Origin of the sequence: Wohlfahrtiimonas chitiniclastica DSM 18708 (genome assembly GCF_000375345.1) — a bacterium.
GTDB lineage: Bacteria > Pseudomonadota > Gammaproteobacteria > Cardiobacteriales > Wohlfahrtiimonadaceae > Wohlfahrtiimonas > Wohlfahrtiimonas chitiniclastica.
This window is the reverse complement of sequence record NZ_AQXD01000001.1, coordinates 288357-346027: the sequence shown is the minus strand read 5'-3', so window position 1 is coordinate 346027 and position 57671 is coordinate 288357. Positions and strand designations below refer to the sequence as shown.

The window sequence follows — 57671 nt, the reverse complement described above, 5'->3', positions numbered from 1 at the left end:
CATTCGCATGTGTATTTTCCAAGATGAATACCGTAAATTGGGGCTATAACGCATGAATGCACTGATGCAAGGACTCAAACCCTATCTATCCTCTAAAATTTTAACGGTGGGATTTTTAAGCTTTGCATCAGGCTTGCCCATATTGATGACGCTGTCGACTTTGACCTATTGGCTCTCCGTCTATGGCATCGACAAAAAAAGCATTGGGCTGATGAGCCTCACGGGCTTGCCTTATGTGTTTAAATTCATCTGGGCGCCGTGGCTGGATCAAAAACGCCCTTGGCTACTTAAACATTTAGGCCGCAGAAAGAGCTGGATTGTGCTCTTTCAAGCCCTATTGACCCTTATTTTCATCGCCCTTGCCTTTGTGAATCCTAAAGAACACATCGGCATCATCCCCCTCTTAATCTTTTTATTGGCCAGTGCTTCAGCCAGTCAAGACATTGTGATTGATGCTTACCGCATTGATTATTTAACAGCACAAGAGCAATCTTACGGCTCTGGCTTATCGCAAGTGACATACCGCATTGCCATGCTGCTGATGGGTGCGGCGGTTTTATATGCCGCAGATTTCGTTCCTTGGCACACGATTTTTATGCTAATTGCGACCCTCTTTGGCATCATTACGCTCATCACGCTATTCTTTGTTAAAGAGACCAGTCAAGCCACCGTCAATGCCATTCAAACGCAGCGTACAGCCTTAGAAACCGTTTTACAATACATCATTGTGCCTTTACAGAATTTTCTCAGCCGCCCACAAGCGGCATGGATTTTACTGTTCATCATTTTATTTAAAATGCCTGATGCCATTGCTGGCGTTCTCATCTCAGCCTTTTATAATGAAATGGGATACACAGGTGCACAAATTGGCTTGATCAGTAAGGTATACGGGCTCATTGCCACATTGGTTGGTGCACTATTATCCGCGCAAATCATCAGCCGCATCAGCTTATATCAAGCGTTGGTGGCCTCTGCGATTTTAATGGGGCTCACCAATTTGGGGTATTTATTGATTCTCCATCACCCCACTTCATTGTCTTTAACATTGGCCATTTCACTCGAAAACTTCATTGGCGGCTTTGCAAGTGCGGTATTCATCACGTATTTGAGTTTATTGTGCAATCAATCCTACTCTGCCACACAATACGCCATGTTAAGTGCCCTAGCGGCCTTTGCTTTACGCATCTTTGGCTCGTTTTCAGGCTTTGCAGTGGAAGATTATGGTTGGCAAAACTTCTTTATTTTCACCGCATTTTTATTTGTGCCAGCGTTATTTGTCCTCATCGGCATTCGCCGCAGTGTGCGGGATTTGGCCAATAAAGGGGCATAAAAAAATCCACCTCAAACTTTGAGGTGGATCGTTCTATTGAGTGACATCAAGGTATTATTTTGCCACGATGTTCACCAATTTTTTAGGCACCACGATCACTTTTAGAACGTTTAAGCCTTCTAAATGGCGCTGAGCAGCTTCATTCGCTAAAGCCATTGCTTCCACTTCTTCTTTTGGTGCAGAGGCTGCAATCACAAACTCACCGCGCAATTTACCATTGACTTGCACAACATAATTGATTTCATCTAACACCAATACTGATTCATCCACGGTTGGCAATGCTTGATCTTCAATTTTGCTGTGATAAATGTTCGTCCACAACTCATGCACAATATGCGGCACAATCGGGTACAACAAACGAAGCATGATGGAAAAACCTTCATTGCGCACATACATGGCTTCTTCTGAATCATCTAACTCGCCAAGAGCATTTAACATCTTCATACATGCAGAAATCACAGTGTTGTACTGATGACGATCATAGTCAAACAATGCTTTTTTCAATTCAGCATGCACCACGCGACGAATGTCTTTAGATGCTTTGTGCGAAGGCGCAAATTCAACCACTTTAGCCAATGAATCTTGCCATTCGTAACCAAATGTCCATAAGCGTTTTAAGAAGCGCTGTGCCCCTTCTACACCAGAGACTGACCATTCTAAAGATTGCTCTGGCGGTGCACTGAACATCATGAATAAACGCGCAGTATCTGCACCGAATTCATTAATGATAGATTCAGGATCCACACCATTGTTTTTCGACTTACTCATTTTTTGTACGCCGCCAAACGTCACAGGCTGGCCATCGGCTTTTAAGATGTAAGTGGTTTGACCATCTTCCACCACAGGCGTCACATCATCTAAGTTGTACCAAGTGTAACCAGAAGCCGTATGACGATAGAATGAAGGTGAAATCACCATGCCTTGCGTCAATAAAGCTTTAAACGGCTCTTTTGGTGCTTTTGCAGGATCGCCAAGCAAACCTTCATCGCGCATCAATTTATGGAAGAAACGTGAATACAACAAATGTAAAATCGCATGTTCAATGCCGCCGATGTATTGATCCACTGGCAACCATTTTTCTGCGCGTTCATCTAACATCGCGGTTTGGCAATCATAAGAGGCAAAGCGCGCATAATACCAAGACGAATCCATAAAGGTGTCCATGGTATCGGTTTCACGGCGGGCAGGTGCACCACATTTTGGACACGTTGTATTGACAAAGCTGTCCAATTTATTCAATGGATTACCAGAACCATCTGGAATCAAATCATTGGGCAACACCACCGGTAAATCTTGTTCAGGCACTGGCACATCGCCACAGCATTCACAATGAATGATCGGAATTGGACAACCCCAATAACGTTGACGAGAAATCCCCCAATCGCGTAAACGATATTGCGTTTTGATCTCACCCAATTGTTTTGCTTCTAAACATTTGGCAATCGCCGCAATCGCATCATCAAACGTTAAACCATCAAACTCACCTGAATTGATGAGTGCGCCGTGCTCTGCATATTCTGCATGCCATGTGCTGTAGCTTTGATCGTCTGCATTGTTTGCAATCACAGGTTTGATGGGTAAACCATATTTTGTGGCAAATTCAAAGTCACGTTCATCGTGCGCAGGCACCGCCATCACAGCACCTTCACCATATGTAATGATCACATAGTTCGCCACCCAAACTGGTAAATCTTCGCCTGTAATAGGATGCTGAACAAATGCGCCCGTGGCCATGCCTTTTTTCTCTTGTGTGGCAATGTCCGCTTCGTTGGTGCCACCTTTTTTACACTCTTCAATGAAGGCTTGTAATTGTGGATTGTTTTGTGCCGCTTTTTGGGCAATCGGATGCTCTGGCGCAACGGCAACATAGCTCACACCCATCAATGTATCGGGGCGCGTTGTGAAGACTTTCATCACGCCATTTTCATACGGGAAGCCAATTTCCATCCCTTGAGATTTACCGATCCAGTTCTTTTGCATGATTTTGACTTGCAACGGCCAATCGGTCAGAGTTTCTAAATCATCCAATAACTCTTCAGCATAATCGGTGATTCTAAAGTAATACATCGGAATTTCGCGGCGCTCAATCTCTGCCCCTGAACGCCAACCTTTACCATCGATCACTTGCTCATTTGCCAATACGGTTTGATCAATCGGATCCCAGTTCACAATGCCGTTTTTGCGGTAAATGATGCCCTTTTCATACAATTTAGTGAACAACCATTGTTCCCAACCATAATAAGAAGGCTCACAAGTGGTAATTTCACGACTCCAGTCAAAACCAAAACCCAATAATTTCAATTGGTTTTTCATGTAGTCAATGTTCTTTTTCGTCCATTCATATGGCGAGACTTTATTGTCAATCGCCGCATTTTCAGCAGGCATACCAAACGCATCCCAACCCATAGGCTGAAGCACATTATAACCCTTCATGCTCATGTAACGGCTCATCACATCGCCAATTGTATAGTTGCGAACATGCCCCATGTGCAGTCTGCCAGATGGATATGGGAACATAGAGAGGCAATAATAGTTCTCTTTTCCTTCCACATGGTCGGCAACTTTAAAGGTTTGATGATTGTCCCAATAGGATTGGGCACTCTTTTCAACATCGCTATGATGATACGCAGGTTTCATACGGCATTCTTCCAATTGATTTAATTAAACAAAGAAAAGCATTCATTCTACCTTATTTTGTCAATAGTTCTAGTTTTTATCCTGGATAATTCTTAGCATGGGCAGCATTTTTTTTATGATTAAAAAACAATGGGATAAGCAAAATAAACAAGCTCAAAAAATAGTCTTATATGAGAATAGTTACTATTTATTAATGATTGCTATTCACATATAAGATTTTTATTGCTACAATCAATTTTATCAATTTTCCCACCCACATGAACATGGAACTTGACACATGCAATCCAATGAATTTAACGTAGAAGTGATTGATAATAAAGGCGCTGAATTGTTTGCCCAAATCGCACCTGAGCTCAATCGCTTACATGATGAAAACCTCACCTTATTAATGGCGACAATGGACAGCGACAACATTCCACATGCCAGTTATACACCCTTTGCACATGTCGATGGCGCGTATTACATCTTCATTGCGGACATCGCTGCCCACACACAACACGTTAAAAATCACCCTACATTTAACATCATGATTGTCGATGATGAGAGTAAAACACGTAACATCTATGGTCGTAAGCGCGTGAGCTATCAAGTGAATGCCACAGAAATCGAGCGCGACCATCCTGAGTTTGACAAAGGCATTGAAGCATTGACTTTGCGTGCAGGCAAAACCGTCAATGTTTTAAAAGAGATGGGCGATTTTCGTCTCTTTCGTTTAACGCCCACAAAAGGCACATTGGTGACAGGTTTTGGTAAAGCATTCCGCTTAGATCCACAAAATCCTGAAAACATCCAACACTTAACAGGCAATGGTGGCAAAGGTCACGTGCGCGAAGCAGACTATGAAAGAATGCAAAATCGCGGCCACGGCCAAGCTCACTCTGCTTAACTGAACATATATGCAAGCGATCTCAATCATCACCGCTCCCTGATGGTTGATTGTCCTAAAGCTCCCCCTCGCTGATGGATAAATAGTTTGATGACAACCTCTTTATCACACTACCCCTTTCGGTCGCTTGCATATATTCTTAACACAAAGGAAGATTCATGACCCCTGAACAAATCACCGCCCTTAAAGCACAATTGGCCGAAAATCCTGGCGTATTATTTGAATCCTTAGCTGAAGAACACAATGCCTCAGAAGCTCAAATGATCGAATGCTTACCCGAAAACTTTTGGACAAAAATTGATGGCGCACACTTTCAAACCTTACTGAAAGAAGTGGCCACATGGGGTAAAGTCACCACCATTATCCATTCATCGGGCTCCATTTTTGAATTCTCAGGACCATTTCCTGAAGGCTCAGTGGCACACGGTTACTATAACCTCAGCCATGAATCGGGTTTAAGTGGCCATTTAAAGTTTGATAACTGTGACGCCATTTATTTTATCGAACGTCCATTTAGAGGCTCAGCCACATACAGCATGTTATTGACGGACTTAAAAGGCCGCATCATGTTTAAAATCTTTTTAGGCCGCGATGAAAACCGCGTGATTTTCCCAGATCAAATCGAGAAATTCCACGCATTGGCCAAAGCCCTCAGTTAAACGTTTATTTCACTCAAGTCCTAAGCGTTTGGCCTCTTTATGGGGCCTTTTTTATGGTGTAGACAAAGGTTCAATGCCACAAATCTCTGGATGATCTTCCACCCATCGAAAGCGCACATTCCACTGCCCTAAACTGACGCCATAGATGCGATCGGTCTTTTTATGATACACAGGGCGCGGATTCTGGCTGATGACATCTTTAATAAAATCTTGTGTTGCCACAGGTAACGACGCAAATTTCTCAGCAATGTCATCATGAATTTTCACCTCATACACCATAGGCGGCGCAGGTGCAAATGTAGTGCTCGCGGTTAAAATGGCATCCGTAAATGGAATATAAGGCTTGATGTCATAAATGGGCGTGCCATTGATCAAATCGTGCCCGGCGATCTCAATGGCGATTTCATCCGCATCAATTTGCACAATTTCAACCGCCGATAGCCCCAAACCATTTGGACGATACGGGCTACGCGTCGCCAAAACGCCCATTTTTTGATTGCCGCCTAAGCGCTGCGGGCGCACCTTCGCATCCCCCTGCCATTCATTTTGATGAAAGCCAAACACCAACCAAATGTGGCTAAATTGCAATAACCCGTCGATAAAATCCATCGAACGATAAGGCGGCAGCAAACGCACCCACGCTGTGGCACTGTTCACCAAGCGCGGCTGACGAGGCACGCCAAATTTCTCAGGATAGCAGCCATCAATGATGGCAATGGGCGAAATCTCCATCACTCAGGATACTGTGCTAAAAACTCATCTTCACTCATCACCATCACGCCGAGCTCTTGAGCTTTGGCAAGCTTTGAGCCTGCTTTTTCACCCGCCAATAATGCGGTGGTATTTTTTGAAATGGCACCTGACACTTTTGCGCCTAAACTCAACAAACGCTCTTTAATGCTCTCACGGGTAAAATGGTGCAATGTGCCTGTCACCACCCAAGTTTGATCCAATAATGGCAAGGCAGCTGCATCTTTTTGAACAATGAGAGGATATTCAATCGTAATGTGCGTTAATAATCGCTCAAGCAATTCACAGCTTTGCGGCTGCTTGAAAAATTCCACCAAATGATTGGCCATGACTGGACCAATGTCATCAATCTTTTGGAAATTTTCTGCCGTTTCTGCGCGCAATGCTGCTAAGGAGGGATACTCGCTCGCCAATACGCGCGCAGTGGCTTCCCCTGTTTCACGAATGCCAAGGGCATAAATGAAAGGTGCAAAGCGTGGCGTGCGACTTTTTTCGATGCTTGCCAATACGTTATCGGCCGATTTCTCCCCCATGCGTGGCAGTTCTAACAATTGCGCTTTCGTTAAGGTGTATAAATCCGCCGGATCTTCCACCAAACCTTCATTCACAAAAATCTCTAGCCACTTTTCCCCAAGGCCATCAATGTCCATCGCTTTACGGGAAACAAAATGTTTTAAACGCTCAATGCGCTGTGCTTTACAGCTAAAGCCACCTGTACAACGCAAAGCGGCTTCCCCCTCGATACGTTCCACGGGCGAATCACACACAGGACATGTTTTAGGGAATGTAATGGCGCGCACTTTCTCCTCATCACGGTGCTCAAGCGCCACGCGAATCACCTGCGGAATCACATCCCCCGCACGGCGAATCATCACTTCATCCCCAATCATTACTTGTAGACGGTTGATTTCATCTTCATTGTGCAGTGTGGCATTTGACACCATCACGCCTGCGACATTGACAGGCTCTAAACGTGCCACCGGTGTAATCACACCCGTTCTACCCACTTGAAAATCCACATCAAGCACCGTGGTGCGCGCTTCCATCGCCACAAACTTATGAGCAATGGCAAAACGTGGCGCACGGGAAACAAAGCCTAATTTCTCTTGTAAATCATATTGATCCACTTTGTACACCACGCCATCAATTTCATAGGGTAATTGATCACGTTCAGCCAAAATTTTTGCTTGATAGGCCAATAAATCCGCAACCGATGCGGCGCGCTCATTTAATGGACAAATGGGTAAACCATAGGATTCTAAGCCTGCAAGGGCCTCAGAATGTGCTGAAAAAGGCTTCGGATTATTTTCAATGATGCCAATGCTGTAGGCATAAAAACTCAATTGGCGCTCTGCGGCAATTTTAGAGTCTAGCTGACGAATGCTGCCTGCTGCGGCATTTCTTGGATTGGCAAAGGGTTTTTCATGCTTTTTTAAACGGGCAGCATTCAATGCATCAAACACTGAACGGCGCATAAACGCCTCACCGCGCACTTCTAAACGGCTTGGAAAATCACCCTTTAAAACAAGGGGAATGCAACGAATGGTTTTCACATTCTCCGTGACATCTTCACCGCGCACCCCATCACCACGGGTTGCTGCGCGCACCAAAACACCATTGTCATACAAAATACTGATGGCCAAACCATCTAACTTTGGCTCTGCCCAGTAATTTAAGCGCATCATTTCATCACGCGTGAGTTTTTCTCGGATGCGCTCATCAAATTTCACCACATCTTCTTCTTTAAAAGCATTGTCTAATGAGAGCATCGGCATCTCATGGATCACTTCTGTGAAGCCCTTTAAAATGGTGCCGCCCACTTTTTGAGTGGGAGAGTTGGGCAAAATGTACTGAGGATATTGCCCTTCAAGGGTCTTTAATTCCTGAAACAATGCATCAAACTCTGAATCGGTCAATTCAATTTGATCAAGCACATGGTAATTGTAATTTTGACGATTAATTTCATCAACGAGTGCACGCATGCGCGCTTCAATGGACTCACTCATGGGATTCCTTTGCAATTTTGCCTAAATTTTTTCGATAAAAAAATGTTCTTAAAAAAGCGATTTTTAAGAACATTTGATCACGCAATGCATCTAGCATTAACGATGTGAACGGTGTTTGGCCCAGATTTTCTTCTCTTCTGCGCGCGCTTGTGCCACTAAATTTTGAACATATTCAGCATCCACCGGACGCTGATGCTCATCAAGCAACGTGCCGCCAATGCTTTGCCCAAAGAAGGCAGCAGCACGAATCAAGTTTTCCACCGTATCCATTTGTGGATCAGGCCCCGGAATGCTTGCAAAAAAGAGCAATCCTGGAATTTCAGCCTCTAAAATATCGGGCGTGTCAAAGCTGCCTGGATGAATCATGTTCGCAATGCTGTACATGGGCTCATCACCTAAATACGTAGTGACAATTTGCTGTAAAAAGCCATCGGTGCCCACCATCAATTTAAGTTGTTTGGCAGTTTCTAACACTTCATAACCGGAATAAGGCTGATCATCTGGTGCACGCAAAATGAGCGCAACGGTTCGCACCGCTTCAGGGCGCGCAAGTTGAACCTCATCATTATTGTCATCTTCTGTATTGCTGCTGCCTGCAAACATCTCTTTCATGCGGGTAAAGAAGCTGACTTTAGGCGCGTGATCTTCTACGTGCTCATCATTTTCCTCAAGCTCATCGTCGAGATCTTCAGAATCTTCTGGCAATCGTTCCGCGGCGCGCTTTTCAGCAGGCTCAACTTTTGGTTCAATAGGGGCGCTGTGCACAGCCGCTTTTGGTGCAGGCTCTGCCGCAACTTCTGTCGCTTCAACCACGGCTGTTTGTACAGATTCTGTCGCGGTGTCATCATCGCCTTCATCTTTTGGCAATGCTTGCTGACTGAATTCAGAAAAACGATGATCAATGTGTGGCTCAATGCGGTCATTGTCTTCTTCATCGTTTTGTCTTTTTAAGATAAACCAATAGATACCACTTGCCACAGCAATGATTATTAACAATAAAGATCCGATTGATCCACTCATGGTTGCTTCCTTATACGCGTTTTATTCTTGATCAAGGGAGAGTTCAAAACCTTTATGATACTAAAAAAAAGGCCATTGCACTATGGATTGATGTTTTTTCCTTGATCCATGCCCACCATTGTTGCTGTGATGCGGTCATAGATGGTTTGATGCAAGCCTCGTTTGTCATAAAAGCCCATGATGAATGTGCCCAATAAAATCAACAAACCGATGGTGCTTAAAAAAGAGACCAAAAGGAAAAATGCGGTGATGATGCATGTTTGACGCAAAATCGCTTGGCGCAACAATACTTCAGGGCCAATCAATGAATAGACGCGGATTTTAAATAAACGTTTACCAAAAGTGGCTCGGTACTTACTGTCCATGAGCCCAAAGTACAACACCTGAATGGCAAAGGCAAAAAACATCACGCTCATCACTAAATCTGCAAAATTTTCATTGGCCATGTAGCCATTGACCACATTGCGTACATCTTCTTGTGTCACAGCACCATTTAATGCATTTGATAATTCGTATAACAACGATGTGTTGATGATGCCAAGTGGCGCAAGCACCAATTCAAGGAGGATGTTTGATAAAATGATGCAGATCATCATGTCCACAATGAAGGCGCCCGCACGTTTTAACATTGACGCAGGGGCAACTTTCACCACGGTGACATTTTCACGCTGTACATTTTTAATGGTTTTTTGCAGCTCTTCAAATGCCTCTTCTAACAGCTTTTCTGTCTCTTTTGCTTGTTGATCGGCAGCGGATAACGGCTCAGCAGACTCAAGCACTGTCACAGGTTCAATCACCACCACTAAGCCAAGCCCTGCTAAATAATCCCGAATGTATTCAGCCTCTTCACGCGTTGCTTCATGTTTAATGATGGTTTTATCAGTGTTAAACCATGAGGCAAAGAAATCATCTTCCTTGTGATACGCCCCTGCTAATGCACGCATGGCCATCTCTTGGCTGTGCCCCGCTTTTAATTCACCATAAAACAGTACCTGATATTTCTCTTGTCCCACTGTATACCCTTATTTGACTGAAGAATCATCGCCCCATTTATGCATGAGGTCATGTTCAATGTTGAGTTGATCTAAAATTCTGGCCACCATAAAGTCAATGATGTCATCGACACTCTTTGGCCTATGATAAAAGCCCGGATTTGCTGGCATCACAATCGCGCCCGCCTCTGTCAATGTGAGCATGTTTTTAATGTGAATGGCATTAAGTGGTGTTTCTCGAAGCACAATCACTAAAGGCTTACGCTCTTTGAGCATCACATCGGCAGCACGCTCAATGAGATTATTCGATTGCCCCGTTGCCACAGCACTCAATGCGCCTGTCGTTGCTGGTACAATCACCATTGCGCGTGAAGTATTTGAGCCCGATGCCATCGGTGCACTCCAATCTTCCACACCATAAATGCGCAATAAATCGGGTTTATCCACCCCCACAAGTGCAAGGAGACGCTCCTTTTGCACTTGGGGTTGATTGCCAAGTTGTACATCCATCTCCATGGCAAACACCAGCAAAGCCGCCTTACTGATCACCACATTTAACGGATAATCGGCTTTAAGCAGCACTTCAATTAAACGAAGGCTGTATTGCACGCCTGAAGCGCCTGTGATGGCAATGGAGATGCGTTGATGTTCTTTTGGCAAATTTGGCATGTTTAGATCGCTTGCATATCGTCTGCAGTAAAATCGTATGTTTTACCACAAAATTCACATGTCACACTTAAATGACCATCTTCTGCCAAAATTTCATCCACTTCTTCTTTCGACAACTGCTTGAGCATGCTCTCTGAACGCTCACGCGAACATTGGCAATAAAAATGCAATGGCTCTGCATCAAATAAGCGCACATCATCTTCAGAATATAATCGATACAACAATGTTTGTGTATCTAACTCATTGAGCTCTTCAGCCGTCACCGTTCCGGCTAAATGACAAATGCGGTTAAAGGCATCTTCATCTTCCATTTCACCCGGAATGCGTTGCAGCAATAATCCGCCCAATTCCTTGTCAGTATTGCGTAAAAATAGCGCGGTGCGAAGTTGCTCAGAGGTTTCAAAGTAGCGTTCAATCGCCGCCGCAATGCTCTCATCAATCAATGGAATCACGCCTTGATAGCTATTGTTTGAGTTAGCATTTTCCACCGTAATCACAACGCGACCACCTTCTGTGAGTTCTTTGAATGTGGCATGTTCAGGTAAATCATCACGGTAAGTTGCCGTCGCTCTAAAGCCGCCATCATGAGTGATTTGCACCACCAACATTTGCAATGCGCCGGTGGCTTCAATTTGCACCGTCAAGCGACCTTCGATTTTAATTGTGGCGCTCAATAATGCTGTGGTTGCCACCAATTCACCCAAATATTGCTGCACAATGGCAGGATATTCACGGCGCTTTAAAATTTCTTGCCATGCGCTGGTCAATTTAACGCGCTCACCACGGATCGGCAAATTTTCGAATAAAAAGCGTTGAAACATATTCACATTTGATTGCATGTGTTCACCTTGTACGGAAAAATAAAAGATCAATGGTTAAGTATACTACAAGATCCCCAATTTCGGTTTAACCACGTGCACATTGAGGATTCTGCGATCATCCACTTCTTTGACCGTAAAGAGATAGCCTTGCAATTCAAGGGAATCGCCCACGGCAGGCACATTGTCAAAAATGTCCACAAGCATACCGCCAAGAGAGCTGTAATCATCCTGTTCATCCACAAGGCCACGCACGCTCAAGGTTTGCTCCACTAAGTGAAGGTCACAGGAACCTGCCATGATCCACTCATCTTCACCGATCACTTCAATCGATGCTTTTTCATCTTCATCGGGAAATTCACCCGCAATCGCTTCGATGATGTCTAACAACGTAATCACGCCATGTACTGAGCCAAAATCATCCGTCACAATCACCATGTGCGCATTGGTATGACGGAAAATGTCCATCATCTTCAATACAGTTGTGGAGCGATGAGAGAAAATCGCAGGTTTAATGGTGTTTTCACGGTCAATTTCACCAGTTGTCATTAAATCGGCAATCACGTCTTTTGCGCGCACTACGCCAATGACTTCATCTAAATGACCCTCACACACCGGAAAATAGTTGTGGGGAATCTCTTTGACTTGGCGCAAGATTTCTTCTTTTGAATCTTGAATGTTGATCCAAGAGATATTATTGCGCGGCGTCATGATCGATCGAATCATCCGATCACCTAAAGTTAAAACGCCGCTCACCATGTTGCGTTCATCTTGCCCGAAGATTTCAGGTTCATCTAAATGCTTCTCATCCTCTTCTTCAGCTTCGCTCTCTTCATGCTTATCATTTGTGCCCAGCATTTTAAGCACCAAATTCGCTGCGCGTTCACGCCTTGAATATTTGCTCTCTTGCTTTAAGAGATTGCGATTGATCAATTGATTGATGAGCTCAATAAAGACAGAAAAACCAATGGCAGCATAAATATAGCCTTTAGGTACTTCAATGCCAAAGCCTTCCATGATGAGGCTTAAACCAATCATCAATAGGAAACTTAAACACAACACCACAATGGTGGGATGACGATTGACAAAGTCCGTCAATGCTTTAGCAGCAAAGAGCATCAAGCCCATAGAGATGCTCACAGCTGCCACCATCACCCAAAGGTGTTTTGCAATGCTCGTCGCTGTAATGACGGCATCAAAGGAGAATACAGCATCTAAAACAATGATTTGTAAAACAATTGGCCAGAATTTCGCATAGCCTTTTGATTTGCCTTCCACAATCATGCCGCCTTCTATGCGCTCATGAAGCTCGCGGGTGGCTTTTTGCAATAGGAAGAAACCGCCAAAGACTAAAATAATGTCCCGGACGGAAAAAGGATGCTGAAAAAATGGATCGGTAAAAAGTGGTTGCGTGAGGGTGATCATCCACGTCATGACGGACAATAAACCAATACGCATGATGAGCGCTAAGCTTAAGCCGGTGATTCTTGCACGATTTCTTTGACGAGGCGGAAGTTTATTAGACAGTATTGCAATGAAGATTAAGTTATCAATACCTAAAACAATTTCTAAAACAATTAGAATGATGAGCGAAACCCATATCGATGGGTCCAGCAGGACTTCCATATATTTCCTCTATATGCAGTAAATAAAGCGTATAATTTGCATCACTTTTCTATTGAACGCAAACTATTTTACAATAATTCACATTTTAACCCAAAATCGGAGATTTCATAGTCACATGGTTACCGCTTCAGCCTCTGCCCACACGCCAATGATGCAACAATATTTTGGCATTAAGTCTGATTATCCTCACATGTTGGTGTTTTACCGCATGGGGGATTTTTATGAACTGTTTTATGAGGATGCAAAACGGGCGGCAAAATTGCTAGACATCACCTTAACTGCACGCGGACAATCCGCCGGTGAGCCGATTCCCATGGCAGGCATTCCCTACCATGCAGCAGAAAGTTATTTAGCCAAACTTGTGCGCCTTGGAGAGTCGATTGCCATTTGTGAGCAAGTGGGCGAAGTGCAGGCTAAAGGCCCTGTGAAACGTGAAGTGGTGCGCGTCATTACGCCTGGAACACTTACAGATGAATATCTTTTAGATACCAAGCGCGACAATCAAGTGGCCGCCCTCACCTGCCATCAAGGGCAATGGCTACTATCCTGGCTGGATCTTTCAAGTGCACGCTTTAAGCTCACTGATCCCTTAACAGAGTCTGAATTACTCTCTGAGCTCATTCGCATTCAACCCTCTGAAATCATTGTGCCTGAAGATTTAACCTTACCCGATGCGATGGCTAAAATTGCCATCACGCAGCCCTATCCTGCTTGGCACTTTGATTTATCACGAAACAGTGAAAAACTGCGTCAACACTTTAAATTGGCATCTTTGCAAGGTGTGGGGCTCACGGATGATGCATTGCCCATCATGGCAGCCGGTGCGCTCTTAACGTATGCAAAAGAGACTCAAAAGAGCGAGCTTAACCACATCACAACGCTGCACATCGAACACATCCATGATGCATTGATTTTAGACACAACAACGCGCAAAAATCTAGAAATTGAACGCACATTAAGCGGTGGCACCGAGCACACATTGCGTGCCCTCATTGACCATTGCCAAACGCCAATGGGCTCACGTTTATTATCTCGCTGGCTCAATCGCCCATTGCGTGATCACACTACATTGAACGAGCGCCTTAATCTCATCGAAGCCATCGAGCCTTTGTGTGAAGTGTTAAGCCCACTGTTAAAACAGATGGCAGACATCGAGCGCCTCGCCACACGCATTGCCCTCAAAACTGCGCGCCCGCGTGATTTGATTCAGTTAAAGCAGAGTTTAACGGCATTGCCCACGTTATGTGATTACATTGCCAATAATGATGCCATCGCAACCATTGCCCCATTATGGCAAGCGGATTTAGTGCCCATGCCTGAACTCCTTGACCTCATCAGCCGCGCGATTGTCGATGAACCGCCTGTCTTGATTCGCGATGGCGGCGTCATTCGCATGGGCTATGATGCCGCGCTTGATGAGCTATTAAACCTCAATCATGAAGGCAAAAACTATCTACTCGAGCTTGAAGAGGCACAAAAACGCACCACCGGTATCACCCATTTAAAAGTCGGTTATAACCGCGTGCATGGTTATTACATTGAAGTACCAAGCCAATATGCTGACAAAATGCCGCCTGAATACGTGCGCCGTCAAACTCTAAAAGGCGTTGAGCGTTACATCACACCAGAGTTAAAGCAGTTTGAAAATAAAATCCTGCATGCTAAAGAAAATGCCCTTGCCCTAGAAAAACAATTGTGGGATCAACTCCTTGAGCAAATCATTCCTGAAGTGACGCGCCTTCGCTTACTGAGCGATGCCCTTGCCCATGTGGACATTTTCGTCAACTTTGCCAACCTTAAAAACAGCCTCAATTGGAGTCGCCCACAATTTACACCGGCCGTTGGCATCCATATTACCGAAGGGCGCCATCCGATTGTGGAATCCACCATCACGCACCCTTTTATTGCCAATGATACGACGCTCTCACCTGAGCTGCGCATGCAAATCGTCACAGGGCCGAACATGGGCGGTAAATCCACCTACATGCGCCAAACAGCATTGATTACACTTTTGGCTTATATTGGCTCTTTCGTGCCGGCAAAAGCTGCCACTCTTGGGCCTGTGGATCGCATATTTACCCGCATTGGCGCGCAAGATGATCTCTCCTCTGGGCAATCGACTTTTATGGTGGAGATGCTCGAAACTGCCACCATTTTGCATTACGCCACAGAAAAAAGCTTAGTGTTGATGGATGAAGTTGGGCGCGGCACGTCAACCCTTGATGGCTTATCCTTAGCATGGAGCGCCGCGGTGTATTTGGCCACCCGCTTAAATGCCCTCACGATTTTCGCCACCCACTATTTTGAAATGACGGAGCTTGAAAACCTCTATCCGCAAATTGTGAATCTGCACTTAGATGCAGTGGAATATAAAGATGAGATCATCTTCATGCATGCCGTGAAAAAAGGCGCTGCTTCTAAAAGTTATGGTTTACAAGTCGCTGCACTTGCGGGCATCCCTCAAGATGTGATCACCATGGCAAAAGAGAAATTGCAAGAGCTTGAGTACTCCTTTGCCCATGCCACACAAAGCCAACCGATCGAAACACCTAAAATGCCTAACATTGCACCCGCGCCCACAGAGCAACTGCCACTGTTTATGGCAGAAGAACATCCTGTTGTGCGTCAGCTTAAAGCCACAAATGTTGATCGCCTGACACCAAGAGAAGCACTGCTGCTGCTTTATGAACTCTCCGATCAACTCTGACCATAAACCTTCCTTCACGGAAGGTTTTTTTTCAAATCAAAGCGTGCTATGTTCGAAGACACATCACCTTTTATTTCGGAGCGCCCATGGACAACGCTGAATTATTCGCCGGCATCGATGCCCTCAAAGATGAGATGATCGCCATTCGCCACCATCTTCATCAACATCCTGAAATCGGTTATGAGGAGCATTTAACCAGTGATCTTGTGGCCGAACGATTGACACAATGGGGCTATACTGTCCACCGCGGGCTTGCTAAAACCGGCGTGGTTGGGCAACTGAAAAATGGCGAAGGGCCGACCATTGCTTTACGCGCAGACATGGATGCCTTACCCCTTCAAGAGCACAATGATCTCCCTTATCACAGCAAACACACAGGTAAAATGCATGCCTGTGGGCATGATGGACACACAGCGAGCATGCTTGCCGCAGCCCGTTATTTGGCAGAGCATCGTCCTTTTCAAGGGACAGTGAATCTTGTGTTTCAACCGGCAGAAGAGGGTTTAGGTGGCGCGCCACGAATGATGCAAGAAGGTTTATTTGAGGCCTTTCCCTGTGATGCCATCTTTGGATTTCACAACATCCCAAATTATCCTGCTGGGCACTTTGGTTTTTGTCATGGACCGGCGATGTCCTCTGCCGATGCCGTCACCATTACCATCACAGGCAAAGGTGGGCACGGCGCACTCCCTCATTTAAGCATTGATCCGATTGTGGTGGCATCCTCGATTGTCATGGCGCTGCAAACCATTGTTGCCCGCAATCTCAATCCCTTAGACACTGCGGTCATCTCTGTGGGATCGATTCATGCAGGCACAGCGACAAACATCATTCCGAATGATGCGGTGATTAAACTGACGGTGCGCACTTTGAATCAAGCGGTGCAAGCACAAGTGGCCGAGCGCATCAAAACCATTGCCACCTTACAAGCACAAAGCTATGGCGCAACTGCGACAGTGGATTATCAAAAGGATGTGCCTGTTTTAATCAACACTGAAGCAGAAACGCGCCTAGCAGAAAATGTGGCGCGCGATCTCTTTGGGGATCACGCTGTGATTGATCACTGCCCGCCTGTGCTTGCCAGTGAGGATTTTGCCTTTATGTTAGAAGCACGCCCGGGCTGCTATTTATTTGTGGGCAATGGCACAACAGGGGCGCACAGTTGTTCACTCCACAATCCCCATTATGATTTTAATGATGACATTTTACCGATCGTGGCGGCTTATTGGGTCAAATTGGTCTCAACTTTTTGCCCACAATCGCCGAGCATCGGTGAATAAAATTATTGCAGCATTTTGTGATTTTTTTGTGTTATTGTAAGAAAAACAGATTCATTCATACGAGATCAATCACAAATGCTAGAAAATATAACAAATTCACCCATTTTGCTTTACGGCACCAGCGATTGTCATTTATGCGAAACAGCGATGGAGATTTTGGATGAACATCACATTCCTTATGAGTTCATCGACATTGCCCATGACAACAATTTAGTGGAACAATTAGGCTGGTTCATCCCGGTCATTAAAGTTGATAATGAAATGGTCAAGAGCCCATTGAATTGGGATGAGCTCTTACCAAAATTAAAGGCCAGCCTTTAATCAATGCTCGATGTTCAGGCGCTTTGTTTCCCATTTACGGGATTTCCAGCGCCAAGCATTGACAAGCCCGCGAATCCATTCATCGCACAAAAAGCCGATCCAAATGCCGATGAGCCCCATTTCTAACACAAAGCCAAAATAGTACCCCACGGGAATGGCAATGCCCCACATGAAGACTAAGGCTGCATAAAATGGGAATCGGGCATCCCCCGTTGCGCGCAGTGCATTGACCATCACAATGTTTTGTGTGCGCCCTGGCTCTAATAAAATCGAGAGTAAGAAGAGCGGCAATAACAGCTCTTTAATGATCGGATCCTCCGTAAAGCTGTCTACCACTAAGTATCGGGCAAAATAAAACACCACAACCACAGCAAAGGTCACCAGCATACCTGTGCGTAAACTTTTCCATGTGCGAGCAGAGGCTGCGTTAAAGTTAGATGCCCCCACCAAATGCCCCACTAAAATTTCATTGCCAATCCCAATGGCTAAGGCAAAAAGCATCAACATATAAGAAAGCTGCAAATAGATGTTGTGTGCCGCCAATGCATCTTCCCCCATTTTGCCCACAAAGGCGAGCATCACGAGCATTTGTGCCGTCCATGAAAGATTTTCCCCTGCCGATGGCAAGCCGATTTTTAAAATCTGTTGTAAAATCTTTTTGTGGAACTGAAAGAACATGCGCCATTCTAAACGCACTTTGATGCCAAAAAATAAGAGATAAAAGAGCAACGCAACGCCCACAATTCGCCCAAGCAATGTTGAGCCTGCCACACCAGAGAGCCCAAGCTGAGGGAAGCCAAACACGCCATAAAGCACAAAAATATTCCCCACCACTGTCACAATGTTCATGATGAGAGACACATACATCGGTGCTTTTGAGTAGCCATACACACGCAAACAAGAGGCTAAAATGATCGCCACCGCTTCAAAAATCAAACAGATGCCGATGATGTGGAAATAGTCATACGCCATGTTTAAGATGTTCTCTGGCGTATTCATCACTGATAATAAATCATGCCCAAAGAACCAAATGGCCAAAAAGGTGACAAAGCCCAACATTAAATTTAAGGTGATGGACAAATGGATGGCTTTACGCGTGGTTTCTCGATCCCCTGCCCCTAAATATTGGGCCACCACGATGCTGCACCCAACGCCAATAAAATTTAAAATGGCAACGCTGGTTTCAAAAAATTGATTGCTCGCAGCAGTCGCTGCCACCATCTGAATGGAAACATGGCTGATCATCCATGTGTTGATCAATAAGGTGACTAAGTGCAAAAAGATATCGATAAAGATCGGCCAGCTGATGGAAAACAGTGACCGTTCACTGACGGCATGGGTTGATGAGGACATAGAACTCTTCTTATGGAATGGGGAAGATGATGCGAAAAATGTCCGCATTATATACAGTTATGACGCATTTCAAAAGTAATCTTTATTGCCTGATTAATGCTATAATCAAAGAAGATACCATCATTTTCTACACATTCTATAAGGAATAGACATGAGTGATACCCTACCTAACCGCCCAAACATTTTCCTTTGCATCATCGGTTGGCTTGCGTTGGTGATTTTTGCCTTTTCAGTCTCCTCGCCCTCGCTGCTCTTCCCCATTTCGTTTGTGCCGGTGATCCTTGTTTTACTGAGTTATAACTTATACACAGAGCACCCTTCCTTTAGACGCATTGCCATCGCTCAAGGTATCAGCGCGCTATTGTTCTGTCTATTCACCATGACTGCCTCCATCCGTTTAGAACAATTGCCAGGCAATTTATTGGATTTAAAATTCAACTACGGCTTTATGATTGTACTCACCACCTGGCTATTCATTGTGATCAGTCATTTTGTCACCACAGCCTTCATTTTAGTGAAAGTATTGCACAAACACTCATCTGCTATGTTATTGTTCCTCTTTAACTTTGTAATTTTTATGGCGGCGTTTTATGCGCTTCGCTGGGCGATCCCAACATTCCTTGGTGCGCCTTAAATTTTCATTACTTTACACACAAAGCCTTGATTGACATCAAACATCAAGGCTTTTCACACCAGATTCACCCCATAAAATAAACATAAATTAACACAGTCGATATATAATAGAACCATCAAGCAGCATTACTCTTTTAATCATTCGATCCGGGAGTTTGTTATGAATACGATGAATTTTCAACACGCTTGGCGTGACTTTAAAGGCACTGATTGGCAAGATGCTGTCAATGTGCGTGACTTCATTCAACACAACTACACACCGTTTGAAGGCGATGACGCCTTCTTGCAAGGCCCAACACCACGCACCGAACAACTTTGGAAAGAGCTCTCTGTCCTACTTTCGAAAGAGCGCGATGCTGTGGGTGGCGTGTTAGATGTGGCCGATAATGTGGGCTCGCGCATTGATGCCTTTAATCCTGGTTACATCAACCGTGATTTAGAAAAAATTGTGGGCGTGCAAACCGATGCACCCTTAAAACGCGCGATTTTTCCAAACAGCGGCTTTCGCTTAGTGGTGAACTCTTTAGAAGAGATCAATCGTACCATTAATCCTGAAATTCAGGACATTTACACTCATTATCGCAAAGATCACAACCAAGCGACATTTGATATTTATAACCCAATGATTCGTGCGTGTCGCTCTTCAGGCGTCATCACAGGTTTACCCGATGCCTATGGTCGCGGACGCATCATTGGTGATTATCGCCGCGTGGCATTGTATGGCGTGGATTATTTGATTCGTGCAAAAGAGGCAGAAAAAGCCGAAACCGATGATTGGGATTTTACCGAAGATACCCTTCGCTTACGTGAAGAGATGTCTGAGCAATTGCGTGCCCTCAATGAATTAAAAATGATGGCGCTCTCTTATGGCTTTAACATCAGTCGCCCTGCGGACAATGCCATTGAAGCCATTCAATGGACCTATTTTGGTTACCTTGCCGCCACAAAAGAGCAAAATGGTGCTGCTATGTCCTTTGGGCGCGTCTCTACCTTCTTAGACATCTACATTGAGCGCGATTTTAAAGAAGGCACATTGACAGAAGTAGAAGCCCAAGAGCTCATTGATGACTTGGTGATCAAATTACGCATCATCCGCTTTTTACGCACAGAAGATTACAATCAACTCTTCTCTGGCGATCCAACATGGGTGACGGAATCCATTGGTGGTATGGGTTTAGATGGCAGAACTTTAGTCACTAAAAATAGTTTTAGATTCCTACATACGTTATACAACTTAGGGCCAGCGCCTGAGCCAAACTTAACAGTGTTATGGTCCACGCAATTACCTAAAGGCTTTAAAGATTTCTGCTCTAAAGTGTCCATTGAAACAAGCGCCATTCAATATGAATCTGATGATTTGATGCGTCCACATTGGGGCGATGATTATGGCATTGCCTGCTGCGTTTCTGCGATGGCGATCGGCAAACAGATGCAATTTTTTGGTGCACGTGCGAACTTAGCCAAAGCCCTGCTCTATGCCATCAATGGCGGCGTGGATGAAAAAACCGGTCAATTGGTGGTGCCAAACTTTGAGAAAATCACCAGCGATGTGCTTACGTATGATGAAGTGATGCCGCTATATGACAAAATGCTCGATTGGCTCGCACAAACCTATGTCAAAGCCCTCAATGCCATCCATTATTCCCATGACAAATACGCTTATGAGCGTATTGAAATGGCGCTCCATGATCGTGATGTGATCCGGACGATGGCATGCGGCATTGCAGGTTTATCTGTGGCAGCAGACTCATTATCCGCCATTAAATTTGCCAAAGTGACACCAATTCGTAATGAAGCGGGCATTGCCATCGACTTTACCATTGAAGGCGATTATCCTGCCTTTGGTAACAATGATGAGCGCGTTGATGAAATTGCCGTAGCATTGACAGAATCCTTCATGAATAAAGTCAAGGCACAGCCCACTTACCGCAATGCAACGCCGACTCAATCCATTTTAACCATCACATCGAATGTTGTGTACGGTAAAAAAACGGGCAATACACCCGATGGCCGCCGTGATGGCGAACCCTTTGCGCCGGGTGCAAACCCCATGAATGGTCGTGATGTGTCAGGCTTTGTGGCAGCGGGCGCTTCTGTGGCAAAACTGCCCTATGATGCGGCGTTAGATGGCATCAGCTGGACAGCATCCGCAACGCCAGGTGCCCTTGGCAATACGTTGGCCGATCGCGTCAATAATCTTTCTAACTGTTTAGATGGTTATTGCGGTGCGAATGGTTTTCACATCAACGTGAATGTCTTTAACCGTGACACTTTGATTGATGCCATGAACCATCCTGAAAAATATCCGCAATTAACGGTGCGTGTTTCAGGCTATGCCGTGAACTTCATTAAGCTCACCAAAGAGCAACAAATGGATGTCATTAACCGTACTTTCCATGTAAAAGCCTAACGATTATTGCGCAATTGTGGGGCATATTTCGGTATGCCCTATTTGCGTTATGAGGTCATTATGAGCCACGCGCACAAACACATTCCCACCATTCCCATTGAATCGATTGATGAATTAGACTTTGACCCCATCCGCAAGCCGCTTGGCGTCATCGCCCCTGCGATCATCAACCATGACAATCAGCTCTCTGGCTTTGTGCACTCTGTGGAAACAGGTGCCGCCGTCGATGGTCCTGGCGTCCGTTTTGTGCTTTTTACATCGGGCTGTCAATTTCGCTGCCTGTATTGCCACAATCCGGACACGTGGAAGCTTCACAATGGCAAACTTCGCACTGTGGATGAAATGGTCAAAGAGATCGGTAAATATGCACGCTTTTTAAAATTTGCGGGCGGCGTCACCTTCTCAGGGGGCGAGCCGATGATGCAAGCCCATTTCATTGGAGAGATTGCTTATCGTGTCAAAGAACAATATGGACTACACATCGCATTAGATACACAAGGATTTTTAGCCGGCCATTTAGATGATGCATGGTTTGATCACATTGATCTTGTGATGCTGGACATTAAGCACATTGATCCCGTTAAATATCTCGCCCTCACATCCCAACCCTTACAACCCACCTTAGATTTTGCCCATCGTTTAGTGCGCATGCATAAACCGATGTGGATTCGTTATGTTGTGGTGCCAGGGCTGACAGATGATTTAACAGACGTTGAGAATCATGCCCGTTTTTTACATGAATTAAAAGCGCAAAGCATCGCACTGCATGGACACAATCTCATTGAGCGGGTGGAAATTCTGCCCTTTCATAATTTAGGCGCGCATAAATGGCAAGCCCTCAATTTAACCTACACCTTAAATGAGACTTCAGCCCCGAGTGCTGAATCGTTACACACAATTAAAGAAATCTATAAAAAATATCGCTTACCTGTTGTATAGTTATCCCGCGTTATAACAAAATTAGGATCATCTATGGAAATCATCAATTGGATAACGGGACCTTTTAATAATTTTATTTGGTCTTATATTTTAATCATCGGTTTATTGGGTTTAGGGGTTTACTTTTCGATCCGCACACGTTTTGTGCAAATTCGCTTATTTAAGCAAATGTTAAAAGTCACTGTGGAGAAAAACCCAGGATCTGACGGCGTTTCTGCCTTCCAAGCCTTCACCATCAGTGCGGCGAGCCGCGTTGGTACAGGCAACATTGCAGGTGTGGCATTGGCCATTGCCATTGGCGGCCCAGGTGCTGTGTTTTGGATGTGGATCATCGCCATCATTGGTATGGCAACCGCCTTCATTGAAAGTACACTCGCCCAAGTCTATAAAGTCAAAGATGGTGACACTTTCCGTGGCGGCCCTGCTTACTATATGGAAAAAGCGTTGGGCTTTAGAAAATTGGGCATCGCCTTTGCCATCTTATTAGCCGTCACTTTCGGTTTTATCTTTAACTCTGTACAATCAAACACCATTGCACATTCATTTGCCTCTGCTTTTGGCTTTACGAATGTACAAATTGGTGTGGTATTGGTGATTTTAACCGCCATCATCATCTTTGGTGGCGTCAAACGCATTGTGAACTTCACACAGGTGATTGTGCCCATTATGGCAGTATTTTACATTGGTTTGGCAATGTATGTGCTTTTCACCAACATCACAAAAGTGCCTGAGATGTTCATGCTCATCATCAGCAATGCTTTTGGTTTAAAAGAAGTTGTGGGCGGCGGCATTGGTGTGGCCATCATGCAAGGCGTGCGCCGTGGTTTATTCTCTAATGAAGCGGGCATGGGCTCTGTGCCAAATGCTGCAGCAGCGGCCAACGTTTCTCATCCTGCTAAACAAGGCTTGGTACAAAGTTTAGGGGTATTTTTTGACACCATCATGGTGTGTTCAGCCACCGCCTTCATCATCTTATTGTCTGGCTTATACACCAATGTAGAACCTGGTATGGGCGGCGTTGTCTTAACGCAAAACTCATTGGCCTTACAAATGGGCTCATGGGCACAATATTTTGTGGCCATCGCTGTAATGTTCTTTGCTTTTAGCTCCATCATCGGTAACTATTACTATGGTGAAACAAATATTGAGTTCATCAATGGTAACTATTACTATGGTGAAACAAATATTGAGTTCATCAATGGTAACAAAATAGCCTTATTGATCTATCGCTTAGTAGTGCTTGCGATGGTGATGTGTGGTGCGCTCATGCAAATGGAGTTGGCATGGAACTTAGCTGATGTGTTCATGGGATTGATGACCATTTTAAACTTAATCATCATCATGATGCTCAGTAGAATTGCCATTGCGGTGGGTAATGACTATTATCGTCAGCTCAAAGAGGGCAAAGATCCTGTATTCAAAGCTTCCTCCATCAAAGGGCTAAAAAATACTGAATGCTGGGGCGAAGAGCAAAAATAATGAATCTTTAGCGACCGATATAAAAAAACCTCAATCAATGATTGAGGTTTTTTTCATATGGGAATGCTTATTCGCGCCCCATGAACTCACCTGTTTCTGTATTGACACGGATTTTGGTACCGTTTTCAATATAATCCGGCACTTGTACGTCAATGCCCGTGGATAAACGCGCAGGCTTGGTGCGTTTTGTGGCACTGCCGCCTTTTAACTCAGGCGCGGTGTCCACAATTTCAAGCACAATGCTTTGAGGCGGTGACAATGCAATCGGTTGATCATCAATCAAAGAAACATAATAACCTTCAACGCCTTCAATGATGTAACCTTTCATGTCTGCCACAATTTTGCTGCTTAATACATATTGCGTGTAATTTTCCACATCCATGAAGACATAATCTTCCCCATCCATATAGGAGAAAGTGGCTTCACGTTTGCTTAAATCGACGCTCTCTAAATCATCATCTGCTCGCAAAGACAAATCGACTTTATGTCCATCTGGGATGGAGAACATCTGAATACGGTAAGTGGTATTGCCACCGCGCGCAGTTGGCGCTGACTTTTCCACTTCTCTGACCACATAGTAAAGACCGTTATGAGCGATCACTGTGTGTCTTTTAATCTCATTTGCCTTCATTACATACCCTTTCTAAAGTTATAAACATTTCGCATGAATCAATGTTGCCGCATGCTGATAAGCCTCTTTGACTTGATCAGGACGGCTGACATGGAAATTCAAATCATGTAAGAAGCCATCGGCTAAACCATAAATGCACGCATGCACAGTGCAACGCTGACCGCGTGCCCAAGCATCTTGTACAATTGTGGTTTGCGTCACATTATACGCTTGCTCAATGGCATTGAGCTCACATAAACGATCCGCACGGGATGGAAAATCATCACACAAGTACAAAGAGTGATCTTCATACACATTGCGCACATGCAGCAACCAGTTATCGGCCAAGCCAATACGATTGCCCATGAGCGCAGCTTTCACGCCCGAGCAACCATAATGACCCACAACCATCACATGTTTGACTTTTAAAACATCAATGGCAAATTGCAACACCGATAAACAGTTAAAGTCGCTGTGCACCACAACATTGGCAATGTTGCGATGGACAAATACTTCACCTGGGCCAATCCCTGCAATTTGGTTTGCAGGCACGCGTGAATCAGAACAGCCAATCCACAAATATTCTGGGGCTTGCTGATCCACAAGCGACTCGAAAAATCCTGGGGATTCTTCTTTGATGCGTGCCGCCCAAGCTCTGTTCTTCTCGATGATTTTATCAAATGACATGTTAAATTCCTTGGATTGATGAACTAGCCAATTGACTTGGCGTCGATGTCATAATAATCCAATTTCTTTTTCAATGTCGAGCGTGTGATGCCTAAAATCTCTGAAGCCTTAGACTGATTACCGTTGGTGTACTCTAAAACCTTTTCAAACAATGGACGCTCAACTTCTGATAAAACTAAACGATATAAGTTAGGTGGATATTTGCCATCTAACTGCAGAGAAATTTCATTCAATGCGGTTTTCACAGATTCACGCAAAGGGATATGACTTTTGATTCTGCGTTGTGCGATCATTCTTTGTTACTCCTAAAAACTAAATTACGCTTGCAATCGGTTGATTGTTGATTAACGATGTCAAAATATGGTGTTGTTCATCCCTGCTACGCGCAGACATTAAAGTGGTTCGCCAATCTTTCGCATTGTCAAACCAAGATGAATACCATAGAAGATGTTTACGTGCGACTCGAACACCTTTCTCGTCGCCATAAAGTTCATATAGACCATTGAGGTGCGTATTGATCACCTCAAATATCTCATCATGAGAGGGTCGATATTCTTGATCCTCCACTAGGGAGCGAAAAATCCACGGATTACCAAAAGCACCGCGACCAATCATTAAAGCATCGGCACCGGTTGCTTTGAGCACATAACGGGCTTTTTCAACACTGGTGATGTCGCCATTGGCGATCACCGGAATGGAAATTTGGGATTTAATGTGGGCAATGGTTTCATATTCAGCATCCCCTGAAAAACCATCTTGGCGGGTGCGGCCATGAATCGTCAGTGCTTGAATGCCCACGCGCTCGGCAATGCGTGCGATGTTGAGGGCATTTTTATTCTCACGATCCCAGCCGGTGCGAATCTTTAAAGTGACCGGGACATCCACCGCATTGACCACCGCGGTTAAAATCTCTGTCACCAAAGTTTCATCACGCATCAAGGCAGAACCTGCGGCTTTTTTACACACTTTTTTCGCAGGACACCCCATATTGATGTCAATGATGTTCGCACCTAAACCAACATTGTAACGCGCGGCATTGGCCATATCTTCGGGTTCAACCCCTAAAATCTGAATGGAAATGGGCAAGGATTCCCCTTCGGTCACCACACGATTTTTACTTTTGTCGGTGTCCCAAAGGTTTTCTTGCGCATTGACCATTTCAGACACGGCCAAACCTGCCCCTTGTGCACGGCACAATTTACGAAAAGGAAGGTCTGTAATGCCGGCCATCGGCGCCATAATGTAGGGCTGAGTTAACGTCAGCTCGCCAATTTTCATGCGCGTTTGATTCCGTGTACCAACGCCCAACCATCAATGGTATTAAAGGGCTCAACAAAATCAAACCACGGTGCATAGGCATCTTTGATCATTTGCACGTCAGACAATAAAATGCCTGCTAAAATGATGTTGCCTTGAGGTTTTGTTAAAGATGCTAATTTTTCTGCCAATGCTGTTAACGGCAAAGCCAAAATGTTTGCCATCACTAAATCAACAGGCTCTGCTGAGAAATCTTTTGACAACACACAGTGAATGTCAATGTCGTTACGCGCAGCATTGTCATGGGTCGCTTTAATGGCTTGTGGGTCGATGTCTGTGGCATCACAACGCACGGCGCCAAGCGTACGCGCTGCAATCCCTAACACACCAGAGCCGCAGCCATAATCCACAGCTGTGTGGCCATTGACTTGATCTTTATGGTTAGAGAGCCACGTTAAGCAAAGGGCTGTCGAAGGATGTGTGCCCGTGCCAAAAGCCAAACCTGGGTCAAGCATCACGGTTGCACATTCTGGTTCAGGGGGATCTAAATGGGTTGGGCAAATCCATAAGTTTTCGCCAAACTTCATGGGATGATAATGATCCATCCATGAGCGTTCCCAATCGGTATTTTCTAAGTGATTTTCACGAGCCACTGGCAATGCATTGATTTCTGTGGCTAACACGGATGCAACACAAGCAAAAATCTCTTTTTCATCACAAGGCTTTTCAAACAAGCCTGTCACCAAGGTCTCTGGCCATAACGGGGTTTCACCTGGCAATGGTTCTAATACTGGATGATCTTCTGCATCACTGTACGTTACAGCAATCGCACCTGCAGTTATAAGCGCCTCATCTAATTGATCTGGTGAGTATTGACCAGATTTTAGCGTGAGCTCGAACCATTCATTCACGATGTCACTCCTGAAGTGTCTAATAAAAAGGCAATGAATACTAGCGGATTTTCAGAAGATGTCAAGAAAACATCTTCTGCCAGCATCCGAAAATTGAATACAAATTATACAATAATTCCCGATGAAAAGAATTATTTTATCGATAGAGCAAAAACTTATCCTAACTGAGGTGGGGATTTATTTTTCTGATTAATGCTTCTTGCTCAGGCGATTGAGGTGGTGCTTTAAGGAGGAGAAGATCGAACAATTCAGGGTCCTGCATTTCAAGTAATGCACTGAACATCGCTTTTTCTTCGGCAGGTGCATCTGCATAATGATGATCAAGGTAATGATCAAATAAACGATCCATTTCACGCATACCACGACGAGCACGCCATCTCAATTTTGGCAACTGATCCATAATAAACTCCTCATCAAAACTTAAGGGCGACATTCTAACACGAATCAAACCATTCTTCCCATGATTCAATGGCACTACATTGTAGATTCAATGTATGTCAAAAAAGCCCTCAAAAGAGGGCTTTTTTCATGCAGTCTTTCACTAACCGCGACACGATACGGACAATACACGCCCTTTACGATACACAATGCGGCATTGCTGATTATTGCGTGCCCCGCCACACATTGCGGCAGAAATACTGATGTTATTGACCTTACAACCCGAAAGTGCACCTTTACTGTTGTAAATCATGGTCATGCGCCCAACAATGGCCTGTGGTGGCGCTGTCAAGATGCGCTCCGTTTGCGCCCCTTTTGCCCCCATTTTAGGCATCACACCACGCACCACAGCCGTATCTGGCGCAGCTTTCTGTGCTGGTGCAGCGGCAGGGGGTGCACGTCGATTATTGGCAGCAACACGCGTATTGACTTGATTGAGGGTCTCAAGGCTCCCTTCCCCTGTCACTTTATAGCTGTAACGCTTTTGGAAGGTTTCAATGGTTTTTTTCGTGGCCGGTCCCATCATGCCATCTGGCTTGAGTTTATAACCTAATTTGACCAACTGCGACTGAATGGTTTTTAACGTCTCTTTTTCAAGTGCTTTCATTAACTCTGGCGTCAGTTTGTCATTGACAGGTAACTTCTGCTCTTTTTTAAACTTTTCAATGGCAGTATTGGTGGCTTTACCCTGCAAACCATCGACTTTACCATTAAAATGCCCCAGCGCAATCAAGTACTCTTGCACTTTCTTGGTTTGCTCAATCAGTGCCTCTTGCTCTTTGAGCACTTTCACATATGTTTTCACATAATTGGCATTGTTCAAATCCCCAAGCACAATCAATAAAATGCCAATATCTAATTCTTGCGGCTCTTTATTGACTGGCAATTTATGTTGCTCACGCAATTTTTTGACGATGTTACGGGTTTTCGGTCCAAGGGTGCCCGTAGGCGCATCTGTCATCAAGCCCTTATCTATGAAATAGGTTTGTAGGCGCGTGATCACCGCAGCATTCAGCGCTGCACTGGTATTGCGGCCAATTTTGCCATCCACACCCAATTTTTTCTCTTTCTGGAATGCTTTAATCCCTTCGATCAATGCATTGTTGTACTCACCATCCACTTCTTCTTTATAAAGCCCAAGCATGGCAAGCATCAACTGTAATTTTAATGACTCTTCAGTGCCTTTTGGATTGAAACCTGGCAAACCGACGCCCACAGGTGTCTCTTCCACGACCGTTGCGGTTTCTTCTTCCACCACCGATTCTGCTTCATCGACTGGTCCTTCATCATCGCCCTCTTCTTCAATGATGCCATCTTCTTCGGTGTTGTCCGCCTCGATGGGCACATCATCCATCGAGCCATCATTGAACATTTGCCCTTCGTTAAAGAGGGTGCTCAATGTTTCTGGCAACAACTGACCTTTCGGCGGTAAATTCACGCTCTCTTCATACGCTTTTAAGGCATTGACTGTGCTCGCACCCGGAATGCCATCGATGTCTTGATCATACAATTTAAGCTGTTTTAACTTCTCTTGTACCTTTTTCCAAATGTTTTTCTCCAATGGAGATTCCCATTTCGCATCTAAGCTGCCTGTGGGCTTTTGCCCAATGGAGGTTTGATACTCTTTAATGGCTTGACGCGTAGATGGCCCCATTTGTCCATCAAGCGTTCCTGCCGGAAAACCTGCAAGCGTCAGCCACACTTGTAAGTTTAAGAGCTTACCTTCTTTGGCATGGCTATCGATCAAAAAGCCCGCCGTTAAAGGCTCTTCAATGGTGGGCTCAGATTTTGCTGCTTTCTCCACCACCGTCTCTACAATTTCTTTTTCCTCAATCGGCGCTTCAATCACCACTTCCGGCTTTGGCAACACCACTTTCACATCGGGCGCATTTTTTGAAGATGCTTTGACATCATCACGATATTCCACAAGCTGCACAGAGGCGGTGTCATCAATTTGCGCTTTTTTCAACGCATCACCTTCAGCAATGTTGCCTGAAAATGCCCGCTTAATCGCCACAATGTCTGCAATGGATAAATGACCCGTCACCGGTAATTTAGATTCTGTTTGAAAGGCCTTCAAAGCTCGACTCGATGCACTGTTCCATGTGCCCGTAATGTTTTCTGAGTTTGGCTCGAACAACAATTCTTGCAACAGACGAATGCCTTCTTCTTCTAAATGGGCATACCAATCGGGCGTAATTTTGGGATTTTTCTCAAGCCCACGGGTGGTTTGATAACTTAAAATCGCCTCTTCTAACCCTTTATCATAGGTGCCTTTTAAATTGAAATTGGTTGAATTGACAGGAATGCCAAGCAGTAAAAACCACAAACGGATGCGTTCAATCATCTCTTTAGAGACGCCTGAGCCCACCTTTTGGGACAATAACCACTTTTGCACCTTCGGATCATCATTGAGCACCGCATAATCGTAGAGGGTAAAGCCATTGTTATCCATCGTTTTTAACAACTCAGGATCTTGCTTCATCTCTGATTTTACGCCATTTAATGATGAGGATGACACCGTGGTGAACACATCTCGTTCTGTCTTTGAAAAGTTCAAAAAGACAGGAATCACCAACAGCACTGCCACCCAACCATATTTCAAATATTTATTCATATTATTCCTTAATTGTCGGAATGAGCCCTTTACGCAATAGTACCAATAACAGAGAAATCGCCGCCGGTGTCACACCTTGAATGCGCGAGGCTTGCCCAATGGTTTCAGGCTGCTGACGCGTCAATTTTTCGCACTGCTCACGCGATAAACCTTTGATGGCCGCATAATCAACATTGTCTGGTAATTTTGCTTCCTCAAATTTCTTATTGCGGGCAATCTCTTCGATGCCGCGCTTAATGTAGCCTTCATATTTCGTTTGAATCACCACATCTTCAATGGCAATGCGAGAAATGTCGCTAAACTCTGGGGCATTCGGTAAAGCTTCTAATGCTTCAAACGTCACTTCCGGGCGTTTTAATAAGGTAATCGCACGCATGTTGTGCGGCATCACCACGGAAGTTTGCGCCTGCAATGCTTGGCCTTGTTCTGAATCTTGCACCACCATCCAATCATTTAAACGATTTTCTGCCACCGCGCGATCTTCATTTTTACGCACAAAGCGTTGCCATTGATCTTCGCCCACTAAACCTAACTCGTAACCAATCGGCGTTAAGCGTTCATCAGCATTGTCTTCACGCAAAATCAAACGATATTCTGAGCGCGATGTGAACATGCGATATGGTTCTTGCACGCCTTGCGTGATTAAATCATCCAGCATCACGCCAATGTAGGATTCATGGCGCATCGGATACCATTCATCTTTCCCTAAATAATTGCGACCAGCATTTAAACCTGCAATGAGCCCTTGTGCTGCGGCCTCTTCGTAACCCGTTGTCCCGTTGATTTGCCCCGCAAAGTATAAGTTTTTAATGGCTTTGGTTTCTAGGGTGAATTTCAAATCACGCGGATCAAAGAAATCATACTCAATGGCATAACCCGGGCGCGTAATGTGGGCATTTTCAAGCCCAGGAATGCTGTGCACTAAATTAATTTGCACATCAAAGGGTAAACTTGTGGAAATACCATTTGGATAATATTCATACGTGGATAAGCCTTCAGGCTCTAAAAACACATGGTGGCGATCTTTATCCGCAAAGCGCATGATCTTATCTTCCACCGATGGACAATAACGCGGGCCAATCCCTTCAATCACACCGGCATACATTGGCGAGCGATCTAAACCGCCACGAATGATGTCGTGGGTGCGTTCATTGGTATAAGTTGTCCAGCAAGAGATTTGGCGCGGATGCGGCAACTCTTCACGCAAATAAGAAAAATATGGCACAGGATCATCGCCCTTTTGCTCTTCCATGCCAGAAAAATCAATGGTGCGACCATCAATGCGTGGCGGTGTCCCTGTTTTTAAGCGATGAATGTTCAATGGCAATTCACGCAATTTTTGCGCCAATGTGTTTGAGGGTGGATCGCCCATGCGACCGCCTTCATAATTATTCATGCCCACGTGAATCAAGCCAGAGAGGAATGTTCCGGCTGTTAATACCACACAATGACCATGAAAACGGATGCCCGATTGTGTGACAACGCCCACGATTTTATCCCCATCAATGAGGAAATCATCTGCCGCTTGTTGGAAAATGTAGAGATTTTCTTGATTTTCCACAAAGCTTCGAATCGCCGCGCGATACAATGCACGATCAGCTTGCGCACGTGATGAACGCACCGCAGGCCCTTTAGATGCATTTAAAATACGGAACTGAATGCCGCCAAGATCTGTGGCTTTGGCCATCACACCGCCCAGCGCATCGATCTCTTTAACGATCTGCCCCTTCCCAATACCGCCAATGGCAGGGTTACAGCTCATCTGCCCAATGGTCTCAATATTATGTGTTAACAATAAGGTTGGCACGCCCAATCTTGCAGAAGCCATCGCAGCTTCTGTCCCGGCGTGTCCGCCACCGACTACAATTACACCAAAATGTTTAGGAAAGTCCATATTTAATTACATCTAACGTTAAGCAAAGTCGCTATCTTAGCAGTTTTATGCGTAAATCCCAATAAGCTGATCATACATTTACACAATCAAATGCACCGGTGATTATGGCGCAAGGCCAAAATACTTCATCAAATCTTTATACAACATTTTTGCACTGAGCTCATAGCCTTTTGGCGATAAATGCACCAAATCTGGGCGCCCTAAATCATGACTGACCCAACGCTCCATGCTGCATTTTCCGCCCATTGCTTTTTGCCAATCCCAATACAAAACACCTTCAGACTGTGCAACCGCGCGCTGAATTTTCTTCACCTGTGCATAAGAAGGCGGCTGTTTATCCGTACATTCTCGTGTGCTGTTGCCATTTTTAATGGAATCTGATGCACCCACCAATAAAATGGCGGCATTCGGTAAGGTTCTGCGCACCGTTTGAATGCTATTGTGGAGATTTTTGCGGTACTCTTTTTCATCAAGCGTATCGTTAAACGCCTCATTGGTGCCGTATTCTAAAATCACCAAGTCACTTGTGGTGGCTGCAAGTTCATCTAACCACTGCGGCGACCATTTATTCCAAATCGATTGCTGTGCGCCATTCGTGCCAATTCCAGAGAGAATCACGCCCGGCTTTTGATAGCGCTGTAGCCACATGCCGCCAATTTCGGCAGACTCATCTATGGCATCGATTTTAAAGGGCAAATATGTCAATAAATCGATCATCTGCCAGCCATTTGATGGGCGAGACAATAGACCATCTGAAACGCGGATGCGGTTTTTCATATCTTCAACCGCAATCGCTTCAGGCTTTGTACTTTTCACCATCAAACGCACATTCCACATGCCGCGCGTTAATTCTTCTTGATTGAGGGTGGCCAATAAGCTGCTGCCCTTACGAAGCGGTTTTGCCACATATCCACCCATCGGGAAATCAAGATGATTGACATTGCGACTGCTCATCACTTCCCAATTCGATGGCTGCCAAGACATAAGTGCATGGCGCTGCCCTTTGACCTGCATCGGCGTCACCCAGCCAATGCCAGCATTGCCAAATTTATTTTGCATCAATTCACGCAGTGGCCCTGTGAAGAAATCAGCCGCTGTATGAGAATCACCAAATTGCGTCATCGTCACCACTGAGTTTTGATACTGCAATAGATCACGCATTTTTGCCTTCAATGCAGTGCCATTACGATCGCCAAAGTCCTCAATGCCAGGACCTTCTCCACGCAAAAAGTTATCATTCGATGCATCGGTGCTTTGACAGCCCAATAAACATCCCACTAATGTTGTCACCAAACAAACTTTGGCAATATTGATCATTTCGTTTCCTCTGCGGTTGATTCTATGGTGAGTTCTTCAATGATGCGATCTGCCAGCATCTTTTGACCCCTCACTGTAAAATGGATGCCATCATCCGTTCTTACTTTAGCATTTCCTTGCGCAGTTTTTGCATAAGCACTGTATTTTTCTTCACTGCACCCGAGTAGATCATACGTCGGGATGAAATGCCCATTAAAACGTTTGACCTCATCGGCATACAAGCCATTTAAATAAATCACATCTTTATGGAGCTTCGTTTTACGCATACACGGCACGCCAAGCCACACCACAGGAATTTGTTTACTCTGCGCTGCCTTTAAAATGCGCTGAATGCGTTCACGATATGCCGCTTCCCATGCTTCACTTTTAAAGCGCAGGTAATATTTTTGTCCCTTGACCGGAAAATCCCACGGATCATTCGGCCCTAAAAAGACAAACATCGCCTTAATATTGGCATTTTTTTGTAGGGTTTCTTCCACCACTTGCGGCCAGTTAAAGAATTTTGGGTACGATAAACCGGTGCTCTGTTTACTCAAATCAATACCACCGATTTTATGCGCTTTGTACAGCGTCTGCTTCACCTTCGGCGCAACGCCCTGCATCAAGGAATCGCCCACAAAAAAGAGTTGATCCCCTGCGCTTAATACAATGTTTTCTGGCGTTGTCGGTGGATTTTCGATTGACAGATCAGATTCATGCTCCGTTTCATTGTCATGGATCAGTTCCTCGCGATCATGCAGGGACTCTAACACAATGGCAGGCGTGTCCATTACTGGGGTTTCTTCAACGGTTTCCATTGTTTCCACGGTTTCTAATGGCTCATGTTGTTCTGCGCTTTCAACAATTTCTGCTTGCGTCTCTTGCTCAACGATGGGCTCAATGGTCTCTTCAATCACTTCTGCCACAATCGCAGGTTGCCCTGTCCACCATTGCTCTAATTGCACCATTGGGGAATCAGTGTGATGGGTTTGTGTCCAATAAGTGTTGATGGATGCATAATAACAGTAAACCACACCGGCAAGCGTCACCAATAATACATATAATGTTCTCAATATGATCATGGCATCCTCCTAAAAGCTGGCATAAATGAATTGTGGAATGCCAGAAGGCGCCCATTCAATCACAAGTACGAGCACCACAATCAACACAAAAGGCAACACCGTCCAATGGATCATGTGAATGATTTTCTCAATCCATGCAATGCCTTTTAAGAGCCACGGATACGCGTAATAAACTGCAACACCCGCCACTAAAATGGCCAAGGTCTCAAGATGATTCATCACATCCCCATAATTGCTCACCATTGCCAATGCATAATCACCTGCATCGCTCAATGTGGCGCTTCTGAAAAACAGCCAACCTAAACAGATGTAATTGAACATCAAAAAGCGCGCCAAAAAGGGTGAAAAACTGCTGATGCCATCTTTTTTCCAAAAGCGATCGCCAATGTTTAAGGCAATTGTCCCCACGCCATGAATCACGCCCCAAATTAAAAAGGTGAGCGTCTCTCCATGCCAAATGCCAGAGAGCACCATCGCAATCAATACATTGATCTGTGTGCGCGTAAAGCCGCCGCGGCTGCCGCCTAATGGAATGTAAATGTAATCGCGAATCCATGTCGATAAACTGATGTGCCAACGCTGCCAGAACTCTTTTAAATTATTTGCCATGTACGGCACATTGAAGTTTTTTGGCAAGCGAAAGCCTAACAGGAGCGCAATGCCTGTCACTAAATCTGTATAACCCGAGAAGTTAAAATAGATCTCAAACGCATACGCCCATAAGCCCAAAATCAAATCAAAGGTGTGATAAGCACTTGGGTTATCAAAAATGGGTTTGACATATTCATAGGATAAAAATGCGCTCAGCCAATAGACTTTAATCACCGCACTCACAAGCAAAATCATTGCGCGCGTCGGCTCAAGCACGGTGCGCGGCGTTTGTTGCTGAATTTGGGGTAAAAACAGTTTCGCGCGATTAATCGGGCCTGCGATCACACTTGGGAAAAAGGATAAAAAGAGCGCAAAGTCAAAAAAGCTGACGGGCATTTTCTCTTCTTGATGATACACAGACACCAAATAACTGATGGAATGAAAGGTGTAAAACGAGATGCCAATGGGCAATAAAATCTCGGCAATCGGCATGGAGAGATCAATGTTCCATGCTGCAAGCTGGCGCATGAATTCGGCAATGAAGAAATTATAATATTTAAATACCGCAAGGTTACCAATCGCCGCAATGATGGCAACCGTGAGCCACAATTTACGATGCGGGCTGTAAGCAATCCCCGTAGATAAGAGATAAATCACCACCGTATATGCCCCAAGAATTAAGGCAAAATCGACATTAAAGAGTGCGATTAATACATAACTGACGATCAATAACAGGGCATTTTGAAGTGCAGGTACAAGGCGCAAACACCAGTACAGCACAAAAAACGGCACAAAAGCCGCCGCAAATTCAATGGATAAATAACTCACTTGGAACCTTAATCTATTTTTGTAATGGCAACGCTATAGCGCCATGAGTATGGCGCTTGGCAATTCTAGCATTTATGTGACAGATTGCACGGTTAATTCGCCCTATTCGTGGATGATCATTGTGCGCACATCATAACCCTGCTCTGTGGCGGTTTTTAAGTAATCCTCAATCACCGCAGGATCAATGGTGGGCGTGCGTGCTAAAATCCATAAAAACTCCCGTGATGGCTCGCCCACAAGCGCCACTTGATAATCTTCATCAATGCGCATCACCCAATAATCGCCTTTAGTGAAAGGGATCCAGCGCAGGTATTTTGGTAAAAAGCTCACCTTTAATTCACTGCCGATGGCATTTTGTGGATAGGCCATTGCTTCTGCGGTTTTCCATTCACCATTATCCATTTGACAGCGGTTGGTCACACCGATATTTTGCGCAATTTTTTCATAATGGGCTTGATTTCCTTTCACGCACGCTTTTTGAAAGCGATTGGGCAAACGCGCGATTTCATACCATGTGCCAAGATAGCGATCAACATCAAACTGCTTCACCGATTGAACAGGTGCAGCATTGTCTGCCCATGCCATTGAATGATGGATCATCAATAATCCCATCACCCCAAATATTTTTAATAAAGCTCGCATGATTCCTCCAATAGTCATTGTGTGATTCATTTTTTAAATTCATCTGACCATTCATAACACTGATATTGCGCGAGATCAAATCAATCTGATATTCTGCGGCGTTGGCCAGAAAAAAGTCGCTGGCCACACACAACTAAAAAAGGAGTTAATATGGAATCACATCACGACGATCGACTTAAACAACAGGTCATTAAAAAGGCCTTCATCCGCTTAATGCCGGTGTTATTGTTTGCCTATGTTTTAGCCTACTTAGACCGCGTCAATATCAGCTTTGCGGGGCTGACCATGATGGAAGATTTAGGCTTATCTGCTAAATTATTCGGTTATGGTACAGGCATCTTCTTCATCGGTTACTTTTTGTTTGAAGTGCCAAGCAACCTTTTACTCACGAAATTTGGGGCACGCCGCTGGATTTCACGCATCATGATCACATGGGGCTTAGTCTCTGCTTGTATGGCATTTGCTGCAGGCGATGTGAGCTTTTTAATCATGCGCTTTTTATTAGGCGCGGCTGAAGCAGGCTTTTTCCCTGGCATCATTTTATATTTAACCTTCTGGTTTCCACAGGAATACCGTGCACGCATCATTTCTGTGTTCATGCTCTCGATCCCCCTTTCTCTTGCCGTGGGCGCACCGCTCTCGACAGCATTATTGGGATTAAATGGCATCGGTGGTTTACATGGCTGGCAGTGGTTATTCATCATCGAAGGGATTCCCACCGTGCTTGTGGGTTTGCTCTTCTTATTTGCCATGCCCGATCGCCCAAAAGATGCCAAATGGTTATCCTCTGAAGAAAAAACATATCTACAAGGTGTTTTAGATGCGGAGAGCGCAAGCATCGCGAAAAAAGCAGGCACGCACTTCTCCCTTGCCTTAAAACATCCGATTGTGTGGATTTTGGCCATCATTTACATCTCAAACGTGACGGCAAACATTGGTTTATCGAGCTTTTTACCACGCATCATTAAAGAGCAAGGCACCTTTACAAACATGCAAATTGGCTGGATCACGTCCATCCCATATTTTGTGGGCGTCCTTGGCAGCTTAGCCTTTGGCTTTTTAACAGATAAATTTAAAGCGCCATTTTTATTGCTTTTACTCGCAATTTTATTAACTGGCGTTGGATTGGTCACCGCAGGTTATCTCTATGCACAAACGGCCGTTGCCATGGCGATCATTGCGGTTTCTGTAGCGGGCATCGGGATTTATGGCTTTAAAGCGCCATTTTGGTCATTGCCTTCCATGTTTTTAACGGGTGCAGCCGCAGCCACTGGCATTGCGATGATCAACTCCATCGGCAACTTAGGTGGATTCATTGGTCCATCTGTGATTGGTTGGGTGCGCGATGCCACCGGCAGTTATGCCGCAGGTTTGTACTTTTTGGGTGGTTTAAGCATTTTTGCCTCCCTCCTTTCAATGTTTTTAATGGCTAAATACGCCAAATCCTCTGATGCATAATCAGCGTTGATACAAAAAAACTCACGCACCGATCATGATGCGTGAGTTTTTTAATGCCAGATTCATTTAATGGGTTTTGACCACCGTGATTGTCCAGGCTGCATCGCCAATTTGTGCATAATCTTTGACGGTATAATTTGACTCAGCTGCCCAGCGCGGAATGGCTTCTGTGCCTTGCGTACAATCAAACTCAATTTTAAGTTCATCCCCCACGGATAATGTTTTAATTTTATCTTTCGCTTCCAACAACGGAAATGGGCACACCATACCGAGGGATTTTAATTCATACACTGCCATATATTTCTCCTTAATGTTTCTAAATGGTCATTCAATTGATCATGCCGCAGCGGTTTTAAGCGCCACTTGGCGTGGGCGTACATACACAAAGTAAGCGGCAATCCACACCCCAAAAATAGTAAACAACAATCCTAACCAACCTTGCCACGTCATGATTGAGGTGTTGGTCAAACCATTGCCAATCGTACAGCCACCGGCAAATCCTGCACCAAAGCCCATCAAAATTCCGCCTAAACAGCTAGTGATGAGAATATTGGCACTGGGCACACGCCATTTAAATTCGCGACTCCCCTTTGCTGCCATCCATGAGCCGATGAAAATACCGAGCACCAAAAAGACGCCCCAATCAATCACACTCGCATCCCCCGTCACTAAAAAACGAACAATGTTTGCAGATGGCGTGGTAATGCCAAGTCCGCCGCTTCTACCGGAGGCGGTGCTCAATGGCCAGGCAATCAAAGCAATCACACCAATGACAGCGCCCGCCACAAAGGGATGCCAGCGTTTTTCAAATAACAGATGCACAATGCCGGTGCGTTGAGCCGGTAAACTTGGCACGATTACTTTCGGGCGACGCAAATGACGCACCACCAAAATTGTCGTCACCACAACCAATGCTGCAATCAATGCCCACTGCGGTACATGTAAGGTTTCTGCCACTGAGTTATTGATCAACGTGATGCCTTTTGCCTCACCATAAAATTCTTTGAGTGCGCCGTATTTCACAACTGCCGCAGATAACATATAAAAAATCAAGGCGATCCAACTGCCAATTAAGCCTTCTGCCGCGCGATACCATGTACCCGTTGCGCAGCCACCTGCCAACACAATGCCAATGCCAAAAACCAAGCTGCCACCGATGACACTGATGAGTGATACATCTTTAATGGCGATTGACAAATGCCCACTTTCCACCAATGCATAAACACCCACCGCTTGCACTGAAATCGCGATCAAAAACGCATACAGCAATGTGTGATTGCGCGTCAAATAGATGTCGCGAAAGCCACCTGTCATACAAAATCGGGAACGCTGCAAAATAAAGCCAAACAACGCGCCCACCAATAATCCACTGAACATCCTTTCCTCCTTCATTGATCATCATTTTTATTGAGCCGATTCACATCGTTCAAAATTTATAGCACCCCCTGTGACAGATGGCAAGAAATATTTTTATTAACATATATGTATAGTATGTATTTATAATTTGAACGCACATAAAAAAATCCCCAAGCCATGCTCGGGGATTTTCTATTTCAAAGATGTAACCATGATGAATTATGGCTTAATGTAGGCAAATCCTTGATGCTGTAAGCGTGCTAGTGTAATTACCGCAGCAGGCACAATGGTGATGCAGCTTGGCAGCATTGATGGACTTATCTCAAAGCCATTCATGGAATTTTGGCAGATGTTCAGTGTCACACCTAAAGCAGTCAGATCTACAAATGCTGAGGCATACTCAGCCGCTAAATACCCTTTAACAGCCGCACCATTGGCAATAATGCGGATGTCATATGGCTCATCTAGCCCTTTGATCATATTGTTCACATTGGCCATCACTCGTGGCCATTTGTCTAACTCATCGATATGAAAAATAACATTGAATCGGGTCATGATGACTCCTTACAATAGAAGCATTATTCTGCGGCTTTAGTTTTAAAATTAAAAATGCGTTCATCACAGTTTTCACACCAGTGATAATAAACACGTTTTGATTTTGCGTAGAGTTTCAATAGATTTCCGCTATTGCATTTTGGACATGTTGATAAGGTTTTCAAAGTTTCTCGATAGTAACAATCTGCCATAATGCTTGGAAAATATCGATTGAGTAGACTGTATAACGCCTTGCGATCAATCAACATTAAACGATCATCTTCTTCTTTAAGCGCAGGATCAGAAAAATAATGGGTTGTGATGAATAGACCATATTGGTAATTGCTAGATAGCACACACCCCTTAAATGCTTGAACATCTTTTACATTAATCCGTTCAGTTGCCTTTTTAGGATTCCATGCCTTACATTGTACCGCCACTTCGCGATGATTGTCTTTAAAACCAATCACATCAATGCCTTTATCATGCACACCATCTATGATTTGTGAGTCATATTCAAGTGCTTTTAATAAAGCACATGCCACATAATTGAGTTCATTAGAGCTACATTCATCAAGTTTTAATATAATCTCTTGTAATTTTTTATCTGTCGCTTGATTCGATAATGCCAATACATCAAATAAATTGACAGATGCCACAGTTTCTGCAGGCGCTTTATCTGCCTTTTTTTTAAAAATTGATAACATAGATCGTCCTTAATTCCTATTTAATCATAATATGAAATGCCACTTTCTCCTCCAGAAAGTATGTTCTACGCAGATTGTAACAAATTTCATGGCAGTCGCGTAGATCCTTGCAGGCAACATTACCGGCCTTTTATGTTGTCATTTTGTAGTTTTTTGTCGAAAAAAAACCTTTTTTGACCATAAACACCCTTTTATTTTTCCAAAAATCATTTTAAATGGATTTATTTTCACCATAAATTTCACTTAAACACCCATTATTTTATGAATATAAAAAATAACAAAACCACCTAAAACACAACATAAATAGCCATTAAAGACAATAAAACACATTATCATTCACAATAAAATTAAATTTGAACATTAAATATTGTTTGACAATTTTTTATATTCTCAGATACTACAAAATAGCTCCATTTTAAAGACAGCATCACAAATGCCGCCTTTAAATAATCACTATAAATCCAAAGATTACTGGCGCTAACCACCTGAATAACAGGATAACTACATAATGAATGATTGATAACAATGAGGAGGATGCTATGTCTGATAGCACAGATCAACAGCATGACGGTTTAACGTACCAGCAGTTCATCGCCATCGAGGAGATGCCTGAGTTTAATCACTTTGTTCGCCGCAAGAACATCTTTTTATTCTCTGTCACGGGCAGTTTTTTATTCATCTATATTTTGTTGCCCATTTTGGCGTTTCAACCCTTTTTGCAAACCCCAGTTGTGGGCGCAATTACTGGGGTTTGGTTCTATTCTGCCGGTCTATTTTTAATGACGATCGTGTTGTGTACACTCTATGTGCGTAAAGCGAGTCAATTTGACCGTGAATCTGCGGCTGTTTTACAAAAATTTGAAGAGATGAAAGGAGGTCAGCCATGAATTGGATCTCCATCAGCTTCTTTTTAGCCATTGTGGGGCTCACTTTGGTGGTGACGTACATCGCCGCGCAGCGCATGAGTTCAGCAAAAGACTTCTACACCGCAGGCGGTGGCTTAACCGGCTGGCAAAATGGCTTTGCAATCGCGGGGGATTATCTCTCTGCCGCTGCATTTTTGGGCGTCTCTGGTGCGATCGCTTTAACGGGCTTTGATGGCTTTTTCTTCTCGATTGGTTATGTTGTCGCGAACCTTGTATTGCTCTATGTGATCGCCGAACCGATGCGCAACCTTGGCAAATACACATTGGCCGACATGCTCACGGCGCGCTTTAATGAAAAACGCGTGCGCGGCGTGGCAGCCGGCGGCACCATCATCATCGTGATTTTATACATGATCGCCCAATTGGTGGGTGCAGGCGCATTGATCAAGCTTTTATTTGGCATTGATTATTGGATTGCGGTATTAATCGTGGGCGTGATGATGACAACCTATGTACTCTTTGGCGGCATGACAGCAACCTCATGGGTGCAAATCATCAAAGCGGTCTTATTGCTCTTTGGTACGGGCTTATTGGCTGGCTTGGTGTTCCATAAATTTGGCTACTCCATCACCCATATGTTTGACACCATTGCGAAAGACAATGGCGAATCTTTCCTCATTCCCGGCATGAAGTATTCAAGCTCCATTGACTCGATTTCCATGATGATGGCGCTGGTGCTCGGGACATCGGGATTGCCCCACATTTTAATGCGCTTTTTCACGGTGAAAGATGCGAAAACGGCGCGCGCCTCCATCTCATGGGCAACGTGGATCACCACCATTTTCTTCTCTTTGACCATCTTTTTGGGCTTTGGGGCATTGCACTTTGTGGGCATCGAGAGCATTTTAGCCGAAAGCAAAGCGGGCAATACCGCCGCACCGCTCCTTGCTAAATATTTGGGCGGTGAAGTGTTGATGTCTTTCATCAGTGCGGTGGCCTTTGCAACGATTTTAGCGGTGGTTTCAGGGCTTGTTTTGACGGGTGCATCCGCCATTTCTCATGACATCTATGCAGAGATCATCAAAGATGGCAAACTCAGCGCAGGACAAGAAGTGGCCGCCGGCCGTTTAGGTTCCATCGCGATTGCCATTCTCTCCATCTTCCTTGCCCTCTTTGCGCAGAATTTAAACGTCTCTTTCTTGGTGTCCTTTGCCTTCTGCATTGGCGCATCGGCAAACTTACCGGTGATTTTATACACCATCTATTGGAAGGACTTTAACTCAACAGGCACGGTCGCTGCGATCGCAACAGGCGTCTTGTCCTGCTTGATCTTAGGGGCGATGGGACCAAACATCTGGTCAGAGTCTGGGCACGCCATTTTCACAGGTGCGCCATTAGTGGATTTAGCGGTACCCGCCATCATCACCATTCCCCTTGGATTTTTAGCGGGCTTCATTGGCGCTAAATTGGGCGCAAAGCGACACAATACGGCAGAGGCTGATTCCCTTTACCGCACCATTCGCGTCAAAGCCAATACAGGCGCACGTATGAGTTAAGGCGCAAGCCCTGCCGCCTGCATTAATAATTTGGTGAGTTTAGCTAAGCCATACATAAATACAGCACCTCCGACCCATAAACCAATCAACCAGAGCCATTGGCTCTTTTTAGAACGGGGTTTAGCGGTGTCGGGGGTGCGGGTATTGTCGTCTGTCGTCATTGCGAGCCTTCTTTACCGAATGATTGTCAGGAATGAAAGGCTTTAGTATACATCAATTCAAAAACCAACCGGCGATGCTTTCACGCGTGGTTTGTGTGGGTAAAACTTCATGGGGAAAGGCTTCCGATAGGAAAAACACCATGCGCCCAGCCACCGGCTCAAGCGTAATCAGCGGATTGTCTTGCTGATCATACACCACCAATTCGCCGCCATCGCCCACTTGCCAATCTTCATTGAGATACAACACTGTGGTGATTTTGCGGCGACTTTGGGCGCGAGGATTGTCATTGTGCTTTTGGTAAAAAGCCCCTTTCGGATAGCGACAAAAATGGGTTTCAAACTCTTTTAATCCCATATAGAGCGCCGCATTCATGGCTAAACGCACCGCATCCATTTTCATCAGATAGTGTTCGATGGCTTCCCCCATCTCAGGATCTAACCACACGGTTAAATCGCCGCGCACATTTGTATTGTTGTGTAATGAGCTTTGATGGCCGATGCGCGCTGCTTGCAAAGCATCTTCCGGAATGGCAGCTTTAATCTCAGCAATGCTAGATGAGGATAAAAAATCATCCCAGACATACCAACCACACGTTGTTAAAGCATCTAAAAGTTTGTCAATTGTCATGGCATTAATATCCGTCGATGAATGGATTCTTCTTATACTGATAAAAATGACAAAATTACAATTTAAAACTTAAATGAATGGCAAACAGTTATCGATTATTTCATTGAGTTATCACACCTAAAATGCGCAACCATCAGCCTTTGAGAATAGAAAAAATGACCACTTTTAAAAAAGCTTCCGGAATGAATCATCAGGAAGCTTCTGTATATTATTTTTTTTCTTTATGAAACGGGAAAAATCGCATAAATAATCAGCAACTTAAGCGAATAAATTTTACGCAGTCATCGGTTTATGATTCACTGCTGACAGCCGCCTCTAACAATTTTGGGCAAAAGATCGAATCATCATGATACGTTACCAACAATTTATCCGTCGAACGGGTGATGGCCACGTACAATAATTTTGCCTCATCGGATAATTCACCATTATATCGATAAGGACGCCCCACCGAAGGAATGCACACAAATGGGAACTCTAACCCTTTTGACGCATGCATGGTGATAAAACGCACGCCCTGCATCCTGTTTTCCTCTGTGGCAATGGGTACACTTTTAAAATAGCAGACCTTTCTGATGGCATCACTGAAAAAAGTATAACGGTGGATCACAGCCATGTCCTGCCACGGACGACCATTTTTATGTTCATTGACCATCGCCTCGACAATGTAATGCGCCTCTTTTTGATAATCATTGTTTTGAATGCGCATCACCAATGGTTTGACACCAATGCGCCCTGCACTTTTAGGCTCTAACAATGGCACGGCATCCTCATCGCCTTCATGGGCAATGTAATTGTCTGAAAAGCGCTTGGCAAAATCCAGCACGGTACAAGGATTGCGGTAATTGGTGCGTAAAATCGTGGTGCGCCCTCTGGCATTGATGCCCACACTCGAGAACGTTTTGATCTTCTTCTGATCCACCCCATAGATGGATTGGGCGTCATCATACAAAATGAGCAATGTTTCAGTGTGATCGAGCATCTGCACCATGATTTTATACCAATCGGCTTCAAAGTCATGCCCCTCATCAATCAACACTGCAGCATATTGCTGCCTTGGCAAGCTTTTATTCTCTAAATGGTTCAGCACCGTCGTCACCAATGATTGGCAATACAGATCAATATTATTTTCCTTTGGGGGCTTTTGACAACCATGCGCCTTTAACTGCGCGCTGCACCAAGCATGAAAGCTATAGACATGCACTTTATCGCTGAGGTTTTTATGCTCAAAATACAGCGTTAAATCTTGCGCCAATGATTTGTTGTAACACACCACTAGAATGGGTTGCGTGGCGCTTTTGGCCAAATACTCAGCGCGATACTTTAAGATCACCGTTTTACCAGAGCCTGCCACACCATGAATGATGCGGTGCCCAATGCCAAGACTGCGGGCAAGTTGCTCTTGCTGAAGATCCATCACCTTTAAAATGCCCATCGATTCGGGCGCTTGAGCCTCGACAATCTCATGACTAAAGAGTTCCGCTTGTTTTAAGGGAATGCAGATCTCAGGGTACAATGTCCCACGGATGCGCTGAATCAAATCATCATTGAGGGTTGTCTGCATTTGAAAGGGCAACATGCCCCAAAGCTGGGCTGAAAATTGCTCGGGTGGGACGCTTTCGTACATCTCATCACTACAAATCACTAAATGCCCTGGCAACACTTCATCAAAGCGTGCCTCACGGTACATTTTGCGCGTAATGTTTGTCAGCACCACACCCTCACCATAGGCGATGCGATGCTGTGCTAGAAAACCTGCCCCTAATTGCTTAACGATCTCGCGCCTGCTCCGTTTTGCTTGTTCTAAAGGATTTTCCTTCAAAACCTCCGGCACATTGCGCAGCGCCACATGTAAACGTGAAAAAATCTCGATGTTATCAATTTTCCAATCTTTGACTTCCAGCACCAATAAACCGCGCTGAGGATGAAACAGCACAAAATCAGGATAATAACCATGAATCGGAATGTTGAACCAACACACTGTGTCGTCATCGAGTTTATCTTGTAAGCGTCTTGCGAAACGATTTTCCCCCGCGGTCATCGACCCTTCTGAGCTTTTAATGGTGGGTATGATAAAGGCCATAATGTCTCTTTTTGTTGTTGTTAGATGAATGCTGTTGTTCCGTATTATAAACATAAAAAAACCATTTCAAACATTTGAAATGGTCTTTGATGCACATTAGGGCTTATTTTTTCTCATTGAACATCTCTTTGACAAAATCCACTTCACCCGTTTCCACTTTATAAAACGCGCCGACAATGCCAATGTCGCCATGGTCATACATCTCTTTTAACACGGTGCTTTTCTCTAAAATATGATCAATCGTGTATTCCACATTATGAAATGCCACTTTATCCACGGCTTCTTTTGATGTGATGTCAAGGTCTGCATGATGCACTTTCACGTGCTCAATCGAAGGCTGTACTTTTGCCAAAAGATCGGTCAAATGTCCCAATTTAGCCCCCTTACAAGCGCCCGTAATCGCCCCACAATGGGAATGACCCAGCACCACGATCAATTTTGAACCCGCCAATTTACAGGCAAACTCCATCGAGCCAATGATGTCATCATTGAGCACATTGCCCGCGATGCGTGCGCTGAAGATGTCGCCAAGCCCTTGGTCAAAGATCAACTCCGCAGAGGTGCGGCTATCAATACAACTTAAAATGATGGCAAATGGAAATTGCCCAGCTTTTGTTTCGTTCACTTGCTCTAACAAGTTACTGTGGGCTTTAAGGTTCGCGATGAAGCGCTTGTTGCCCTCTTTTAAAAACGACAAAGCCAATTCTGGCGTTAAAGACTTCTGATCTTCTACGTTGTGTAATCTCATGTTTAACTTCTTCCTAGTTGGGGTAATTCAGTACAAATTAGAAAACATCTCAACTGCAATCAATGATCAAACAGTCTACTCTGATTTTTCCATCGATCGGGCGAATGGAAAAAAATCCTACAAATTTTGCGCATTTTCTATGCAAATTTCGTAACATTTCCTCCAAAAAAACAGAGATTATTTTTTAGTAAAACAGTGGGTTAAATTAGAATAAAAATAAGTTACCCAGATGATTAAAAAGTTTTCACAAAATCACAAGCCGCTTGGAAGGCTTCTTGTGGAATCAAACCTGGCATTATAAAGTCTAAACCAAATTCGGAGCCATAATCCTTATTAATCGTTCCATCCCAATGATAGGCATCTGCATTATTATAAATTTTCCAATTGGCCATATTTTCTTGATCTAAAGGATAAACCCTATGTGCCAATGTCTTATTCACACAATTCAGCATAATGTAATAAATCGATATTTGATTTTCATTTTTATCATCTGCCAATGAAATGCCAGGATGATTTGAAACACCTCCTTTAGCAACTAAAGTATAACCAAAACGAACTTTTTGATATGTCATGAGCTCTATTGAAACAGGTACCATATATTCTGAGACACCCGTTCCCCCAGCAATATAAAAAAATTCACCAATAATTTTAGGCTCGCTGTCTCTTGCAAACGATGGCTGTAAAAATATACTTAATAACAATACATAAATAACTTTTTTCATAATTATTTTCTCAGTTTATTTTTAATAAAAATTAGTGATTCACAAATGATTAGACTTGATATTAAACCGATGATTCTAACATGTTATCAATGACAAACTTTCTTAAACGGTGATTTTCATGAATCATTGCTCGCATAAATAAAACATAAATGACAACAATAATAAATTAGGAAATCATCATGCCTGGTATTAAATAAAAAAACCGCTGACATCAGCGGTTTTTCTTCACTTAACAGCCCACCAATTTTTCAATCGTGGACAATAAGCCTTTAACATGCTCAAAGCGCGTGTGCGGATTTAAGAGTGTCATTTTTAGCGTCACAATGCCATCGCGGCGCGTAATGCCTAGATTGGCATGCCCTTCATCAAACAGAAGCTGGGCAATGTAGCGATGGGTTTTTGTGCTGTCTTTACCGCCTAATGATTCAGGCTTGATTCTAAAGAGCACACTGGCAATCTGTGTGGAATTGACGAGCTCAAAATGCTCAGACTCATCCACATATTTTGCCACTTGTTGCGCTAAATCCACAGAATAATCCACCATGTCACCATATTGCTTAGCCCCGATGCTTCTCAAGCTCATCCAGAGTTTGAGGGCATCAAAACGGCGCGTGGTTTGAATGGATTTGCTCACCAAATTTGGCACACCTTCTAACTCATCTTCCACGGGATTGAGATAATCATCATGGCGGCGAATGAGCTCATAATTTGCACCCTCTTTTAAGACAAATGCACCACAGCTGATGGTTTGTAAAAATTGCTTATGAAAATCAAGCGCAATCGAATCTGCGTGCTCAATGCCGGATAAACGGTCACGATACTGATGAGAAAAGAGCAAGATGCCGCCCCATGCAGCATCAACATGCAACCATGTTTGGTGCTGCTGTGCGAGCGTTGCAATACCCGTCAGATCATCAATCGCCCCGGTGTCGGTGGTGCCTGCAGTGGCCACAATGGCAAAGGCTTTACGCCCTTGTGCGGCTAAATCATCTAAGGTGTCCGCGAGCGCTTCCACAATGATGCGCCCGCCATTATCACATGGCACAGTCACCACACAGCTCTCTTCAAAGCCAAGGAGCAACACGGATTGCTGCACAGAAAAATGCGCCTGTGCCGAACAGATCACCACCAATGAGCCTTTGCCATATTGCGGAAAAGTTTTCAGGCAATATTCACGGGCTAACAATAAGCCCATAAAGTTGCTTTGTGTGCCACCACTGGTGAAAATACCTGCATCGCCAGAAGGATAACCAATGATGCGACGTAATTCTGTGATGATGCGTTCTTCAAAGAGTGTCGCAGATGGGCTTTGATCCCACGAATCCATGGATTGATTCGATACATTGATCAACACCTCTGCCAATTGTGATGCCAACGTTGTTGGGCAATGCAAATGGGCAGAACACAATGGATGGTGCACCTGTAAGGCATGCTGCAAGAAGTATTGATTCGCCTCTTTCAGCGCAGCCTGATCACCGATGCCATCGTTTGGCAATAGCTCAATCTCTTTGAGCGCACTGCGCAGCGTTTCGATCGGCATGCCATCGTACATTTTGCCATCTTCTAACCAATCGGCGGCAATGGACACCGCTTCTGTCATTAATTGGCGATAAGTGTTTGCCCCTGCCTCACCAGTTTCGGTGATGCCTAAGGTAATGTCTTTGTTCATGTCCCGATCCTATTGAGAGATTTGCGTCAACGCGATGTCTAAACGTTCTAAAATCAACGCCACTTCATCTAAAGATAACGTCAATGGCGGTAAAAAGCGCAATACGCAACCATGACGGCCGCCACGCTCTGCAATTAAGCCAGCATTAAAGCATGCACGCTGTAACGCTACGGCCAATTCAGGTGCATAAGGTAAGCTGCCTAACGGATCTTTTTGACCGTTTGCATCCACAATTTCAAGCCCGAGCATCAAACCACGCCCGCGCACTTGACCAATGCAAGGATGGCTTTTTTGCAATGCCAATAAACCCTCTTTTAAAGCTTTGCCGGCACTTTGCACATTCTCTTGTACGCCTTGTTTGGTGATCATCTCTAAAGTCACCAAACCTGTTGCCATCGCCAATTGATTGCCACGGAATGTGCCCGTGTGCGCCCCTGGCTTCCAAACGTCCAATTCTGCGCGATAAGCAACCACCGCCATCGGTAAACCGCCACCAATGGCTTTAGACATGACGATCATGTCCGGTACAATGCCAGATTCACCGAATGCAAAGAAATCGCCGCTGCGACCAATGCCTGCTTGTACTTCATCTAAAATCAACACGATGCCCAAACGCTCGGTCACCTCACGCACACGCTTTAACCAATGTGCTGGCGCTGGCACAACGCCACCTTCCCCTTGAATTGCCTCTAAAATCACCGCAGCAGGTTTGGTGATCCCGCTTTCGATGTCTGTGAGCATGCGTTCAAACAGGTTTGCCAATGCCACTTCCCCTTGCTCGCCACCGATGCCAAGTGGACAACGATACGCATAAGGATATGGCATGAACTGCACATAAGGCATTAAACCTGAAATGGGGGTTTTGGCATCAAGATTGCCCGTAGCACTCAATGTGCCATTGGTCATGCCGTGATAACCGCCTGTAAAGCTGATGATGCTGGCGCGGCCTGTGGCTGTTTTTGCCAATTTAAAGGCCGCTTCATTGGCATCTGCACCCGTTGGGCCACAAAATTGTAAACGCCAATCGTCACTGTTGCCTGGCAATAAGCTTAAAACCGTCTCAGAAAACTGATCTTTTAAAGGCGTCGTCAAGTCAAGCGTGTGCAATGGCAACTCGCTCTCTAAAACGTCTTTAATGGCTTGGATAATGCTTGGATGATTGTGACCTAAGGCTAAAGTGCCCGCGCCTGCCAAACAATCTAGATAACGCTTTCCTTCTACGTCCTCAAGCCAAGCACCTTGTGCTTTTTTGATGGAGATCGGAAATTTTCTAGGATAACTTCGTGCATTGGACTCGAAGTGTGATTGTCTGTCGATGTAATATTGATTATCAAATGTTGATAATGGTGTTGTTCCCATGTCAAACCCTCTGAAAAAAGTTCTACTGTGGAAATAAAAGCACGCATTGGATTGAATTTTCTAACTATCCACCTAATGATACATTATGCTTAGATTTATCTAGGTCATAAATCTAATTGATTCAATTTTCTTTGTTCTTTTAATCTAACAGTAATTGTTAAGTTATCAATGCCCAGATAGTACAACCTCATGCTGTAATATCTAATGGCCCTCCGTGAAAAAAATAATTTAAATACCGCTAGAAACTAGCGGGCGCTAATTCTGCACTATAAATTTTAAATTGGCAACGTTTTTATGCACCCATTTTTCATGTAAATTTACATAAAAATCATGTGGATATTGGTAAAAAAATCATGACAAACTTTAAGAAAGTATGACTTGGTATTTTCTAGATATTCCCCATAAAAAAAGCCCTTTTCAGGGCTTGATTCAAGATTAGTTATTGCTCTTCACAGCCCATTCTAAATGGCCCTGAAGATAAAACTCTCGTGAAATTCATATTCGCATACCAATGGGCTTCAGGCGGAATGGGAAGCGTGATGCCCACGATTTGTAAAGTGACTGGCCCTGTTACCGCACACAATTTTGATTCAAATTTTGGATCTGTCAGATCTGTTTTAATGCCAAAATAATGCCCTGCATTTTCAACCGTCACGCCATCTAGTACATATGTTGTCATGGTGGCTTTCTCAGGCAATACACTTTGGTCATATGGATCAACTTGAAATTCAAAGCGATAACCATCCATGTCATTCGGCTCATATAATAATTGCCCACTTAACACTTTTGAACCTATATATTGATAATCATCCCTCACATTTGCCACCAATTGAAACGGAATATTTGGCGCTTCAGTTTGTGTAGATGAATGAGTGACGGGAGAAGCATTACTCATGGGATTGGCCTCTTCACATCCCCATTTTAAGTCTGCTTTTTGCTCGAGGTTATAACCAATCATGATGCGATCCACCGGCTGCCCCTTCAGGCTTTGCTCGGCAACATCGCGGTATTTGTTTGGTGTACAGTTAAAACGATTGTCCATCATCCAATCTACACCTTCATTGGCCTCCATAATATTTGACCAACGTGACACAGCTTCATAGGATGCATTGACAGAACTTAACAATAACTCCCGCCAATTTTCCGCATGTGAACCTTCATACAACTCATACACAGAAGGATCATAAGCATTGCCGCAATTGATCCCAAAGCAATCGGCATAATACGTCACAGGACCTGATAATCCAAAGACCACATCACGCGTTGGGATTTTCTCATACGAGGGTAGAATATCATTCAATACAAATTGGCATTTGCCGCCAATAGTCACACTTAAGGTATCGACAGCACCGTCGCGCGTCTGAACGTCTAATGGACAATGATCCACAAGATACGTTTTTGTCTGAGTGTGTTGATCTGTTTTACGAGCAGGACCGATTAAATTTTCTAAATACGCAATGTCCACACCAATCATGTCATAAGAAAACACATCCGCTATTTTACTGCCCGCTGCGACAGCCGGTGCCACTGCTGCACCATACATTGCCAACATCACTGATGTCATTTTTAATAATTTTTTCATATTCGACTCTTTTATTGTTTAGTTGTGAATGAGTACTGCCCTTTGATTATAAATTTAAAATAAAAAATTGCGAACACTCACCACACATTTTTGCCCAAAAAGCGCCTTTTATCTAGGTCTGTCTTTTAATTGATGAATTTTCCTCATCGTTCTATGAAATTAAATCATTTTTTTTCATGCATTGATTTAGATATAAATCAATACAACAGTAAATTTTAAGTTTCATCTTTAGGCATTAGGGGCTAGAACACTATGAGTACAAATTTTAAATGTTCCGTCAAAAGCATTGATTTCGACGAAAATTATCATCCTGCAAACAGCACACGTTTGACCACAAACTTTGCGAACTTAGCAAGAGGCGAGAGCCGCCAAGAGAACTTGCGCAAAACATTGCAGATGATGAACAGTCGCTTCAATGACTTAGCCCATTCGGATAATCCCAAAGGTGACCGCTACACCATTGCGCTTGAAATCATCTCCGTGGACATTGATGTGGAAAACAACGGCGAAACCTTCCCCATCATCGAGATTTTAAAAACCAACATCATAGATCACGTGACCAATCAACGCATTGACGGCATGGTGGGCAATAGCTTCTCATCTTATGTGCGTGATTATGACTTTAGTGTGTTGCTGCTTGATCACAATAAAGACAAGGCTGAATTCAGCTTGCCTGAAAACTTTGGGGATCTACATGGCAAACTCTTTAAATACTTTGTCAATTCAAAGGCATATCAAGACAACTTTAAAAAACCGCCTGTGATTTGCTTAAGCGTTGCGAGCAGTAAAACTTATCATCGCACCGCAAATACGCACCCTGTGCTCGGCGTTGAATATGTGCAAAATGAGTTTTCCTCAACGGATCAATATTTTGCGAAGATGGGCTTACAGGTGCGTTATTTTATGCCGCACAACTGTAAAGCGCCACTTGCCTTCTATTTCAGTGGCGATTTATTGAGCGATTACAGCAATCTTGAGTTGATCAGCACCATTGCCACAATGGAAAGTTTCCAAAAAATCTATCGTCCTGAGATCTACAATGCCAACTCAGCGGCGAGCGCGGTCTATCAGCCAAGCTTAAACAATCAAGATTTCTCCCTCACGCAAATCGTGTATGACCGCAAAGAACGCAGCGAATTGGCCGTTAAACAGGGAAAATTTACCGAAGAACACTTCATTTTGCCTCACAAAGAGATTCTTGAACAATGGGCGGCAACGTACGACCTTTAATTCACCTCATGGATAGACAACGATTATGAAAAGATTATTACCCACCTCTACCGCAGGCAGCTTACCGAAACCTTCTTGGCTTGCGGAACCTGAAAAACTTTGGTCTCCTTGGAAATTAGAGGGCGAACAGCTCAAAGAGGCAAAAGAAGATGCCCTATTGATCGCTTTGCAAGATCAAATCCATGCAGGCATTGACATTGTCAGCGATGGCGAACAAACTCGCCAACACTTTGTGACCACCTTCATTGAACACTTAAACGGCGTAAACTTTGAAAAACGCGAAACCGTTAAAATTCGTGATCGCTATGAGGCGAGTGTGCCGAGCGTAGTTGGCGAAGTGTCCCGTCAAAAACCTGTGTTTGTGGACGATGCCAAATTCTTACGCCAACACACCGATCGCCCGATCAAATGGGCATTGCCAGGCCCAATGACCATGATCGATACCTTGTATGATGGTCATTACAAGAGCCGCGAGAAATTGGCTTGGGAATTTGCAAAAATCCTCAACCAAGAGGCCAAAGAGCTTGAGGCAGCCGGCGTTGACATCATTCAATTTGATGAGCCTGCATTTAATGTCTTCTTTGATGAGGTTAATGATTGGGGCATCGCCACTTTAGAACGCGCCCTTGAAGGCTTAAAATGCGAAACAGCGGTGCACATTTGCTACGGCTATGGCATCAAAGCGAATACCGATTGGAAAAAAACATTGGGCTCAGAATGGCGCCAATATGAAGAGGCCTTTCCAAAATTGCAGCAATCTAACATCGACATCATCTCGTTAGAATGCCATAATTCACGCGTGCCGATGGATCTGCTTGAGCTCATTCGCGGCAAAAAAGTGATGGTGGGCGCCATCGATGTGGCCACAAATGTCATTGAAACCCCAGAAGAAGTTGCGGACACTTTACGCAAAGCCCTTCAGTTTGTAGATGCAGATAAACTCTATCCTTCCACAAACTGTGGCATGGCTCCGCTTGCTCGCCATGTAGCGCGCGGCAAGCTCCATGCATTGAGTGCTGGCGCTGAGATCATCCGCAAAGAGCTCCACTCAATTTAGGAAAATAGTCATGGTTGAAGCGACAGACTTTAGAAATGCAATGTCTTTGTTAACAGGTGCGGTCAATGTGGTGACCACAGTGGGTGAATCCGGTCGTTATGGTTTTACAGCATCGGCTGTGTGTAGCGTGACAGATGCACCGCCAACCCTGTTGGTCTGTATGAATAAATCGGCAAGCTCGCATGCACACTTCATTGCCAATAAAGTTTTGACGGTCAATGTGTTAAGTGCTCATCATCAACACATCTCCACTGTTTTTTCCTCAAAAATGGGCCCTGAAGAGCGCTTTGAGTTTGGCAATTGGACAACCTTAGCAACCGGCGCACCGGTGCTAGAAGATGCACTGGTGAGCTTTGATTGCGAGATTGAGCACATTCAAGAAGTGGGCACCCATGCCATCTTCATTTGCCAAATTATTGCCATTGGTCAAAGTGAACACAATCAAGGTTTGGTGTACTTCAACCGTGCATATCACCCGGTGGGCAATCCTGAAATTGCCTAAACGGTTGCATAGAAAAAGCCCCAAATGGGGCTTTTTTTATTCGTACTCGTGATGTCTTGGCAGTTGTCTGATCTGAACGGTGAGCCAGTTTTTAAACTCCCCCTTCTTCTGATACTTGTGCATGTCAAACTCTAAAGGGAAAATGGTGCGAAACTTCGATTCAAAGCGCTCATAAGAAAAATCCTCATGCAATGAATTGGCCACTTCCAATAGTTTTTCATGCAGATCCTTATCCACATACGCAGGCGCTTTGCGTGGGCTGCTGATGTCATAACCAAAGATTTTTAAGCGCGCATGGGCAGCTTCTCGCACATCATTGACGGGATCGCTTTTCATGATCTCTAAAAACGCCGCTTCCACTGCTGGGCACTTATATTTACCGAGTTTTTTTATGGCATCAATGCGTTTTTCATAACTGTGGGCATCGTTGAGCTTTTTAAAAAGTGCCTCTTGATCCGCAGGTTCTGCCTCAATGAAGGCAGGCTTTGGCGCATTGAGTTTTTTAAGGATCTCTTGCAAATCCTCACCATGCTGATAGCGCGAACGTATGATTCTAGCGGCATTGAGCACATATTGAAAGGGGCGCGCCATCGGTGGGATGTTGCGCTTTTTCACAAGGCTTTCATACTCAGCATAACGGGCTTCGACCCTTTGCCAATCTTGCGGGAATTTCTTTTTAAATCCCAGTATAAATTCATCATCCGAGGCATTGCGGTCTAAGTCTAATAAGACTTCTGCCACTTTTTTGTCCTTATCCTCGATGATGACACCCTTTGTTAAACGCTTCTTTCCCATACTGCCCTCTATTGACCTGCAAAATTTCTAACTAAAGAAGGATTATATTATTAAATCGTATGTAAAGCACCTAATCTAAAGGGTGATCGCCATTGAACTGTGTATTTTATGAAAAATCCAACTGTGCTTCAAAAGCTTTTAAATCGAGTCTTGCCAAACCTAAATGGGCTTCGGCACGATCTAACACCAAGTAAAGAAAATAGTTGGTGTTTTTCTTTAATAAACGAATTAAATGATACTCTTTGCCAAGCGTGATCAAAATGTCTTCGATTTCATCATCTAAGTTGAGGCTATTGGCAACGTCGCGCTTTGTTTTGACAATTTTAGCGTTGCCTGATGAGGCGAGCACAATGTCAAAATCCGTCGCGCTTTCTGATGCAACGGCGACTCCGCTATTGACATCCACCAGTGACACCACTTTAAAACCTGCAATCTTTTTTAACTCTGCTAAATTATATTGACTCATGATTCTTCCACTATATTTACATTTAAATAAATGTAGCTTACATTTATACTTTATGAACATTTTTATAAAAATAAATTTATATTTCCTAACTTTTTAGTTTGATGAGTCATAAAAAGTTTTAATTCACAAGCATCATGGCTCTAAAGTTATGGTCAGCAACCGAATGACAATGTGTAAACTAATATTTTTCAACGCTCCACATAAAAGACTGTAAATCTATCATATCTTTAGGTGGTAAAGATGCATTGATCAAATGCGTTTTAATAGACTCAGCTAACATCAGTATTTTCTTATATGTTAAATAGTTCACTTCAGGCTTATATTGAATATTAAAATCACACACTTTTGCTATATCTTGTGTAATGCTTGGCTTCACAAATATATGTTTGTGTGGATAAAAAACAAAAAGAAAAAACGTCATAATCGGCCACTTTTGAGCATCCATCTCTGATAAAACTTCTGAGAATTTCATAAAATTATCTTGAAAATCACTCTCATTCCCATAAAGCAAATCATATAATCCATAAGCAAAATTTTGCTGATGCAATTGATGTTTCAATGCATCATTGAACTTAATCACTTCGAATGTAGAAATTAAATTCATTTTATCGCGACTGATTAATTTCTGTGCACTTTTAGCAATATACTCAAAATTTTTATTCTGCAAAGCATCATGCATAACGTCTTGAGATAACCATTCTGCTGCCAATCTAGTGATTAATTCTTTATCTAACCGCTCGTTTTCAATATATTTAATATCATCGAATCCCGCTGGAAAAACTTCTAAAAAATAGTCGATTAAGCCTTTAATATTTTTATTACGATCC

53 protein-coding genes (2 of these 53 cut by a window edge) are annotated in these 57671 nt (G+C 44.1%); 17 read left to right on the top strand and 36 right to left on the bottom strand.

Going from position 1 to position 57671, the window contains the following annotated elements; genetic code table 11:
* Together speG and B143_RS0101580 are read left to right on the top strand one after the other, a co-directional pair.
* A protein-coding gene (speG, locus tag B143_RS0101585) for a spermidine N1-acetyltransferase (protein ID WP_008315028.1) crosses the window boundary here: on the top strand, nucleotides 1-49 show its end. The gene continues 476 nt to the left of window position 1, outside the view; 49 of the gene's 525 nt are visible here — the last part of the coding sequence; the start codon falls outside the window, past its left edge; its stop codon occupies nucleotides 47-49.
* A gap of 3 nt (nucleotides 50-52) precedes the next feature.
* Nucleotides 53-1330, top strand: coding sequence for an AmpG family muropeptide MFS transporter (locus B143_RS0101580; RefSeq protein ID WP_018121913.1), 1278 nt, complete (start codon nucleotides 53-55; stop codon nucleotides 1328-1330).
* 54 nt (nucleotides 1331-1384) lie between these two features.
* On the opposite strand, the gene leuS is transcribed toward B143_RS0101580, so the two are convergent.
* The gene (leuS, locus tag B143_RS0101575; protein WP_018121912.1) at nucleotides 1385-3967 is read right to left on the bottom strand and encodes a leucine--tRNA ligase; all 2583 of its coding nucleotides are present in this window, start codon (nucleotides 3965-3967) and stop codon (nucleotides 1385-1387) included.
* Nucleotides 3968-4244: 277 nt separating this feature from the next.
* On the opposite strand from leuS, the gene B143_RS0101565 reads away from it, so the two are divergent.
* Nucleotides 4245-4853: a HugZ family pyridoxamine 5'-phosphate oxidase gene (locus tag B143_RS0101565; protein WP_008315033.1), complete on the top strand. Its 609-nt coding sequence runs from the start codon at nucleotides 4245-4247 to the stop codon at nucleotides 4851-4853.
* Between the two features lie 158 nt (nucleotides 4854-5011).
* Nucleotides 5012-5512 carry a heme utilization cystosolic carrier protein HutX gene (hutX, locus tag B143_RS0101560; protein ID WP_018121911.1) on the top strand — a complete coding sequence of 167 codons (501 nt, stop codon included), beginning with the start codon at nucleotides 5012-5014 and terminating at the stop codon, nucleotides 5510-5512.
* Nucleotides 5513-5563: 51 nt separating this feature from the next.
* On the opposite strand, the gene tsaA is transcribed toward hutX, so the two are convergent.
* The 7 genes from tsaA to B143_RS0101520 all read right to left on the bottom strand — a co-directional run bounded on the left by tsaA (nucleotide 5564) and on the right by B143_RS0101520 (nucleotide 13393).
* Entirely contained in the window at nucleotides 5564-6244 is a 681-nt protein-coding gene (gene tsaA / locus B143_RS0101555; RefSeq protein WP_018121910.1) for a tRNA (N6-threonylcarbamoyladenosine(37)-N6)-methyltransferase TrmO, read from the bottom strand.
* Nucleotides 6244-8268 (bottom strand): NAD-dependent DNA ligase LigA, encoded by a 2025-nt coding sequence (ligA, locus tag B143_RS0101550; protein WP_018121909.1) that lies wholly within the window; start codon nucleotides 8266-8268, stop codon nucleotides 6244-6246. The genes tsaA and ligA overlap by 1 nt, the downstream gene beginning before the upstream one ends.
* 96 nt (nucleotides 8269-8364) lie before the next feature.
* Entirely contained in the window at nucleotides 8365-9288 is a 924-nt protein-coding gene (locus B143_RS0101540) for a cell division protein ZipA C-terminal FtsZ-binding domain-containing protein (RefSeq protein WP_018121907.1), read from the bottom strand.
* Nucleotides 9289-9368: 80 nt separating this feature from the next.
* A complete protein-coding gene (locus tag B143_RS0101535) occupies nucleotides 9369-10301 on the bottom strand; it encodes an RDD family protein (protein ID WP_018121906.1) in 933 nt (310 codons plus the stop codon).
* 9 nt (nucleotides 10302-10310) lie between these two features.
* On the bottom strand, nucleotides 10311-10949 hold the full coding sequence (locus B143_RS0101530) for a UbiX family flavin prenyltransferase (RefSeq protein WP_018121905.1): 639 nt from the start codon (nucleotides 10947-10949) through the stop codon (nucleotides 10311-10313).
* Nucleotides 10950-10951: 2 nt separating this feature from the next.
* Entirely contained in the window at nucleotides 10952-11788 is an 837-nt protein-coding gene (gene hslO, locus B143_RS0101525) for an Hsp33 family molecular chaperone HslO (protein ID WP_018121904.1), read from the bottom strand.
* Between the two features lie 45 nt (nucleotides 11789-11833).
* On the bottom strand, nucleotides 11834-13393 hold the full coding sequence (locus B143_RS0101520; RefSeq protein ID WP_018121903.1) for a TerC family protein: 1560 nt from the start codon (nucleotides 13391-13393) through the stop codon (nucleotides 11834-11836).
* Nucleotides 13394-13508: 115 nt separating this feature from the next.
* Here B143_RS0101520 and mutS point away from each other — a divergent pair, with 115 nt between their 5' ends.
* The 3 genes from mutS to B143_RS09845 all read left to right on the top strand — a co-directional run bounded on the left by mutS (nucleotide 13509) and on the right by B143_RS09845 (nucleotide 17701).
* A complete protein-coding gene (mutS, locus tag B143_RS0101515; RefSeq protein ID WP_018121902.1) occupies nucleotides 13509-16100 on the top strand; it encodes a DNA mismatch repair protein MutS in 2592 nt (863 codons plus the stop codon).
* 86 nt (nucleotides 16101-16186) lie between these two features.
* A complete protein-coding gene (locus B143_RS0101510) occupies nucleotides 16187-17380 on the top strand; it encodes a M20 aminoacylase family protein (protein WP_018121901.1) in 1194 nt (397 codons plus the stop codon).
* A gap of 75 nt (nucleotides 17381-17455) precedes the next feature.
* Nucleotides 17456-17701: a glutaredoxin family protein gene (locus B143_RS09845; RefSeq protein WP_248647492.1), complete on the top strand. Its 246-nt coding sequence runs from the start codon at nucleotides 17456-17458 to the stop codon at nucleotides 17699-17701.
* Here B143_RS09845 and B143_RS0101500 read toward each other — a convergent pair whose 3' ends face one another.
* Nucleotides 17702-19054 carry an MATE family efflux transporter gene (locus B143_RS0101500; protein WP_026165665.1) on the bottom strand — a complete coding sequence of 451 codons (1353 nt, stop codon included), beginning with the start codon at nucleotides 19052-19054 and terminating at the stop codon, nucleotides 17702-17704.
* A gap of 151 nt (nucleotides 19055-19205) precedes the next feature.
* Between B143_RS0101500 and B143_RS0101495 the strand changes: the two genes are divergently transcribed.
* From B143_RS0101495 to B143_RS0101480, 4 genes are all read left to right on the top strand, one after another.
* Complete coding sequence (locus B143_RS0101495; RefSeq protein WP_018121897.1) at nucleotides 19206-19688, top strand: hypothetical protein; 483 nt, start codon at nucleotides 19206-19208, stop codon at nucleotides 19686-19688.
* Between the two features lie 168 nt (nucleotides 19689-19856).
* A complete protein-coding gene (gene pflB / locus B143_RS0101490) occupies nucleotides 19857-22097 on the top strand; it encodes a formate C-acetyltransferase (RefSeq protein ID WP_018121896.1) in 2241 nt (746 codons plus the stop codon).
* Nucleotides 22098-22157: 60 nt separating this feature from the next.
* Complete coding sequence (pflA, locus tag B143_RS0101485) at nucleotides 22158-23036, top strand: pyruvate formate-lyase-activating protein (protein WP_018121895.1); 879 nt, start codon at nucleotides 22158-22160, stop codon at nucleotides 23034-23036.
* Between the two features lie 33 nt (nucleotides 23037-23069).
* Nucleotides 23070-24515, top strand: a complete 1446-nt coding sequence (locus B143_RS0101480; RefSeq protein ID WP_018121894.1) for an alanine/glycine:cation symporter family protein — start codon at nucleotides 23070-23072, stop codon at nucleotides 24513-24515.
* Nucleotides 24516-24582: 67 nt separating this feature from the next.
* Here B143_RS0101480 and efpL read toward each other — a convergent pair whose 3' ends face one another.
* From efpL to B143_RS0101420, 12 genes are all read right to left on the bottom strand, one after another.
* On the bottom strand, nucleotides 24583-25146 hold the full coding sequence (gene efpL, locus B143_RS0101475; RefSeq protein ID WP_008315060.1) for an elongation factor P-like protein EfpL: 564 nt from the start codon (nucleotides 25144-25146) through the stop codon (nucleotides 24583-24585).
* A gap of 18 nt (nucleotides 25147-25164) precedes the next feature.
* Nucleotides 25165-25812, bottom strand: a complete 648-nt coding sequence (gene can / locus B143_RS0101470) for a carbonate dehydratase (RefSeq protein ID WP_008315061.1) — start codon at nucleotides 25810-25812, stop codon at nucleotides 25165-25167.
* A 23-nt stretch (nucleotides 25813-25835) separates the two neighbouring features.
* The gene (locus tag B143_RS0101465) at nucleotides 25836-26105 is read right to left on the bottom strand and encodes a helix-turn-helix domain-containing protein (protein WP_008315064.1); all 270 of its coding nucleotides are present in this window, start codon (nucleotides 26103-26105) and stop codon (nucleotides 25836-25838) included.
* 19 nt (nucleotides 26106-26124) lie between these two features.
* Complete coding sequence (dusB, locus tag B143_RS0101460; protein WP_008315065.1) at nucleotides 26125-27090, bottom strand: tRNA dihydrouridine synthase DusB; 966 nt, start codon at nucleotides 27088-27090, stop codon at nucleotides 26125-26127.
* Nucleotides 27087-27980, bottom strand: a complete 894-nt coding sequence (prmA, locus tag B143_RS0101455) for a 50S ribosomal protein L11 methyltransferase (RefSeq protein ID WP_008315066.1) — start codon at nucleotides 27978-27980, stop codon at nucleotides 27087-27089. Before prmA ends, dusB begins: the two co-directional genes overlap by 4 nt.
* A gap of 160 nt (nucleotides 27981-28140) precedes the next feature.
* Nucleotides 28141-28380 carry an FAD assembly factor SdhE gene (locus tag B143_RS0101450; protein ID WP_008315067.1) on the bottom strand — a complete coding sequence of 80 codons (240 nt, stop codon included), beginning with the start codon at nucleotides 28378-28380 and terminating at the stop codon, nucleotides 28141-28143.
* 141 nt (nucleotides 28381-28521) lie between these two features.
* Nucleotides 28522-31035, bottom strand: coding sequence for a peptidoglycan-binding domain-containing protein (locus B143_RS0101445; RefSeq protein WP_018121893.1), 2514 nt, complete (start codon nucleotides 31033-31035; stop codon nucleotides 28522-28524).
* 1 nt (nucleotide 31036) lies between these two features.
* Complete coding sequence (gene mnmG, locus B143_RS0101440; protein ID WP_018121892.1) at nucleotides 31037-32929, bottom strand: tRNA uridine-5-carboxymethylaminomethyl(34) synthesis enzyme MnmG; 1893 nt, start codon at nucleotides 32927-32929, stop codon at nucleotides 31037-31039.
* 102 nt (nucleotides 32930-33031) lie between these two features.
* Nucleotides 33032-34246: an SGNH/GDSL hydrolase family protein gene (locus B143_RS0101435; protein ID WP_018121891.1), complete on the bottom strand. Its 1215-nt coding sequence runs from the start codon at nucleotides 34244-34246 to the stop codon at nucleotides 33032-33034.
* The gene (locus B143_RS0101430) at nucleotides 34243-35307 is read right to left on the bottom strand and encodes an SGNH/GDSL hydrolase family protein (protein WP_018121890.1); all 1065 of its coding nucleotides are present in this window, start codon (nucleotides 35305-35307) and stop codon (nucleotides 34243-34245) included. Before B143_RS0101430 ends, B143_RS0101435 begins: the two co-directional genes overlap by 4 nt.
* A 9-nt stretch (nucleotides 35308-35316) precedes the next feature.
* On the bottom strand, nucleotides 35317-36726 hold the full coding sequence (locus B143_RS0101425) for an MBOAT family O-acyltransferase (RefSeq protein ID WP_018121889.1): 1410 nt from the start codon (nucleotides 36724-36726) through the stop codon (nucleotides 35317-35319).
* Nucleotides 36727-36828: 102 nt separating this feature from the next.
* Nucleotides 36829-37368: a lipocalin family protein gene (locus B143_RS0101420; RefSeq protein WP_018121888.1), complete on the bottom strand. Its 540-nt coding sequence runs from the start codon at nucleotides 37366-37368 to the stop codon at nucleotides 36829-36831.
* 150 nt (nucleotides 37369-37518) lie between these two features.
* Here B143_RS0101420 and B143_RS0101415 point away from each other — a divergent pair, with 150 nt between their 5' ends.
* On the top strand, nucleotides 37519-38826 hold the full coding sequence (locus B143_RS0101415; protein ID WP_018121887.1) for an MFS transporter: 1308 nt from the start codon (nucleotides 37519-37521) through the stop codon (nucleotides 38824-38826).
* 66 nt (nucleotides 38827-38892) lie between these two features.
* Here B143_RS0101415 and B143_RS0101410 read toward each other — a convergent pair whose 3' ends face one another.
* The 4 genes from B143_RS0101410 to B143_RS0101395 form a co-directional block, all read right to left on the bottom strand.
* Nucleotides 38893-39123 (bottom strand): sulfurtransferase TusA family protein, encoded by a 231-nt coding sequence (locus B143_RS0101410; RefSeq protein ID WP_018121886.1) that lies wholly within the window; start codon nucleotides 39121-39123, stop codon nucleotides 38893-38895.
* Nucleotides 39124-39162: 39 nt separating this feature from the next.
* The gene (locus B143_RS0101405; RefSeq protein ID WP_018121885.1) at nucleotides 39163-40203 is read right to left on the bottom strand and encodes a YeeE/YedE family protein; all 1041 of its coding nucleotides are present in this window, start codon (nucleotides 40201-40203) and stop codon (nucleotides 39163-39165) included.
* A 198-nt stretch (nucleotides 40204-40401) separates the two neighbouring features.
* Nucleotides 40402-40737 (bottom strand): DsrE family protein, encoded by a 336-nt coding sequence (locus B143_RS0101400; protein WP_018121884.1) that lies wholly within the window; start codon nucleotides 40735-40737, stop codon nucleotides 40402-40404.
* A 23-nt stretch (nucleotides 40738-40760) separates the two neighbouring features.
* Entirely contained in the window at nucleotides 40761-41423 is a 663-nt protein-coding gene (locus B143_RS0101395) for a restriction endonuclease (protein WP_018121883.1), read from the bottom strand.
* A 539-nt stretch (nucleotides 41424-41962) separates the two neighbouring features.
* On the opposite strand from B143_RS0101395, the gene B143_RS0101390 reads away from it, so the two are divergent.
* Together B143_RS0101390 and B143_RS0101385 are read left to right on the top strand one after the other, a co-directional pair.
* Nucleotides 41963-42310 (top strand): DUF485 domain-containing protein, encoded by a 348-nt coding sequence (locus B143_RS0101390; protein ID WP_018121882.1) that lies wholly within the window; start codon nucleotides 41963-41965, stop codon nucleotides 42308-42310.
* On the top strand, nucleotides 42307-43845 hold the full coding sequence (locus B143_RS0101385) for a solute symporter family protein (protein ID WP_018121881.1): 1539 nt from the start codon (nucleotides 42307-42309) through the stop codon (nucleotides 43843-43845). Before B143_RS0101390 ends, B143_RS0101385 begins: the two co-directional genes overlap by 4 nt.
* On the opposite strand, the gene B143_RS09960 is transcribed toward B143_RS0101385, so the two are convergent.
* The 8 genes from B143_RS09960 to B143_RS0101345 form a co-directional block, all read right to left on the bottom strand.
* Nucleotides 43842-44006, bottom strand: a complete 165-nt coding sequence (locus B143_RS09960; protein WP_008315089.1) for a hypothetical protein — start codon at nucleotides 44004-44006, stop codon at nucleotides 43842-43844. The two genes, B143_RS0101385 and B143_RS09960, sit on opposite strands and share 4 nt — an antisense overlap.
* A gap of 52 nt (nucleotides 44007-44058) precedes the next feature.
* Entirely contained in the window at nucleotides 44059-44634 is a 576-nt protein-coding gene (locus B143_RS0101375; RefSeq protein ID WP_018121880.1) for a 2OG-Fe(II) oxygenase, read from the bottom strand.
* A 289-nt stretch (nucleotides 44635-44923) separates the two neighbouring features.
* A complete protein-coding gene (locus B143_RS0101370; protein ID WP_018121879.1) occupies nucleotides 44924-46714 on the bottom strand; it encodes a DEAD/DEAH box helicase in 1791 nt (596 codons plus the stop codon).
* Nucleotides 46715-46817: 103 nt separating this feature from the next.
* Entirely contained in the window at nucleotides 46818-47462 is a 645-nt protein-coding gene (locus tag B143_RS0101365) for a carbonic anhydrase family protein (RefSeq protein WP_008315094.1), read from the bottom strand.
* Nucleotides 47463-47695: 233 nt separating this feature from the next.
* The gene (locus B143_RS0101360; protein ID WP_155964840.1) at nucleotides 47696-48184 is read right to left on the bottom strand and encodes a hypothetical protein; all 489 of its coding nucleotides are present in this window, start codon (nucleotides 48182-48184) and stop codon (nucleotides 47696-47698) included.
* A gap of 229 nt (nucleotides 48185-48413) precedes the next feature.
* Complete coding sequence (locus B143_RS0101355; RefSeq protein ID WP_018121877.1) at nucleotides 48414-49853, bottom strand: pyridoxal phosphate-dependent decarboxylase family protein; 1440 nt, start codon at nucleotides 49851-49853, stop codon at nucleotides 48414-48416.
* A gap of 9 nt (nucleotides 49854-49862) precedes the next feature.
* Complete coding sequence (locus B143_RS0101350) at nucleotides 49863-51212, bottom strand: diaminobutyrate--2-oxoglutarate transaminase family protein (protein WP_018121876.1); 1350 nt, start codon at nucleotides 51210-51212, stop codon at nucleotides 49863-49865.
* Between the two features lie 439 nt (nucleotides 51213-51651).
* Nucleotides 51652-52794 carry a hypothetical protein gene (locus B143_RS0101345; protein ID WP_018121875.1) on the bottom strand — a complete coding sequence of 381 codons (1143 nt, stop codon included), beginning with the start codon at nucleotides 52792-52794 and terminating at the stop codon, nucleotides 51652-51654.
* Nucleotides 52795-53046: 252 nt separating this feature from the next.
* Between B143_RS0101345 and B143_RS0101340 the strand changes: the two genes are divergently transcribed.
* The 3 genes from B143_RS0101340 to B143_RS0101330 are packed head-to-tail and all read left to right on the top strand — an operon-like array spanning nucleotide 53047 to nucleotide 55583.
* Entirely contained in the window at nucleotides 53047-54024 is a 978-nt protein-coding gene (locus tag B143_RS0101340) for a DUF1852 domain-containing protein (RefSeq protein WP_018121874.1), read from the top strand.
* Nucleotides 54025-54049: 25 nt separating this feature from the next.
* A complete protein-coding gene (locus B143_RS0101335; RefSeq protein ID WP_018121873.1) occupies nucleotides 54050-55081 on the top strand; it encodes a methionine synthase in 1032 nt (343 codons plus the stop codon).
* A gap of 10 nt (nucleotides 55082-55091) precedes the next feature.
* Entirely contained in the window at nucleotides 55092-55583 is a 492-nt protein-coding gene (locus B143_RS0101330; RefSeq protein WP_018121872.1) for a flavin reductase, read from the top strand.
* Nucleotides 55584-55619: 36 nt separating this feature from the next.
* On the opposite strand, the gene B143_RS0101325 is transcribed toward B143_RS0101330, so the two are convergent.
* The 3 genes from B143_RS0101325 to B143_RS0101315 all read right to left on the bottom strand — a co-directional run.
* Entirely contained in the window at nucleotides 55620-56378 is a 759-nt protein-coding gene (locus B143_RS0101325) for a HEAT repeat domain-containing protein (protein WP_018121871.1), read from the bottom strand.
* Nucleotides 56379-56484: 106 nt separating this feature from the next.
* Nucleotides 56485-56844 (bottom strand): hypothetical protein, encoded by a 360-nt coding sequence (locus B143_RS0101320; RefSeq protein WP_008315114.1) that lies wholly within the window; start codon nucleotides 56842-56844, stop codon nucleotides 56485-56487.
* A 178-nt stretch (nucleotides 56845-57022) separates the two neighbouring features.
* Nucleotides 57023-57671: the 3' portion of a DUF3553 domain-containing protein gene (locus B143_RS0101315; RefSeq protein WP_018121870.1), read on the bottom strand. The gene runs 200 nt beyond the window's last position; 649 of the gene's 849 nt are visible here — the last part of the coding sequence; its start codon lies beyond the right edge, outside the window; it ends in the stop codon at nucleotides 57023-57025.

Bases quoted from the DNA above. Each gene is read 5' to 3' on its own strand.
- B143_RS0101580 (WP_018121913.1), top strand. From the start codon at position 53: ATGAATGCACTGATGCAAGGACTCAAACCCTATCTATCCTCTAAAATT.
- leuS (WP_018121912.1), bottom strand. From the start codon at position 3,967: ATGAAACCTGCGTATCATCATAGCGATGTTGAAAAGAGTGCCCAATCC.
- B143_RS0101565 (WP_008315033.1), top strand. From the start codon at position 4,245: ATGCAATCCAATGAATTTAACGTAGAAGTGATTGATAATAAAGGCGCT.
- hutX (WP_018121911.1), top strand. From the start codon at position 5,012: ATGACCCCTGAACAAATCACCGCCCTTAAAGCACAATTGGCCGAAAAT.
- tsaA (WP_018121910.1), bottom strand. From the start codon at position 6,244: ATGGAGATTTCGCCCATTGCCATCATTGATGGCTGCTATCCTGAGAAA.
- ligA (WP_018121909.1), bottom strand. From the start codon at position 8,268: ATGAGTGAGTCCATTGAAGCGCGCATGCGTGCACTCGTTGATGAAATT.
- B143_RS0101540 (WP_018121907.1), bottom strand. From the start codon at position 9,288: ATGAGTGGATCAATCGGATCTTTATTGTTAATAATCATTGCTGTGGCA.
- B143_RS0101530 (WP_018121905.1), bottom strand. From the start codon at position 10,949: ATGCCAAATTTGCCAAAAGAACATCAACGCATCTCCATTGCCATCACA.
- hslO (WP_018121904.1), bottom strand. From the start codon at position 11,788: ATGCAATCAAATGTGAATATGTTTCAACGCTTTTTATTCGAAAATTTG.
- B143_RS0101520 (WP_018121903.1), bottom strand. From the start codon at position 13,393: ATGGAAGTCCTGCTGGACCCATCGATATGGGTTTCGCTCATCATTCTA.
- mutS (WP_018121902.1), top strand. From the start codon at position 13,509: ATGGTTACCGCTTCAGCCTCTGCCCACACGCCAATGATGCAACAATAT.
- B143_RS0101510 (WP_018121901.1), top strand. From the start codon at position 16,187: ATGGACAACGCTGAATTATTCGCCGGCATCGATGCCCTCAAAGATGAG.
- B143_RS09845 (WP_248647492.1), top strand. From the start codon at position 17,456: ATGCTAGAAAATATAACAAATTCACCCATTTTGCTTTACGGCACCAGC.
- B143_RS0101500 (WP_026165665.1), bottom strand. From the start codon at position 19,054: ATGTCCTCATCAACCCATGCCGTCAGTGAACGGTCACTGTTTTCCATC.
- B143_RS0101495 (WP_018121897.1), top strand. From the start codon at position 19,206: ATGAGTGATACCCTACCTAACCGCCCAAACATTTTCCTTTGCATCATC.
- pflB (WP_018121896.1), top strand. From the start codon at position 19,857: ATGAATTTTCAACACGCTTGGCGTGACTTTAAAGGCACTGATTGGCAA.
- pflA (WP_018121895.1), top strand. From the start codon at position 22,158: ATGAGCCACGCGCACAAACACATTCCCACCATTCCCATTGAATCGATT.
- B143_RS0101480 (WP_018121894.1), top strand. From the start codon at position 23,070: ATGGAAATCATCAATTGGATAACGGGACCTTTTAATAATTTTATTTGG.
- efpL (WP_008315060.1), bottom strand. From the start codon at position 25,146: ATGAAGGCAAATGAGATTAAAAGACACACAGTGATCGCTCATAACGGT.
- can (WP_008315061.1), bottom strand. From the start codon at position 25,812: ATGTCATTTGATAAAATCATCGAGAAGAACAGAGCTTGGGCGGCACGC.
- B143_RS0101465 (WP_008315064.1), bottom strand. From the start codon at position 26,105: ATGATCGCACAACGCAGAATCAAAAGTCATATCCCTTTGCGTGAATCT.
- dusB (WP_008315065.1), bottom strand. From the start codon at position 27,090: ATGAAAATTGGCGAGCTGACGTTAACTCAGCCCTACATTATGGCGCCG.
- B143_RS0101450 (WP_008315067.1), bottom strand. From the start codon at position 28,380: ATGGATCAGTTGCCAAAATTGAGATGGCGTGCTCGTCGTGGTATGCGT.
- B143_RS0101445 (WP_018121893.1), bottom strand. From the start codon at position 31,035: ATGAATAAATATTTGAAATATGGTTGGGTGGCAGTGCTGTTGGTGATT.
- mnmG (WP_018121892.1), bottom strand. From the start codon at position 32,929: ATGGACTTTCCTAAACATTTTGGTGTAATTGTAGTCGGTGGCGGACAC.
- B143_RS0101435 (WP_018121891.1), bottom strand. From the start codon at position 34,246: ATGATCAATATTGCCAAAGTTTGTTTGGTGACAACATTAGTGGGATGT.
- B143_RS0101430 (WP_018121890.1), bottom strand. From the start codon at position 35,307: ATGATCATATTGAGAACATTATATGTATTATTGGTGACGCTTGCCGGT.
- B143_RS0101420 (WP_018121888.1), bottom strand. From the start codon at position 37,368: ATGCGAGCTTTATTAAAAATATTTGGGGTGATGGGATTATTGATGATC.
- B143_RS0101415 (WP_018121887.1), top strand. From the start codon at position 37,519: ATGGAATCACATCACGACGATCGACTTAAACAACAGGTCATTAAAAAG.
- B143_RS0101410 (WP_018121886.1), bottom strand. From the start codon at position 39,123: ATGGCAGTGTATGAATTAAAATCCCTCGGTATGGTGTGCCCATTTCCG.
- B143_RS0101405 (WP_018121885.1), bottom strand. From the start codon at position 40,203: ATGTTCAGTGGATTATTGGTGGGCGCGTTGTTTGGCTTTATTTTGCAG.
- B143_RS0101400 (WP_018121884.1), bottom strand. From the start codon at position 40,737: ATGACCCGATTCAATGTTATTTTTCATATCGATGAGTTAGACAAATGG.
- B143_RS0101395 (WP_018121883.1), bottom strand. From the start codon at position 41,423: ATGTTATCAATTTTTAAAAAAAAGGCAGATAAAGCGCCTGCAGAAACT.
- B143_RS0101390 (WP_018121882.1), top strand. From the start codon at position 41,963: ATGTCTGATAGCACAGATCAACAGCATGACGGTTTAACGTACCAGCAG.
- B143_RS0101385 (WP_018121881.1), top strand. From the start codon at position 42,307: ATGAATTGGATCTCCATCAGCTTCTTTTTAGCCATTGTGGGGCTCACT.
- B143_RS09960 (WP_008315089.1), bottom strand. From the start codon at position 44,006: ATGACGACAGACGACAATACCCGCACCCCCGACACCGCTAAACCCCGT.
- B143_RS0101375 (WP_018121880.1), bottom strand. From the start codon at position 44,634: ATGACAATTGACAAACTTTTAGATGCTTTAACAACGTGTGGTTGGTAT.
- B143_RS0101370 (WP_018121879.1), bottom strand. From the start codon at position 46,714: ATGGCCTTTATCATACCCACCATTAAAAGCTCAGAAGGGTCGATGACC.
- B143_RS0101365 (WP_008315094.1), bottom strand. From the start codon at position 47,462: ATGAGATTACACAACGTAGAAGATCAGAAGTCTTTAACGCCAGAATTG.
- B143_RS0101360 (WP_155964840.1), bottom strand. From the start codon at position 48,184: ATGAAAAAAGTTATTTATGTATTGTTATTAAGTATATTTTTACAGCCA.
- B143_RS0101355 (WP_018121877.1), bottom strand. From the start codon at position 49,853: ATGAACAAAGACATTACCTTAGGCATCACCGAAACTGGTGAGGCAGGG.
- B143_RS0101350 (WP_018121876.1), bottom strand. From the start codon at position 51,212: ATGGGAACAACACCATTATCAACATTTGATAATCAATATTACATCGAC.
- B143_RS0101345 (WP_018121875.1), bottom strand. From the start codon at position 52,794: ATGAAAAAATTATTAAAAATGACATCAGTGATGTTGGCAATGTATGGT.
- B143_RS0101340 (WP_018121874.1), top strand. From the start codon at position 53,047: ATGAGTACAAATTTTAAATGTTCCGTCAAAAGCATTGATTTCGACGAA.
- B143_RS0101335 (WP_018121873.1), top strand. From the start codon at position 54,050: ATGAAAAGATTATTACCCACCTCTACCGCAGGCAGCTTACCGAAACCT.
- B143_RS0101330 (WP_018121872.1), top strand. From the start codon at position 55,092: ATGGTTGAAGCGACAGACTTTAGAAATGCAATGTCTTTGTTAACAGGT.
- B143_RS0101325 (WP_018121871.1), bottom strand. From the start codon at position 56,378: ATGGGAAAGAAGCGTTTAACAAAGGGTGTCATCATCGAGGATAAGGAC.
- B143_RS0101320 (WP_008315114.1), bottom strand. From the start codon at position 56,844: ATGAGTCAATATAATTTAGCAGAGTTAAAAAAGATTGCAGGTTTTAAA.